Genomic DNA, 54429 nt, shown 5'->3' with positions numbered 1-54429 from the left:
AACGCGCAAACGTCATGGCCGCCACTGTGGCGGCCACCATCCCTGGCGGACATAAAGCTTGCGCATAGACATCACTCTAGCGGCGGCGAATCGGTGTGACGAGCGTTACCTTCGAAGCATGTATGTCGTGCTTCTCACCTACACCGCGCCGTTGGAAGAGGTCGACTACGCGCTGCCGGACCACTACGCGTGGCTGGACCGGCAGTTCGAGGCGGGCAACTTCCTCGTATCCGGACGCCGGGAACCGCGCACCGGCGGCGTGATCATCACGCGCCCGATGACCCGGGACCACGTGATCACGATCATGGAGACGGATCCGTTCGTGCTGCGCAAGCTCGTGCACTACGAGGTGATCGAGTTCCAGGCCACGCGCACGGTTCCCGAGCTCAACGCGTGTAACGAAGCGCTGGCCAGACCCTGAAAGTCAGGCCGCTTTCGCCAGGTCCGCCTTCGCCTTGCGCAGGGCGAGGACCGGGCAGCGCTTGCACCGCGACTCCGACCGGCAGCACTTCTTCTTGACCTTGCCGGCCTTCATCAGCTTGCGTACGACCTTCTTCGGGTCGCCGCCGTGCTTCTTCTTGCCCACGTGTGCTCCAGTCCGTCGGACGACGGCCTTAAGGTAAGGATAACCTTTCTTGATCGCCAGTGTGGCACTGCTCACCCGGGGGCACCAGGTATCCTGTAGAAGTCGCGACCGGCATGTCCATCGCTCGCGGCTCCCTTTCCTATGAGTTTCAGGAGCACACGCGTGCCTGCCCCCAGTGCCACCCTCGCGCCGTCCGACGCGCTGCGCCGTACCGACCTGCGCAATGTCGCGATCGTCGCGCACGTCGACCACGGCAAGACCACCCTGGTGGACGCGATGCTTCGGCAGTCCGGCGCGTTCGCCGCCCGTGCCGAGCTGGTCGACCGCGTGATGGACTCCGGCGACCTCGAGCGGGAGAAGGGCATCACGATCCTCGCCAAGAACACTGCGGTGCGCCGGCACACCCCGGACGGCGACGTGATCATCAACGTGATCGACACCCCCGGCCACGCCGACTTCGGCGGCGAGGTGGAGCGCGGCCTCGCCATGGTGGACGGCGTGCTGCTGCTCGTCGACGCGAGTGAGGGCCCGCTGCCGCAAACCCGGTTCGTGCTGCGCAAGGCGCTCGCCGCCGGTCTGCCGGTCGTGCTCGTGGTGAACAAGGTCGACCGGCCCGACGCGCGGATCGCCGAGGTCGTCGAGGAGACCCACGACCTGCTGCTCGATCTGGCCGCCGAGCTGTCCGAGTCGGGCATCTCGGTGGACGACGCGATCCTGGACCTGCCGGTGATCTACGCCTCCGCGCGGGCGGGGCGGGCCGGCCTCACCCAGCCCGCCGACGGTGGCATGCCGGACAGCGAGGACCTCGAGCCGCTGTTCGAAACGCTGCTCACGCACGTTCCGGCGCCCGCTGGCGACCCGGAAGCCCCGCTGCGCGCGCTGGTGACCAACCTCGACGCGTCCAGTTTCCTCGGCCGGATCGCGCTGTGCCGCATTCACGCCGGGCAGATGCGCAAGGGTGAGACGGTCGGCTGGTGCCGCGAGGACGGCACCGTCGCCAAGGTCAAGATCACCGAGCTGCTGATCACCGAGGCGCTCGATCGCGTTCCCGCTGACGAGGCGCACGCCGGTGACCTGGTGGCGATCGCGGGCATCCCGGAGATCACCATCGGCGACACCCTCGCCGACCCGGACAATCCCGAGCCGCTGCCCCGGATCACCGTGGACGAGCCGGCCATCTCCATGACCATCGGCGTGAACACCTCGCCGCTGGCCGGGCGCAACGGCGGCAAGAAGCTGACCGCCCGCGTGCTCAAGGCCCGCCTGGACGCCGAGCTCGTCGGCAACGTCAGCGTGCGGGTGCTGTCCACCGAACGGCCGGACACCTGGGAGGTGCAGGGCCGTGGCGAGCTGGCGCTGGCCATCCTGGTCGAGCAGATGCGCCGCGAGGGCTTCGAGCTGACGGTCGGCAAGCCGGAGGTGGTCACCCGCACCGTCGACGGCAAGCTGCACGAGCCGTACGAGCGGCTCACCGTCGACGCGCCGGAGGAGCACCTCGGCGCGATCACCGAGCTGCTCGCCGCGCGCAAGGGGCAGCTGGAGCACATGGGCGGGCACGGCAGCGGCCGGGTGCGGATCGACTACGTGGTGCCGTCCCGAGGGCTGATCGGGTTCCGCACGGACTTCCTCACCATCACGCGCGGCACCGGCATCGCGAACGCGATCTTCGAGGGCTACCACCCGTGGGCCGGCGAGATCCGGGCGCGGCACAGTGGCTCGCTGGTCGCCGACCGGACCGGTTCGGTGACCGCCTACGCGATGTTGCAGCTGGCCGACCGGGGCACGTTCTTCGTGGAGCCGGGCGCCGACGTCTACGAGGGCATGGTCGTGGGGGAGAACCCGCGCGCCGAGGACCTCGACGTCAACGTGGCCAAGGAGAAGAAGCTGACCAACATGCGGTCGTCCTCGGCCGACGTGATGGAGACGCTGGCCCGGCCGCGCAAGCTCAGCCTCGAGGAGGCGCTGGAGTTCTGCCACGCCGACGAGTGCGTCGAGGTGGCGCCGGACGTGGTGCGCATCCGCAAGGTCATCCTGGACGCGACCACCCGTGGCCGCGAGCGCTCCCGCGCCAAAGCCCGCGACAAGGCCTGATCACCCGAGCGCGGCGGCCTCACCGCTGCGACCTCCGTCGCCAGGTGCTTATGACTGGTCTGTCTCGCGGTCTGAGTCGTCTTCCTGTCGCCCGGCCTTAGCCAGGACAGCGGGATTCAGGTACCGGAAGGTCACAGCAAATGTCGAGAGCGCTGATGGCCACAGGCACTCCCATGCCCAGAAGAACTAGTGGCCACATCATTCCGTATTCTGGCTGAGGCTGTATTCTTGCACTCTCCGCGTATGCGAGGTCTTTCGAGAAGAAATAGTACGACATGATCGAAAATGCTATAGCAAGTATTCCCGCGCCAGTGGCCAGGCCGCCCCATATACTGGCCTTTTTGACGTCCACAACAAGTCGAGATGTCGACCTGCGCGCTCCAACAAGGGATGCTCCCGCGATCGCTAGGCACAGACTTGCTGGCAGCGAATTGAGGAGGGGTGGTCCATATGTCGGCAGGAAGGACTTCTCAAGGATCGGCATCCAGATCAAAGGGAGCGGGGCGATGATGAGTGTCGCGACACCAGCCCCTGTGGTTCTTGATCGCAGTTTTGTGGCGAACGCATGATGAACGTGGACCGGCGCGAGTGACACGTTCCTTCGCATTATCGTACCTTCATTTCCTGATATGCCAGTTGGTACCCTGCGGATCGTTGACACTTGCATGTCCAAGCGCATCGGCATTGATCGTCGGCCACTGTCCGAGTGCGTCGCTAACCTTTTGAGCGAGCGTGGCTTGTTCAGTCGCGAGTTTTCTTTCGTGTGAAGCCTTGGTCATCTCAATCGTAATCGCTGCGGTGACACAGGCTCCAGCGCAGCCGGCTAGCACAGAGACGCTTACCGGCGCTGTAAGGAAGAAGGCCGCACTACCAGTAGCGTCATGATTTCGGTGAATGAGTCGGGCTGCGGTACCGGGTTCGCAGGCGTGGTCTTCTGATAAAGCTGGCGGAGAGCATCGAGGATCTCTTTCTCTATCTCGGGTGTGCGTGCGTTGAAGATCCACCGGCTGTCGAGCGTTACGTTGGTGACCTGGCCGTTCTGGGCCGATCCGGTGACGTGACCGCCGGCAGAGGTCGCGGATACGGGCTGGCTCGCGATGGCCGCATTCTGCTGAGCCTGTTCCACGAACTGGTCGAGGTCGGCGGTAACCGCGTCGACCAAGCGCAGTACATCGTTCGAGGTGAGAGGTGTTTCGTCGGTTGGTGTTGGCGTGTCTGGCGGCATTGGGTTGTCCGGGTCGATTTGCTCGATTTGTTGGGCAAGCACATTCATCGCGGCGGTATTCACGGCGGAGACGACGTGTGAGCCCAATACACGAGGATCGATCCTGTCTCGCCAGTCGTTGACGATGTCGACCGACACGACTTCTCCGGTGGAGGTCCGGTGGACCGTGACGATGTTGTCGTCGGCGGCGCCAGCGACAGCGTCGGAGGTGTCCTCGGTTGTCGGCTTCTGGTCGCGGCGAGGACGACGGTCTTCATCGTCGCCTTCTTCGAAACCCAACCGGAGGGTGCGTCGTGGCATGTGAGGCTCTCCCAACGTCAACTGTGTTGATGAGCCTGGAGTGAGCGCAGACCCCCAAACGGCCGCCAGGCTAAGCGGCGCGACTCGCACGGGTTGGCGCTATCTGCGTTGCGCCACCCGAACGGAGTAACAAGGGGCGTCATGTCACGGGTCCTGTTCGGGGTGATCCTCAGGACCCGGGCGAACGGTGATGTAGCGCCCGACGCTTTCATTGGCGCGTTGAAGGTACGGCTGGACGGCCACCATGAGTTCCGCTGCTATGTCGGTGTCGCCGCGAGCGTGGGCGCGTTCGATGTCCTCGTTGAGGGCGAGCACCATGAGGTGGTCGGCCATCCATTCGCGTGCCTGGTCGCTGACTTCCTGGTCGAGCATGCGCTGGTGGATTGCCAGTAGCGAGTGCCATCGATCGGCTAACTCGAGGTGCTTGTGCGGCTGCTCGGGGAGTGGTTCCTCCACGGCCATCACCGTAGCCATAGGGCCTTCTGTATTGCGCCGAACGAGTGATCTCGGACAACTCGCACGGCTGGTCCGGGTCGAGTTGATACGGTGGCGACCGGTGTGACCTGGGGTGTCCGCCTGACAGCGGTCTGTGGGAGCCTGGGATTGCCCGCTGATGAACGAACTGAGGGGACGACGGGATGAGTTTCAACCCGCACGATTTTTCGCCTGAAGAGCGCGTGCGTATGGCGTTGGACGAGGTGAGGTTCAACGCCAGCACGCACATCTTTGGCGGCGAGGGACGCGACCACAGCGGCGGCGGCAGCGGTGCGGGCGAGTTCGTGTTCGCCGACCTGGCCGAGCTGGATGGTGTGATCACGGAGTGGATGACACTGCGCGACGAGATCAGGCACGACCAGTACCTGTTCACGCAGGCGGTCGGTTTCATGGTCGCACCGGCCCAGGACGATCCGAGTGGTGAGCAGGCCGGTGCGGCGAAGGTGTCGGTGGAGAAGGCGAGGGACCACAACAAGGCGATGCTCGACTACGCGGATGACTACATCACGCGGTTGACGGCGTCGCGGCAGGCGATGGCGGCCACTGAGGAGCGCAACACCGCACGAGTCACGCCGAGGGACTGACGTTGCGCACTCGGATGACCACTGCGGTGCTGCTGGGGGCGGCAGCGGTTCTCGGTTTGGCTGGCTGTACGGAGAGCAGGGCGGGTGACGCGTCGGCGGCAACCACTTCAACGACGCCATCTCGTTCGCCGACGTCGAGTTCGGCTAGCGCGTCTGCGCCGAAGGTTGCAAACCCTCTGGACGCCAGCCGGTTTCTGACCGACCCGTGCGCGTCGATCTCGCCTGGACTGTTGCAGCGTTTCGGGCTTCCGTTGCAGGGCAGGGCCAATACCACTGGCCCGATCGCGGAGCACATCGGCCCGGGGTGTCTGTGGATCGCACCGACCGCGATCCATAACAGCGCCGATGTCGGGTATCTGAAAGGCAATAAGAACGGCTTGACCGACACTTACCGGGGACACGAGCGGGGCTCGTTCCAGGGCTATTGGGAGCCCACGATGGTGGATGGCTACCCAGCGGTGTTCAACGGCCCCCCACCGGACAAGCGGTTGCAGGGCGACTGCAACATCACGGTGGGGATTTCTGACACGCTGACCTTCCGGGTCAGCGCAATGCAGTGGGAGACGAAGCACTTGGCGTGTGAGCGGACGCGGCAGGTGGCGGCTGCGGTGATCGCGACAATGAAGGGGGTGGGTTGACGTGGCCATTTTCGGAATGTCGGCTGAGGAGATTTTCGAGAACTTCGAGACGGGGAATGCGGCTGAATTGGCTGCCGGGTCCGCAATTTTGAGTCAACTCAAGGGGACTTACGAGCAGCGCGCGGATGCGATCATGCGGTTGTCGACGCGGATGGAGTCGTCGTGGCGGGGCGACGCGGGCGGGGCGGCACGGCGGGGTGGGTTGCCGATGGCGGCGGAGCACCAGTTGTCGGCTCCTGAGCTGTTCGCCGCGCATGATTTGGTGCGGCGGCAGGCGGATTCGTTCAACGAGGCGAAGCGGTCGGTCGTGCCGGTACCGCCGCAGCCGGAGGGGCCGGCGCCGTGGGGCGGTGTTGGTGATCCGAACGTGGCGACGTTCGAGCAGCAGACCTCGGCGCATAACGCGGCGGCGCAGCGGAACGTGGACTCGATGACGGTTTACGAAGATCATTCGATTTACAACACCGACAACCTGCCCGGCACTTATGGCGCTCTTGCCGGTGACGGTGCCGGGTTCGGTGTGGCAGCACAGCCCGGTGGGCGGCCGGACGGGCCGGGAATCCGGGAGCCGGGTACACCGCCGCCGATCGTGGGCGGCGATCCTCCTCGGGGCAGCGGCGAGACCGTGAGTCCGCCGCCGGGAAGTGGCGATCGGTCTGGTCCCGCACCGATACCTGGTCCGGGGCCGACACCCGGACCGACACCGACACCGACGCCAGGGCCGGGATCGGGATCGGACTGGCGCGGGGGCACGACTCCGGAGGAGTACGTTCCGGCCCCGCCACCGGAGCAGGGCCAGCAGCGGTTGCCGAGTGGCCCGGTCGCGGGTGGGCCGCCGCAGGGTGGTCCCGGTCCGTCCGGCGGCGTCGGGTTCGTGCCTGGCGGTGGGTCGACCGGCAGCAGCCCCGGCTACGGCCGTGGCGGTGGCGCACCGGGCACCGGCGGCGTCGGTAGCCGGCCTGGTGAGCCGCACGGTCCTGGTGGTCGTGCCGGTGGTGTGGCTGGGCCGGGCGAGGCACACGGGCCGGCGTCCCGTGGTGGCGCCGGCGGTGCCGGCGCGCGTGGTGGCGCGGGCATGGGTGGGATGCCGATGGGCGGCGGCCATGGTCGCGGGGACGATGACAAGGAACACCAGACACCGGCGTTCCTCAAGCGCGAGGACGAGGACCTGTGGGAGGGCGACACGCCCGTGGTCGCTCCGCCGGTGATCGGTGTGGACGACTAACCACGCGGTGACTGGGGGAAGGAACCAACACGGATGACGTTGCCGGCTGACGTGTCGCTGCCGGCAGAGTTGCTCGCCGCGATCGTGCACGAGGAGAGCCTGGGCGAACTGCATGTGGCGCTCGCACCGGCCGCGATGTGGCGGCCACGCGCACGGCGTCGCGAACTCACCGAGCAGATCGCCGCCGAGGTAGCCCGGTTGGGCTGGCGTGACCGGAAGGGCCGGCTCGACGCGGAGGTCGAGGCCTCGCTTCGCGTGCTGTGCATGCCGACGGTCGAGTACTACGGCTGGCTGCACGACGGCGAACGCACGATCGGCGTGTTGGCCGCGGCGATCGGCAACGAAGCCGTACTGGCCCTCCGCGACGGCGACACGGTGTGGCTGAACCAGCTTCGCGGCCCGAGCCGGCTCGCCTCCTCGCTGGTCGCGCAGACGCCCGACGTCCCGCCCGGACACGGCGGTCCGCTTCGTGTGCCGCAAGAGGAACTCGCGGCGACCAGGACCGACGGGCGTACTCGCATGCCATCCGGGGCGACACTTCGCCGCGCGAGCCACGCCGCGCGGACCGCGCGGCAGCTGATGGATCAACCGGTGTACGGCACCGGAGAACTGCACACCGCGATCCGCGACCACCTCGGACGACGTCAGCAGGCGGAGCCGCCGGTGACCTACACCGACACCGCCTCCGGCCGATACACCAGCGCGGTCACCACGACGAGTGGCGAATCATTCATCGAGATCGCCCCGGCGACACGGGAAGACCTGATTCGCCGGCTGCATACAGCGCACGAGCAACTCACCCGCTAGCGTGCTCGAGGAGCCAGGCGCGGCAGTATGAGCACACCGAGGCATCGTTGATCGACGGTGGAGCGTCGATCTCGGCGACCAGCAATGCGCCGCATACGGCAATCCCGCTACCTGCCGGGCAGATCGGTCGGTTCGGCTCCCACACGTGCGCGCGCGTCGGATCAAGCACGGCGTGACCCCACCGCCGCTGCGGATCGTCGACCGTCTTGCTGTCGCCGGCAGGATCGCGCCGGCCCTTACGCACTTGATCGAGCCGCTGACCGATGATGCGCAGCCGCGCCTTGGTCGCCCGCCACCACCTGATCCTCATTCACGTTCTCCGTCTCCAGTGGGACCTGCTGTCTTAGCGGGGGACTTGTCCGAGCAGACCCGACACCGCGGGCGCGGTTCGTTGATCCGGATGCACGCGACGGGTGCACCGCAAAGCGCCCACCGCACGTCCATACCGCAGAACTGGTCGGGCATCTCCGGCGATATCAAGACGGCATGTAGCAGCGACCGCGTGAAGAACCCGATGTACCACCGGTACTCGGGTGCGTAGGCACGAGCACCGGGATCAGCGGTCACGTTGTTCAGCGTCAATTCCCCGCGGGCTGGGCCGGTCGCGCCAGTGGCACACCAGCTCCTCCACCGTCAGCGCGCGCGGCTCCCGAGTGAGCCGTGCCAGCTCGGCGCGGCCGGACTCGGTCAGTTCGATTCGGACAGCGGCTTCCCCAGGCTCGATGACGTTGCTCAGCAAGCCCTCGCGAATCAGGTCGTGCACGGCGAGCACAACTTGTTCGGGGCAGGCTTGCCCCGCGCAGAAGACCCGGCGGCCAAATCGCCTGAGATGCCCCTGTTCAGCGCGGGACAGCCCCGCGAGTCGGCAACTGTCCAGCTTCGCGACGTCGCGCAGGTCGACAATTGGCGCACTGCTGTAGGTACGAGTCCAGCCGGCGGGGCGATCCATCAGACCATCACCGCCGCTCGCGCGGCGGCGGCATGTCGGATGCCCGGAGAGATACGCCGGCCTCGCGGAGCACCTCGTGCACGAACTCGGCGCCACGACCGCTCCAGTCGGCGAGTTCGGCGATGGTTCGCCCCTCGCGGTAACGCCGACTGAGGTCTTGCCGCAGGATGGCGCGATCGTGAGTTGTCATCCGCCTGTCGGCAGGACCGACGTCAGCCTCACGAAGCAGCCGCTGGACCAGGTCCTTGCTGCGCCCGACCTTCTTGGCGACCGCCTCGATGGTCCATCCGTCGCGGTACCGGGACACGACCTCGTCTCGGATCGCGGCGCGCGCACTACCGGTCAGGCGTCCGCGCTTGCCGCGATACCCGCCGCGTTCCCGCAGAACGCCGGCTTCACCGAGCACCTGTTGGACGAAACCGAAGCTGAATCCGGTCTTCTCACTGAGCGCGCGGATGCTGTCGCCTCGGGCGTAACCGGCCGTGAGCCTCTTCCGCAGGATTTCGCGTTCGACGCCCGTCAGTCGTCGACGTTTCGGCACGCGGTCGGGGTGTTCGCCACGTTCACTCATCTGAATCCCTTGTCGCTGAAGGAAAGGACCGGGACCGCACGATCGGTCAGTCGGGGGCACTCCGACCGTGCGGTCCCGGCTCGTCACACGGCGGTCGGGAGTTCACCGTGTGCGGCTGCCGGCGTGGGCGGGGGTGCGCCGGCAGCACGTGGACACCCGCTGAGGGGCTGACTTGCCTGTAGCTCAGCCGCGCGATCGGCGTCGAGGCATCGCCGGATACGGCGACGTTCGGCCAGACGCTCGGCGATCACGGACACGGCGACCACGACCAGTGGCACAGCCATGAGTGCGCAGGCCACCAGGCCGGCCTTCCAGATGGTGTCCACTGGACCTCCTCCACGGGTTGCTCTGTTTCAAAGAATAGGTCGTAACGTTACATGTAACCAAGTACTCAAACGGGTGAACCTGGTTTGAAACGCGCGGTAGGTTGGGGCAAGGTGCGGGCAGATCGCCGCGACGTGAAGGATCACCACATGACCGAGAACGAAGACCCGGTTGTCGCGCAGATCCAACTGGGTCTGTTGCTGGGGAGGCTCCGCGATGGCGCCGAGATCGGCACCGAGGCGGCCGGGAAGGCCATCGGCACCTCGAAGGCGAGCATCAGCCGGATCGAGAACGGCAAGCAGTCGATCGTCAAGGAGAACGTCCAGAAACTGCTCGAGTTGTATGAGGCCAACGCCGAGGATCAGGACGAGGCACTGCGGCTCGCGGCGGTACCCAAGCCGTCCCGGTCTCGGCGCCGCCGTGACGCCGGCTACCGCGATGACGTGCCGAACTGGTTCCGGCGGTACCGAACGCTGGAGGCCGCCGCGAGCGAGATCTCGACGTATGAGGCTGAGATCGTTACCGGCCTGTTCCAGACCGAGGACTATGCCCGCGTGCTGCTCCAAGCGGGTAACCCGATCGCCGGCCGGCGGGACATCGACCGGCAGGTCGAGCTGCGACGCGGCCGGCAGCAGATCCTGGAACGCGCCGAGCCGCCGCAACTCGACGTCATCCTCAACGAAGCCGTCCTGCACCGCGTGATCGGCGACGATTCGGTGATGGCTGCCCAGCTCGACCACCTCGTGGAGCTGGCAGAGCAGCCATTCATCGAGCTGCGGGTGCTGCCCTTCCGGCCGAAGCCGACACCGAACCGGGACGAGGCGTTCGTGGCGAAGAACGTGTTCAAGCTCCTCCGCCTGCCGGACCGAGGCACGATCCTCTACTTCGAAGAGGTGGGCGGCGCGACCTATCCCGAGGACACCGCCGTCATCGAACGCTATGCCGTGTCCTATCAGCGCCTCCGCGCCGCCGCAGCGGATCCCGGTGACTCGCGGGAGATTATCGCTAGAATCGCTAACGACTATCGATGAAGATCAGACGGAGGTAGGTGGCGGCCGTGAATACCCCAGACCTGGGCGAGTTGCGCTGGTGCAAGAGCAGCTACAGCGGCAACGACGGCGGCGACTGCGTCGAGATCGCCGCGCTGCCGAGCGCCGCCGCGATCCGCGATTCCAAGAACCCGGACGGCGGCGCGCTCGTGTTGTCGCACGTCGCGTGGCGGGCACTCGGCGCGGCTCTGACGTAAGCACCGACCAAGACGGGGCGGCTCGATCGAGCCGCCCCGTTTCGCGCGTTGATCTTGCCCACGTACTGGACGTAGCCCCCACCCGCACCGGGGCACCCCACCAGACCATGGTATCGGCGCAGGTGGGGGAATAGGCGTTTGGTGATCGACATGTGGATAACACGGAGCTTGTGGACAACCGGGTCAGCCGTGGAAGGTGACTTCGGGGAACAGTGGTGAGGGTGCGGCCATCAGCGGCTGTGGTCGGCCGCGCAGGTGCAGGTGGAAGAACGCCCTGACGTAGGTCCGGGTGATCTCCAGTGCACGGTCCGCGTCGATGGTCGCGCCGAAGTCGATGCCGTACTGGCCGGCGAGCACACCGACGTCGGTGAACGTCGGGTGTTCCATGCCCTCGACGGTGAGCCACCGCTTCCAGCCGGTCAGCAGTGGCCAGTCTCGCTCCCAGCTCGCCGCCGGACCACCGGGCGTACCCGGCGTGTAGGTGTTCTGCCGGCCGAGCAACAGGAACGGCCGGGACAGTCCCGGAGCGGGGAGCGGGACGTTGGTCATCCCGTCCATGTCGATCCCCGCCTTGATCCGGGTGTCGCCGAGCATGGCCTGGACGGCGCTCGCGCCACCCACGGAGTGCCCGGCCATGGCGATCTTCGAAGGATCGATCAGGTTCGCGCCGCGCCACTTCGACCGCGGCCCGGTCAGCTCGTCCAGTACGAACGACACGTCGGCGCCCCGGCCCCACTGCAGCTTGTGCCAGAACGCATCGTTGTAGTCGCCGCACGCGACGCACGTGGTGACCCGGCCGTCGGGGAACGTGGTGGCCACGTTCTCGTAGGTGTGGTCGACCACCGCGACGATGTTGCCGTGGCTGGCCAGGTCCTCGGCCAGTGAGCTGAGCGTGGCACGCGACTTCTTGAACCCCGGCGACAGCACCACCAATGGAATGCTGTGCGGCCGTCGAGTCACCGGCGGCGCGTCGACGATCGCGTTGGTGCGCACCGTGCTCAGCACGTCGGGCGGCACCCCGGCGAGGCCGCTCTCCTCGAGCAGCGCCTTCGACTCCACCGGAGTCATGTACCGCTTCGTCTCTCCGTGCGCCGAACGCGCCGGATAGAACACCGAGACCATCAGCTCCCTGGCGTTCACCGACGGCACCCACGGGTCGGGGCGGGAGGTGTCCTTCAGGTACAGCGAGGTGGTGCCCACGGGCTGGCGGCCGGTCGGCTCGGGCAGGTGGAGCGCCGGGGCCGCGACGGCCGGCGACGCGGACACCGCGACGGCGGTCAGTGCTGTGGCGGTCAGAACGGTGGCGACGGTACGGCCGCGCATGATTCCCCATTCAGGACAGGTGACGGATACGTCGGAAGCAGAACCAGGCCAGCAGCGCCGACAGCGCGAGGAACACGGCCGTCTCGACCCACTGCAGCGGCCAGAATCTGCCGGCCGGTTGGTACACCTGGTGCTGCCGGTGGCCGAGATCGGTCAACGTGCGGGCGAAGCACTCCTGGACCGGCCCCAGGTCCGACGGTCCGCCGCCCCTCGGTGAGGGCAGACAGCCGTGCACCGCGGCGGGCAACGGGAACACCGTGTCGCCCTTGGCGTCCACGGTCTCGTCGGTCAGCACCCACGCCCCCGCGGGCCGGGTCATCGACAGCGATTCGGGCATGTCGCCGGTGGGGCCGGGCTCCGCGCGGATCCCGGCGATGCTGTCCGCCGTGATGGTGACCGTCTGTTCGGTCGCCGGCAGCAGGTACGGGCGCACCAGCAGCGGGAACGCCACCTGCACGGCGGCGAACACGACCAGAGTGACGGCCATCGCCGCCACGGTGCGGCGCAACAGCATGCCGATCGCGACACCGAGGACGAACGCGAACGCCGCGTAGCCGATCGGCGCGATCCCGCGTGCGGCGAACACCACGGGCGCCAGTCGCGCCTCGAACTGGCTGGCGGGGTCCAGGCCGGCCAGCGTGTCGATGGGGCTTGCCCACCAGTTGACCGCGGCACTCAGCAGGCCGGCGGCGATCATGGCGGCCACCGCGCCGAAGCCCATCTTGTTGGCCAGCCACGACTTTCGGGTCACGGTCTGGTTCCACACCAGGCTGTGCGTGCCGGTCTCCACCTCCCGCGTCACCATCGGCACGCCCCAGAACACCCCGATGACCGCCGGCAGCAGGTACACCGCGAACAGGGAGCCGTAGTAGAAGGCCTTCTGGTCGGTGACGTTCGTGCTGTTGACCAGCTCCGGACGGGTGATCGCGAGGACGACGCAGATCAGCACGACGGCGCCGAGCACGGACGCGGCCGGCACGCGGAACTGACGCCAGGTCAACCAGGTCATCGCAGGACCTCCAGGGCGGGACGGGTGGGGACCGGGCCGCTCAGGTACGCCAGGACCAGGTCTTCGAGGGTGAGCCGGCTGACGGTCCAGGCGGGGTCGAGGATCGGTTCCTCGGTGCGCACCAGGACCGTGGTCTGACGGTCCGTGTGACTCACGGAGACGACCTCCTGGCCGGCCGGCAGGCTGTCGATCTCGCGGCGCGGGCCGGTCAGCCGGCGGTGCGCGCCGAGCAGGTCCTCGACCTCGCCGGTGATCCGCACCTGGGAGTCGACCAGCACGATGAGGTGGTCGCAGACGCGTTCCAGGTCGGCCACCAGGTGCGAGGACATCACGACGCTGAGCCCGTGCTCGGCGACCGTCTCCATCAGGTCCTGCAGGAACTCCCTGCGCGCCAACGGATCCAGCGCGGCGACCGGCTCGTCTAGCAGCAGCAGCTCCGGCCGCTTGGCGATGCCGATCGTGAGCGCGAGTTGGGCGCGTTGCCCGCCGGACAACTTGCCGGCCGGCTGCTTCGGATCCAGCCCGATCCTGGTGATCCGGTCCTGGGCCACCCGGTCGTCCCAGCTCGGGTTCAGCCGCGCGCCGAGGCGCAGGTGATCGGCGACCGTCAGGCCCGGGTAGACGGGGGTGTTCTGCGCGACGAAGCCGACTTTCGCGAGCTGGGCCGGGCCGCTGCCGGGCACACCGCCGCACGCCTCGATCGTGCCGCTGGTCGGCGACAGCATGCCGGCGGCCAGGTTCAGCAGGGTCGACTTGCCGGCGCCGTTCGGGCCGACGAGCCCGGTCACGTGCCCGGCCGGCACGTCGAGCGTGCAGTCGGTCAGCGCCCACTTTCGCCTGTACTTCTTGCCCAGTTCGCGGGCGCGCAGCACGGTCACGCTATGTCCTCCTTGGCGGTGTCCTGAAACGTGGCCGCGAACAGCGCCTCGATGCTCTCGTCGTCGAGACCGGCGCGGCGGGCCTTGGCGAGCCAGCGCCGCAGGTCCTGCCGCAGCGGCCCGATGGCGGCGAACGAGCCGCCGGTGAGCGTCGCGGTGACGAACGTCCCCACGCCGGGCCGGGCCGCCACGAGCCCGTCGTGCTCCAGCTCCCGGTAGGCCTTGAGCACGGTGTTCGGGTTGATGGCGAGGTTGGCCACCACGTCCTTGACCGTCGGCAGCTGTTCTCCTTCGCGCAGCAGGCCGAGCCGCAGCGCGTGCCGCACTTGGCGGACGAGCTGCTGATACGGCGACAGGCCCGACGTGCCGTCCAGGTGAAACTCGATCACGAGATCCTCCATTTATCTAGCTAACTAGCACTATAGCCATATGTGGAGGCCGCGTGTCGAGGAGGTAGATGCAGAACTATTGTGCAGAGAAGTTGTGCACAGTTATTGTGCAAGCATGGCGGACGAAGAATTCTCCGAGGTCAAGCTGAGCAGCGCGCAGTTCAGGACGCTCGCTCATCCGTTGCGCATCCGGTTGCTCGGCACCCTGCGCATCGACGGGCCGGCCACCGCCACGGCGCTCGCCGGCAAGCTCGACACCAACACCGGCGCGACCAGCTATCACCTGCGCAAGCTCGCCGAGGTCGGCCTGGTCGAGGAGACCGGCGAGGGGCGCGGCCGCGAGCGGTGGTGGCGTGCGTTGCATACCAGCTCCACCTGGCGCGACAGCGACGTCGGTACCGACCCGGACGACCGTGCCGCCGCCGAGTGGATCGCCAACCACGCGCTGCGCTATCAGGTCGATCACGCCGAGCGCTGGCTGGCCGTAAGGCACGAGTGGTCGCAGGAATGGCGGGACGCCGCGTCCTGGTCGGACTTCCAGCTTTTCCTGACACCCCAACGGTTGCGTGCGCTCAACGACGAGCTGAACGCCGTGATCCGCCGCTATTTCGTCGAAGGACCGTCCACTGAGGACAGTGCGGAGAAGGTGCTCTTCTACATGAACGACTTCCCGCTGCCGAAGGACACGCCATGACCTCGCGCGCCGCGCGCCGCCGGTTTCTGGTGCTGACCGCGCTGCGGTGGTTACCGGCCGGGTTCACCCTGCCGGTCCTGGTGCTGCTGCCGCTGGAGCGCGGGTTGACGCTGGCCGAGGTCGGCATGGCCTTCGCCGTGCAGGGCTTCGTGGTGTTCTTCCTCGAACTGCCGACCGGCGGGCTGTCCGACTCGCTCGGCCGCAAGCCCGTGCTGCTGATGGCCGGCGTGGTCGGCGTGGCCAGCCACGGGCTGATGGTGGTGGCGCACGGGTTCGGCGCGTTCGTCGTGGTCTACGCACTGCAGGGCGTGTACCGCGCGCTGGACAGCGGGCCGTTGGACGCGTGGTACGTGGACGCCGCGCTGGCAGCCGATCCGAACGCGGAGATCGATCGCGGCATGTCCGCCGCCGGCGTGGTGATCGGGCTCGGCATGGGCGCGGGGGCGCTGCTGGCCGGCGGGCTGATCGCGTGGACCGGCGCGCTGGTGTTGCCGGTGATCGTCGCGGTGGCCGTGAAGCTGGCCAACATCGTCGTACTTTCCTTGCTGCTCAAGGAGATCCGGCCGGACCATCGTCCGCGCGGGTCGGTGCGCGACGTGCCGAGGGTGATCGGTGAGGCGCTCGGACTGTTGCGCCGCTCCCGGATCCTGCTCGCGTTGATCTGCGTCGAGCTGTTCTGGGGCTTCGGCATGGTCACCTTCGAGATGTTGATGCCGGTGCGCCTGGCCGAGGTGACCGCGAACCCGGACACGGCGGCGTCGCTGCTCGGCCCGGTGACCACGGCGGCGTGGTTCGCCTCCTCGCTGGGCGCAGCGGTGGTGGGCGTGGCCGGGCGCCGGTTCGGAGTCGCCTACACCGCCGCCGCGCTGCGGATCCTGCACGGGATCACGGTCGTGGCGATGGGCCTGTTCGCCGGACCGGTCGGGCTGATCGCGGCGTTCCTCGCCTGCTACATGGTGCACGGCGCGGCCAACCCGCCGCACATGACGCTGCTGCACTCGCAGGTCGACTCGGCGCACCGGTCCACGGTCGTGTCACTCAACTCACTGGTCGCCCAGCCGGCGGGTGCGCTGGGCGGGATCGTGCTCACCGCGCTGGCCGCCGGCACGTCCGTCAGCACCGCGATCATCGTCGGCGCGGTGGTGCTCGCGTTGGCCGCGCCGCTGTACCTGCCGGCCGCTCGTGTCGCCCGTTCTGGCAATCTCGAGGACACACAACCTCCGATGGTGGCAACATTGCCCCAATCAGCAACGGCGAAAGGCTCCTAGGCGTGCGCGCACCCGGCAAGCTCGTGCCCGTGGTGCTGCTCGTGCTCGCGCTCGTCGGCTGCACCAACATGCCGCCGCCCCCGCTGGTCACCACGCCGCCGAGCAAGCCGCCGCCCACCAAGCCGGCCAAGACCTCCGAGGTCGTGATCGGCGTGGACGGCATCACCGGCGGCTACAACCCGCACACCGTCGCCGACCAGTCCGCGGTCACCACCGCGCTCGGCGCGCTCCTGCTGCCCTCGGTGTTCCGGCCCGCCGCGGACGGCACGCCCCAGATGGACCGCACGCTGATGCGCTCGGCCACCGTCACGAAGTACCAGCCGTACACGGTCACCTACGAACTGCGCGGCGACGCGTCCTGGTCGGACGGCCCGCCGATCGCCGCCGAGGACTTCCTCTATCTCTGGGAGCAGATGCGCCGCGCGCCCGGTGTGATCGACTCGGCCGGCTACCGGCTGATCGACAACATCACCGCGCGCGACGCCGGCAAGGTCGTCGAGGTCACCTTCGACAAGCCGTACCCGGGCTGGCGATCGCTGTTCAACGGCCTGCTCCCGGCGCACCTGCTCAAGGACGCGCCCGGCGGGTGGGACGCCGCGCTGGAGGACGGATTCCCGGCCACCGGCGGCCCGTTCGCCGTCTCCCGGCTCGATCAGGAGCGCGGCGAGATCCAGCTGGAGCGCAACGAGCGCTACTGGGAGCAGCCGGCCGCGCTGGAGAAGGTGGTCTTTCGGCGGGCCGACCAGGTGGGTGTCGTCGACGCGCTGCGCCGGGGCAACGACCAGCTCGCCCTGCTGCGCACCGACTCGGTCGGCCTGAGCCTGCTCGGCACGCTGGGCAACACGGTGGCGGTGCACACCGTGCCGCGGTCGGCCACGGCGACCGTGCTGCTGCGCCCGGTCGGCGAGGACATGTCCGACGCGCGGGTGCGGCGGGCGATCTCCGCGCTGCTGGACCGCGACGCCCTGGTGGCGACCGGGACGCGCGGCGGGCCCGGCAGCACGCTGCGCGCCGAGGCGCAGGTGCTTTCGCCGACCGCGCCCGGATACCGGCCGACCCGTCCGGGCGGCGTGTCCTCCGGGCAACCCGAGCTGGCGCAGGCCGAGGCGGCGCTGCAGCAGGCCGGCTACACGCGGGGCGCCGGGATCTGGATGCGCGACGGCAGGCCGCTCAGCCTGGTGATCGCCGCGCCGGCCGAGCGGGAGAGCTACGTGAGCATGGCGCGCGAGCTGCAGCGCCAGCTCGTCAACGCGGGTATCCAGGCGAAGGTCGAGACACCGAGCGCGGACCAGTTGTTCACCGAGTCGCTGGCGTCCGTGCCGACCGGGCAGCGCACCACCGGCGCGGTGCACCTGGCGGTCGTGCCGCGGCCGGTCGGTGGTGACCCGGCGACCGTGCTGGCGTCCAACTTCGGCTGTCTGCAGGGGGAGAGCGCGGTGGCGGGCGCGCAGCCGACCAACCCGGTCGGGTTCTGCGACGCCTCCGTACAGCCCACCATCGAGGCCGCGCTGTCCGGCGCTGTGCCGGTGGCCGAGACGCTGACCACGATCGAGCCGGTGCTGTGGCGCGAGGCGCTGACCGTCCCGCTGTTCCAGGAAGCCGACTCGCTGGCCGTGCGGCCGGAGTTGACCGGTGTGGACGTGGGCCGCGCGCCGTCCGGCCCGTTCGACACCGCCGTCGCCTGGCGTCGAGCCCCCAACTAGTGACACAAGGACCAGCCAAGGTGACCTTTGGCCACCTTCACGGGTCGAGCCCGCTGAACCCGTTAGCGGGCCTAACGGGTTCAGCGGGCTCGACCCTGTCGTGCTCCCGTCGTAGCAGCCGCACGTAGGCTCTTGACGTGATGTTGAGCGCCCCGAGACGGCTTTTGCTGGTCCACGCACACCCGGACGACGAGAGCCTCACCACCGGCGGGACGATCGCCCGCTACGCCGCCGCCGGTGCGCACGTCTCGCTCGTGACCTGCACGCTCGGCGAGGAGGGCGAGATCATCCCGGACAGCCTCGCCCAGCTCGCGTCCGCCGCGTCCGACCAGCTCGGCGGCTATCGGGTCGGTGAGCTGCGCCAGGCCTGCGAGGCGCTCGGCGTGGCCGATCACCGTTACCTCGGCGGCATCGGACGCTGGCGCGACTCCGGCATGGCGGGTACCGCGACCAACGAGCACCCGCGCGCGTTCGTCGCCGGCGATCTGGCCGAGCAGGCGCTCGCTTTGCGCGAAGTGCTCGACCAGGTGCGCCCGCAGGTCGTGGTGACCTACGGCCCGGACGGCGGCTACGGGCACCCCGACCACGTCCGCGCGCACGAGATCACCATGGCGGCGACCGCCGAATCCCCTTACGTGGAGCGGGTTTTCCACACCGTGGCGTCCCGGAGTGCGACCGCCGCCGGGGTGGCCGCACTGTCCACAGTGGACAATCTGCCGTACCGGCTGCCGAAGTCCGACGAGCTGCCGGTGGTCGAGGACGACGAGATCACCACGGTGATTGGGATCGCGGACAGCGTGCCGGCCAAGGTGCGCGGGCTGCGGGCGCACGCCACCCAGATCAGCTTCACCGAGCTCGAGGACGGCGTGCCGTGCTACGCGCTGTCCAACGGGGTTGCCCAGCCGGTGCTGGACGCCGAGTACTACGTGCTGGCCACCGGCGACCCCGAGGGCGCGGCCGACGACCTGTTCGGCGGGCTCGCGTCCACGGTGGACACGGGGGCGCCGAGGTGACCGGCCGGGACCGCTGGCGGATCGCCGGGATCGTGCTGGCCAGCGTGGTGCTGGCGATCATCGAGCTGATGTTCCTGCCGCTGCGGTTCGACGGCACGCTCCTGCCGGACCTCGGCGGGTTCCCGTTCCCGATCACGGTCGTGCTGGCGCTGGCCACCATGGGGCCGCTGGTGTACACGGCCGCCGAGTTCTCGCCCACGCTCCTGGTGGCCGGCTCGCCGTTGTGGGCATGGCTGCTGGTCGTGCTGGTGTTCGCGATCGGTGAGCCCGGCGGTGTCGAGCGGGCATACGTGGTCATCCCGGACTGGCGGACGCTGCTGCTGGTCGGCTGTGCGGCCGGCGCCGGTGCGGTGGCGCTGGGCCGGGTTCTCGGCGATGCTGCGGTCGCCCGGCAGAAGGAGCACGCCCATGGCAGAGGCGATCACTGACAAGAACGTCGTCGCCGCGCTGCGCCCGTTCGTGCGTGCCACCACGCCGATGCTGGACGCGCTGCGCGAGTCCGATCCGCTGGGCATCGTGCGGCGCTCGCGTCAGCCCGGCGACGCTGATCTGGACGGCGTGGACAAGAGCCTCAAGGACAAGGTGCTCGACGGCCTGGAGTCGGTGAAGGTACCCGGCACCGAGGCGTGGTCGGAGATGGACATCGAGGCGCGCACCGACTGGTGGGTCAACCGGGTCGGCCGGTTCACCACGCTGGTCGCCGCGATCCCCGGCATTGGCGGCGCGCTGGCCGACCGGCTGCCCATCCAGGACGCGCTGGGTGCGGCCAGCCAGGGGCTGCTGCTGTGCGCGATCGCCGCCGAGCGCGGCATGACCGAGCAGGCCGACCGGGTGCGGCTGCTCGCCGCCGTGCTGTTCGACCGGGACGTGGATCGCGCGCTCGCGGCCGGCGAGGGTGACGGGCTCACCGACGCCGAGGAGGACAAGGCCACCGCGGAGCTGACCGAGGAGTTGGACGAGTCCACCAAGAAGCACGGCAAGATCACTCTCAAGGCCGCGGCCCGCACGCTGTGGCGGTTCGGCCGGGCCCTGCTGGCGCTGTCCGACGAGCTGGAGAAGCGGCCGCGCGGGCGGTTCTACCACCGGGCGCTCGGCATGCTGCCGGTCGTCGGGATGGCCGGCGACTACTTCGGCGAACGCTCGGCCCTCAAGCGGGCCGCCAAGAAGGCCGTGCAGTGGATGGAATCGCAGCCGGCCTGATCTCGCTGTCCAGGGCGGCGGCGAACCGCGCCACGTGCCGCAGAGCCGCGCGTGCCTCCGGCAGGAACGGCACGATCTGGAACACGTGCACCTGCCCCGGCCACACCTGCAGCTCGCAGCGCCCGCCCGCGCCGTTGAGCGCCTCGGCGAAGTGCACCGCGTCCGCGCCGAGCAGTTCGCGTTCACCGGCCTGCAGCAGCACCGGCGGAAAGTCCGGCCCGACCTCTTGGACGACGTCCAGCCGGGGATCGCACGGGTCGGAGCCGCGGGTGTACAGGCCGATCAGCCGGCGCGCGGTGCGGGCGGTGACGAACGGATCGGTGATGGTGCGCTCCCTGGCCGAGGCGAGTGCGAACGTCGCGTCCACGAGCGGGGAGAACGCGATCACGCCGGCCGGCTGCGCGATGCCCAGTCTGCGCAGCTCGCCGCACAGGGAGAAGGCCAGATGCCCGCCGGCCGAGTCACCGGCCACGATGATGTCCTCGGACCGGAAACCGTTGTCCAGCAACCAGTTGAAGCCGTTCACGACGTCCTCGTGGGCGGCCGGGAACCGGTGTTCCGGCGCGCGCCGGTAGGTCACGCTGAACGCCGGCCGGCCGACCGCGGCCGACACCCGCGAGACCAGGCCGCGGTGCGTCCACGGCGAGCAGCCGATGTATCCGCTGCCGTGGATGTAGTACACGATCCGCGCGCCGGCGCTCGGCACGCCGCCGACCCATTCGCCGCGCACCCGGCGGGTTCGCACCGGCGTGTGCGCGATCGGCGGGCCGATCCGCCCGACCGTGCACAGTCCGGCGAGCCAGGCGCGTCCGAGCCAGGCGCCCAGCGCGCCGGGCGGGGCGAGCCTGCTCGGTTCGCGGGAGGCGAGGCGCATGACCTTCGCGAGGCCGGCGCTGGCCCGGGACGGCGTGATCCCGGCCGGGTCGATCAACGTACTCACCAGTGAAGTAGAACACAGCTCACGTTCGAGGGTGTCCAGTACTGATAGCGGTGGTGCTCGACGCAGCCGAGCGTCTCGTAGAGCCGCAGCGCCGCAGTGTTGCCGGCCGTGACCTGCAGGACCATGCGCCGCGCGCCGTGCCCGCGGCCCCACGCGGCGAGCGTGCCGAGCAGCCGGCGCGCGTGCCCGTGGCGGCGCGCGTCGGCGCGGACCGCCAGCCGGGCGACCAACAGCACGTCACCGGCGACCCCGCCGCGCACGGCGGCCACGGTCTCGCCGTGCACCGCGGTCACACCGAAGCCGGTCAGCGCGCCGCCGGCGAGCACGTGCCGCTCGGCAGGTGCGGGCGTCTCAGTGCCCGAGACCAGGCGCCACCATGCGGGTGTCGGGTGGTCCAGCACGGTGCCGGCACGTTCGTCGAGGTCCAGCGGGCCGGTCAGCACCACCACCCCGTGCTCGCCCGAGTGCCCGGTGTCCACCGTCCACCCGGCGGCGGCGATCGCCGCCTCGGTCGGATCACCCCACACGACCTGCACTTTCGGGGTGATGCCGTGTTTCGCTGAGAAGTCGATCACGGTGGCCAGCGCGTCCGGCACCGGCACGCCCGGATCGCCGAGCACCAGCGCGCTGTTGGCTCGCCCGGTGAAGCCTCCGGCCGCGCGCAGAAGCCAGTCGCCGAGCCGCTCCGACACCATCGCCGGCCACGCCTCGGCGCAGAGGAACTCCAGGTCACGCACGTCGTCGGAGAGCAGTGGCACGGCCACATGGTGCGTCATCCCAACCGGCGGGAAGAACAGGGGAGATGTGTTTCACATGTCGGGTGGACCTGCCGTGTGGCGACGATGCCGCCGAGAGATACTGACGAACGACGCGTAACCTCGCGGTAGCGCGCCCACCACGAGCTGAGCAGAGCAGGAGTAGTAGTGACGTACACGATCGCCGAACCCTGCGTCGACATCCTCGACAAGGCATGCATCGAGGAGTGCCCCGTCGACTGCATCTACGAAGGCGACCGGATGCTCTACATCCACCCCGACGAGTGTGTGGACTGCGGCGCCTGTGAGCCGGTGTGTCCGGTGGAAGCCATCTACTACGAGGACGACGTCCCCGATCAGTGGAAGGACTACACCAAGGCCAACGCCGACTTCTTCGACGAGCTCGGATCCCCGGGCGGCGCGTCCAAGGTCGGCAAGGTGAGCGCCGACCCGGAGATGATCAAGAACCTCCCACCCCAGGGCGAGTGACACGCACCGGTCCGCGGCTGCCGGACTTTCCGTGGGACACGCTGGCCGGCGCCAAGGAGCGCGCCCGTGCCCACCCTGACGGGCTGGTCGACCTGTCGGTCGGCACCCCTGTCGACCCGGTCGCGCCGGTGATCTCGGAGGCACTCGGCACGGTCGCCGACGTGCCCGGCTACCCGGCCACACACGGCACCCCCGAGCTGCGCGAGGCGGTCGTGGAGGCGTTGCGCCGCAGGCATTCCGTGCACATTCCGGACCCGGACGCGGTGCTGCCCACGATCGGCTCCAAGGAACTCGTCGCCTGGCTGCCGACGCTGCTCGGCGTGCGCGCCGGCGATCTTGTGGTGATCCCGGAGCTGGCGTACCCGACCTACGAGGTGGGCGCGCGGCTGGCCGGTGCGGAGGTGGCCAGGACCGACGGGTTGACCGCGCTCGGGCCGCGCCGCCCGGCGCTGGTGTGGCTGAACTCGCCGTCCAACCCCACCGGTCGGGTGCTGCCCGTCGAGCACCTGCGCAAGGTCGTGGACTGGGCGCGCGAGCGGGACGCGATCGTGGTGTCCGACGAGTGCTACCTGACGCTCGGGTGGGACGCCGAGCCGGTGTCGGTGCTGCACGAGTCGGTGACCGGCGGGTCGCTGGACGGCGTGCTCGCGGTGCACTCGCTGTCGAAGAGCTCCAGCCTCGCCGGCTACCGCGCGGGGTTCGTGACCGGTGATCCGGCGCTGGTGGCCGAGCTGCTGGCGGTGCGCAAGCACGCCGGGATGATCGTGCCCCGGCCGGTGCAGGCGGCCATCACCGCTGCCATGCGCGACGACGAACACGTTGCGGCACAACGGAAGCGCTACGCCGCGCGGCGCGACTCACTGCTCCCGGCGATCACCTCTGCCGGGTTCGCGATCGACCACTCGGAGGCCGGGCTGTACCTGTGGGCGACCCGCGGCGACGACGCCTGGTCCACTGTGGAGTGGTTCGCCGAGCGCGGCATCCTGGTCGCGCCGGGCACGTTCTACGGCCCGGCCGGCGGCACGCACGTGCGGATCGCGCTCACCGCGACCGATGAGCGCGTCGCGGCCGCGGTGAGCCGTCTGGCCGGCTGATCAACCCCCTGCTGATCGCGAGTCCCGCGCTCAGACACCCCGAGTCCCGCGCTGTGCACCGTGCAGGGCGCGGGACTCACCGGTGCAGGGCGCGGGACTCGCGCGTTTCACGCGGCTAGCTGATCCTGTTGTAGGCGCTCTTGGCCGTACCTCGCAGCGAGATCAGGTTCATCTTGCACATCGCCACCTTGGCGCGCTCCGTGGCACCACCCTGGCCGGTCACCGGCTGCGCGCAGTTTTCCTCGCCGTACTTCTTCGCGGAGTCCTTGATGTGCTCCAGCAGGATGTTGCTGCCCACGATCGCCTTGTAGTCCTCGTCCTGGTAGGCCTCGGTGATCGCCTTCTCCAGGTCGCCGACCCACTGCGCGCACTGGTCGGGCGGCGTCTCCTTGGCGATGCCGCCGCACTGCTCGTGCTCGGTGATCTGCTTGAACCGCTCGCAGAACTTGTCGCACGCGGCCTTCTTCCTCGGGTCCTGGCTGGACCCCGGCATGGTCACCGACGGCCGGGTGCGGCTGGTCGACTCCGGCGCCGGCTCCTCCCCGGGCATCTCCGGCGGCGCCGACTCGACGGGGGTCGTCTGGGCCATGGGCGAGCCCATGCCGTCCTTGGAGTCGTTGCAGCCGGCGAGAAGGGCGATCGAGGCCGCCGCGGTGAGCACCAGCCCGGCACGTCGAAAAGTCTTCATGAGCGCGAACTCTAGAAGGTTCGCCGAGCGGCCACTCGGCGAATGGTCAACTCAGCAGCGCCGTGGCCCGATCGTCGACCTTCGCGACCGCCATGCGCCACCGCCGCCGGCATTCCGTGCGCCGTGCGCGCTCGCGTTCGACCAGCCGGCCGGCCACGAACACCACGTCGGCGTCGATCTCTCCGCCCTGCTCGGAGAGCATCCGGCGCACCTCCTGCTCGCCGACCACCGCGTCCTGGTGATCACCGAGCAGGTCCTGGAACTTCTTGGTCGCGGCGATCAGCTTCTTGACCTTCTTGCCGCCGGAGTCGGCCGCCAGTTCGGCCGCGTAGCGCACCCGCTTTCCCTTGATGCGCAACGCATGCAGGTCGTCGTCCGGCGGATCGTCGGGCAGCGCCGCTGCCGCCTTGACCAGCTTGCGATGCGGCTTGCGCACCACGTCGACCAGTGCCGTCTTCTTGGCGGGTTTGCCGGACTTGCCGGACTCCGGCTCGACGACCGGCACGTCCGAGCGCGCCGCCTCGGCGAGGTCGTGCAGCAGCGCGCGGTACCGGGAGCCGCGCAGCACGCCGAGCATCTTGCGGCGGGCGCGCCTGCGGTCGGTGACCAGACCGGCGAACAGGCGGTCGGCCGCGTGCTGCTCGTCCGGACCGAAGTCGGCGGTCTCCTCGCGCAGCCGGCCGAGCAGCACGTCGAAATCGCGCACCTCGCCGAGCGCGCCGCCGAGCCACTTCAGCTCGGCCCGCAGCTCGTCGGCGTCCGGCACGGTCGAGCCCTCGGCCTTGAGCGCGGCGCGCATCCGGCGCACGGCCACCCGCATCTGGTGCACGTGCTCGGGATCCTGCCCGTCGCGGGCGCCGTCCTCGTGTGCCAGTAACTCGCGAACCTGAGCGTCCAGCCGGGCGCGAACGTGCCAAGCTGGGGAGTCCTCGGCGCGGACATCGCGCGGCGCGGGGTCTAGTCCCAGGTCAACCGGTGTAGGCGGAGCAAGAGTCACGAGATGAATGGTAGGTGAAGGTTAGGTGATCGACGCGTCCGCTCTGCTCGCCGTGGCGGTCGGCGAGGCGCGGCTTGGTCGTGCGGAGGGCGGCATTCCGATCGGCGCCGCGCTGTTCGATTCGGCCGGTACGCTGCTCGGCAGCGGGCACAACCGGCGCGTTCAGGACGACGATCCGTCCACGCACGCGGAGACGGCGGCCTTTCGCGCGGCCGGCCGCCGTCCCACCTATCGGGACACGATCATGGTCACCACGCTGTCGCCGTGCTGGTACTGCAGCGGCCTGGTGCGCCAGTTCCGGATCCCGCACGTGATCGTCGGCGAGGCGCGCACGTTCAGCGGCGGCCACGACTGGCTCGCCGAGCACGGCGTGGAGATCACGATCGTGGACGACGAGGAATGCGTGCGCATGATGTCCGAGTTCGTCGAGGCGCACCCGGACCTGTGGAACGAGGACATCGGCGACTAACCGGCGTCGTAGCTCTCGCGGGCCGCGACGACCTCGGGTGCGTGCGCGGCGATCCAGCGCACGAGCTGCCCCAGCGGGCGGGTCAGGCCGCGGCCGAGATCGGTCAGCGCGTAGCTCACCTTGGGCGGTACGGACGGCTCGACGGTCCGCTCGACCAGGCCGTCGCGCACGAGTACCCGGAGCTTCTGGGACAGCACCTTCTCGCTGATGCCCTCGATCTTGTCGCGCAGCTCGAAGAAGCGCATCGGGCGGTCCCGCAGGGCGGCCAGGATCAGCGTCGACCACCGGCCGGAGATGTCCTCCATGATCGCCCGGCCGACGCATTCACTGTGGAACACGTCACCTTCCCGGGGTGACGCGGTGCCGCTCGCCTGCAGTCCTTCCCGCATGTCAGGAGCTTACCTCACTGTATGCCCTTACAAAATGTAAGCCCTACTCGGTAGCGTTGAGATCACTGGAATTTCGTTGCTGGGAAAGGAGAAACGCATGAGCAGGGGAGTCGCGCTGATCAGCGGGGCCGGTCGCGGGATCGGTGCGGGCACGGCACGGGAGTTGGGCAGGCGCGGGTACCACGTGATCGTCAACTACCTCCGTGACGCCGAGTCCGCCGCCGCGGTGGTCGCCGGCATCGAGGCGGACGGTGGCAGCGCCAGGACGGTGCGTGCCGACGTCCGCGACGGCGAGGCGGTCGCGGCCATGATCGAGGAGGTGCGCCGCGAGCACGGCCGGCTGGACGTGCTGGTGTGCAACGCGAACACCGTGCAGCCGCCGTTCCAGCCGCTGGCTGAGCTGGAGTGGGAACGCTTCGCGGACAAGGTGAACGGCGAACTGGCCGGCGTGTACCACCTCACCCGGCGCGCGTTGGAGATCATGCGGGAGCAGCGCGCGGGGCGGATCGTCTACGTGTCCAGCACGGCGGCCGACATGGTGGGCGGGTCGATCGCGCACTCGACCGCGAAGGCCGCGCTGAACACGTTCGCCCGCCACGTGGCCGGCGACGGCGCCCGGTTCGGCGTCACGGTCAACACCGTGGCTGCCGGCGCGGTGGACACCGACGCCACCGCGGACGTGTTCACCGACGGCATCCGGAGCCACCTGCGGTCTCGGTCGGTGCTCGGCAGGGTGCTGCTGCCCGACGACCTCGGCAAGATCATCGCCACGGTCGCGGACGACGCATTCGGAGCCGCCACCGGCCAGCTGATCAGGGTCGACGGCGGCTTCGACGTGCTCGAGCAGGTCATCGGACTCGCGGGCGAGTTCGAGAGCAGGTGATCAGTCGTTGGCGTGCAGGGCGGCGTTCAGCTCCACACCGACGCCGGCCGCGCGTTCCACGACCTCCACCGCGCCGGTCGCCGTATCGGCCGTGTTAAAGCAATGAGCTACGAAGAATAGAGGACATCATTGATGCTCGGTCTAAAGAAAGGCGTGGGTCAGTGTGTATTGGCCTGCTGGTGCATCCCTGACACGATGTAGACATGGCATCTCGACTGGCTGAGAGATTCGGCTCATCGATAGCTGTTGCGATCTTGGCTGCGATAGGGCTTGCAGGATGCTCGCCTGCAGCAGAGATGCGCCACACGGATGCTCCTACGGGCGGACATCGCTCACCAGCCAAACCGTTAGCTGACCCTCTCATACCTGCAGGTGAGGCGAGTGCAACTTTGCCCGATCTAAAGAAGTCGGACGTATTCAGCGGGGCTCCGGCAGATTCGCTGATCGTCTCGTGGACCTTCGTGCGAATGGACGATGGCGGCCGACGGGTGATTATCAAGCGAGCTGGTTCGTCGCCTTGCTTACAAGAAGCAGGAGTGGTTTTTGGCGAAACCGGCGCTAACGTCACCATAGGTGCCATCGGTAGGAGCTCGAAGGAGCCTTGCCCTCCGGTGCATACTGCGCCCGTTTACAGGTATGTCGATCTAGTAAGCCCGTTGGGGTCTCGCCAGCTGTTGCATACACCGCCTTCGACTTCGAACTAGGCATTGCTCGATCGTTAGCGTCCGTCGTCGACAATGGGTCGTTTAGCACGTTTCGCGAAGGTGGCCGCTGTGCGTCGATCCGGCCACAGGTAGAAGATCAATCGATGTGCGGCACGCTGTTGGCCGCCGAGTCTGGTATTGCTCAGCGCTCTGCCTCACGGTGGGAACCGTGACCACGGGTTAGTCGGCACAGACTTCGGCTGTGGCAGGAATGCATGCTGTGGGTAGGCGCGTAACGAGATTGCCATTCTCAGCGCGCCTACCCACTGTTTGCTGCTGCACTTAACGATGTCGCGAATATTTCGATGTGAATGGACGTCCGGCTCTCGGCGAACGCGATATGTCGAGTCAGTCGTTGGCGTGCAGGGCGGCGTTCAGCTCCACACCGACGCCGCCCGCGCGTTCCACGACCTCCACCGCGCCGGTCGCGGAGTTGCGCCGGAACAGCAGCCCGTTCGACCCGGACAGTTCGAGCGCCTTCACCAGCCGGCCGCCGGACAGTGCCACCTTCGTGCCCGCCGTGACGTACAACCCGGCCTCCACGACGCAGTCGTCGCCGAGCGAGATCCCGATCCCGGCGTTCGCGCCGAGCAGGCAGCGCTCGCCGATCGAGATGGTCTCCTTGCCGCCGCCGGACAGGGTGCCCATGATCGACGCGCCGCCGCCGACGTCGGACCCGTCACCGACCACCACGCCGGCCGAGATCCGACCCTCGACCATCGACGCGCCGAGCGTGCCGGCGTTGTAGTTCACGAACCCCTCGTGCATCACCGTGGTGCCGGTGGCCAGGTGCGCACCAAGCCGCACCCGGTCCGCGTCCGCGATCCGCACGCCGGACGGCGTCACGTAGTCGACCATGCGCGGGAACTTGTCCACGCCGTAGACGGTCACCGCGCCCTTGGCCCGCAGCCGCAGCCTGGTCGCCTCGAAGCCGGAGACGGCACACGGACCGTGGTTGGTCCACACCACGTTGGACAGCAGTCCGAAGACCCCGTCCATGCTCTGCCCGTGCGGCCGCACCAGCCGGGTGGACAGCAGGTGCAGCCGCAGGTACACGTCGTGCGTGTCGGCGGGCGGCTCGGCCAGGTCGTCGATCGAGGTCCGGACGGCGATCACCTCGACGCCACGATCCAGATCCGGCCCGAGCACGGCGGACACGCCCGCGCCGAGCTCGTCGATCGCGTCCTGCTCGGACAGCCGCTGAGTGCCCGGCGCGCGTGCCGCGCCCAGCTTCGGATTCGGGAACCAGGTGTCCAGGACCGTGCCGTCGTCGGTGATCGTGGCCAGTCCGACGCCGTGCGCGCCGGCGGTCTGGTCGGAGTTGACGTCTGCGCTGCTCACGGATGGCTACGGTAGCCGCCCCTGATCAGGAGACGTCGAACCGGGGATCGATCGCGGCCGCGGCCAGGGCCTCTGGCGTGAACGGCAGCTCGCGCAGCGGCGGCTTGCCGGTCTGCTCCCAGGACTTGGCCTGCGCGACGAACACGGCCGTGTCGTCCGCGCGGCGCACCGCGGCCACCTGGTCGATCCGGCTGTCCGCGCTGTCGGTGACCACGCCGACCGAGGCTCCGCCGACCTGGACCACCCGGCACTGGCCGCCGACACCCCAGAACTTCTTGGCCAGCTCGCAGCCGTTTCCGGAGTTCGAGCGGGTGCCGGGGGTGTGCACCTCGGCGAGCAGCCGGCCGACACCGCCGTCCTTGGCCACCGGCAGGTACGACAGGTACGACCAGGTCTCCCGGTCGTTCACCCGGTCCTCGAAGTTGGCCTGGTGATAGGTCAGGCCGGCCGCGTCCGGCGGCGCCGTATGGCCGGGCGGACGCAGCATCGTCAGCACCTCCAGCACCCGCGCGCCCCGGTCGTACTCCGGCCCGGAGCGTGCGGTGCGATCGGTCTGGCCGTTGGGCCACGACGTGCTCGGCTTGGTCGAGCCGGAGCTGGGCCGGCCAGGCGTGGGCGTCGGCGAGACGCTGGTGGGACGGGCGCCGACGCCGATCTGACCGGACGGCTCGCCCGACGACATGCCGGGCAGCACCACCGCGCCCACCGCGATCAGCGCGACCGCGGCGGCGCTCCCGGCGCCGGCCAGCGTGGCCTGCCTGCGCCGGCGGGCCCTGCGCGCCCGCTCGACGACGATCTCCCCGGTCAGCGTGGCCGGCGGTGCCTCACCCGACATCGCCGCGCGCAGCCCGTTGCGCAATTCGTTCTCGTTCATCAGGTCCTCTCAGGAGTACAGAGCCGACGTGGCGGGTGGCACCAATTCGCGCAACTTGTCGAGACCTCGGGCGGCCTGGCTTTTCACCGTGCCGACCGAGCAGTCCATCGCCCGCGCCGTGTCCTCCAGGGACAGGTCCTCCCAATACCGCAGGATCAGCGCTGTTCGTTGCCGTGCCGGCACCTTCGCCAACGCGCGCAGCAGGACGACACGGTCCTCGGCGCTGTCGTGCGTCGTGGTTTCGGAGACTGCCGGCTCGTCGGTGACCCGCTCCCGGCGGAACCACCATCCTCTGCCCCGCCCCCACCCTCTCATCGAAACGCTTCGCGTTGCTGTGTCTCACAAAGCCGGTTGTCGTCGAGGTACGTCCGAACCAGGATCTGCCGGGTGTAGGCGTCCAGGGTGTCGTGCGCCGACACCCGGTCCCATGCCCGATAGAGCTTCAGGAACGCGGTCTGGACGAGATCCTGTGCGCGGCTCCAGTCGCCGCACATCAGGTACGCCGTCCCGCGCATGGTGTTCGCGCGCGAGTCGAAGTACTCGCTGAATGCCCTGTCGCGCTCGTCCATCCGCCCTCCGGTTCGCCCGATCCACCCCTAGTCACGAGTGTGGGGCGTCGCCGGGTTGCACGCCGTTTCCGAGTACGGTCGCGCTGTGACCGCTTCGCTTCACCTGTCCGGTGACCCTGTCGAGTTGACCGCCGCGCTCGTGGACATCCCGAGCGTCTCCCGCGACGAGGACGCGATCGCCGAGTCGGTCGAGCGCGCGCTGCGCGAGCAGGCCGGCCACCTGGAGATCGTCCGGTTCGGCAACGCCGTGCTGGCCAGGACTTCACTCGGCCGGCCGTCGCGGGTGGTGCTCGCCGGGCACCTGGACACCGTGCCGGTCAACGACAACCTGCCGTCCCGCCGCGAGGGCGAGATCATGCACGGGCTGGGCACCGTGGACATGAAGGGCGGCGACGCGGTGATGCTGCACCTCGCCGCGACGATCACCGAGCCGCGCCACGACCTCACGTTCATCTTCTACGACTGCGAGGAGATCGACTACGACAGCAACGGGCTCACCCGCCTCGAACTGGAGCGGCCCGAGTGGCTCGCCGGTGACCTCGCCGTGGTGTGCGAGCCGTCCAACGCCGTGGTCGAGGCCGGCTGTCAGGGCAACATGCGGGTCAAGCTGACCACCACCGGCCGGCGCGCGCACACCGCGCGGGCGTGGATGGGCGTGAACGCGATCCACGCGTTCGCCGACGCGCTGCGCCGCCTCGAGGAGTACACCGCTCGCGAGGTCGACATCGACGGGTGCCGCTACCGCGAGGGCCTGCAGGCGGTGCGGGTCGGCGGCGGTGTGGCCGGCAACGTCGTGCCGGACTCGGCGTGGCTGGAGGTGGGCCACCGGTTCGCGCCGGACCGCACGCCCGCGCAGGCCGAGGAGCACCTGCGGCAGGTGTTCGAGGGTTACGAGCTGGCCGTTGTGGACGTGGCGGCCGGGGCGATGCCGGGGTTGTCCGCGCCCGCCGCGCGGGAGCTGATCGACGCGGCGGGGGGCGAGCCGGTCGCCAAGCTCGGCTGGACCGATGTGGCCCGGTTCGCCGCGCGCGGCATGCCGGCGGTGAACTTCGGGCCGGGCGACCCGACACTGGCGCACACCCAGCAGGAGCACGTGCCGGTGGCGCAGATCCGCCGCTGCGCCGAGGTGCTCAGCGCCTTTCTCGGATGACGATCAGGTGCACCGCGTGTGCCACCGCGAGCACCGTCGTTCCCAGTGCGAGCACGATGATGCCGGCGCCGATCGAGTTCACCTTCCCGGGCAGCGCGTTCTTGTTCTGCAGCAACATCACGCCGCACATGCCGGACGTGATCGCGATCCACGCGGGTAGCCAGATCGTCGTCGCGGGCCGCAGTGTCGCCGCGACCAGGCACCCGACCAGGGCGACGAGCACGAACGTCGCGACGGCGGCGATCGGGTCGTCGTTCACCGTCATCTCCGCCACGGAGTCGATCTCGCGGCGGTCGGTGATCGGCAGGAAGTAGGCCAGCACGGTGACCACCGCCAGCGGCCCGTACAGCCGCGCGTAGCCCTCGGTCATGCTTGCCTCCCCGGGTGGCTCCCGTGCACGACGGCGAGTCCGATCGCGCAGGCCAGCGCAAGGTAGGCGCCGTAGGCCACGGTGTAGCCGTACCTCTCGGTCGCCATGAACTGCACGACGGACAGGGCGGTCAGACCGGCGAGCAGGGCAAGCGCGCCGTGGACCACCGGCGGCCCGACCGCGCCGGCGGCCGTGACCGCCGACAGGCCGACGAGCAGGCAGACCATGGTCAGCACGGCGGCCGGCACCCAGCCGCTTTCCAGCGCGTCGGCGTAGCCCCACAGCGTGTGGGTGTCCGACGGCGACCGTTGCCCACGCAGCCAGGTGGTTCCGGTCGACACCAGCAGGACACACGACAGGGTCCCGCCGGCGCTCAACCGCAGCGCGTTCCGGTGTCGGTCCCTGGCATGGTCCACTTCGTCGACCTTCTCGGTCTCGGTCATGTCCGGCTCCCCGCGCTCGACTCCCACTCGAACCTGAGACGCATGCTCGGCGCGGTCCGCTCCCTGACGATCTCCGACGGCCTAAGCTCGGCGGCGTGACACTTCAACTGGGCGAGGACGAGGAGCACCCGAGGGAGAAGCAGCGCGGCCCGGTCGTGCTGCGCCGGTCCCGGCGGGTCGAGGACACCACCACCGACCAGCGGCTGCTCGACTCGCGCGGTCCGGCCGACTGGGTGCACACCGACCCGTGGCGGGTGCTGCGCATCCAGGCCGAGTTCGTCGAGGGTTTCGGCGCGCTGGCCGAGGTGCCCAAGGCGGTCACCGTGTTCGGGTCCGCCCGCACCGGCCGCGACCACCCCGAGTACCAGCTCGGCCGGGACATCGGTGCTGCGCTGGCCGGGGCCGGCTTCGCGGCGATCACCGGCGGCGGGCCGGGCGCGATGGAGGCGGTCAACCGCGGCTGCTCGGAGGCCGGCGGGCTGTCCATCGGGCTGGGCATCGAGCTGCCGTTCGAGCAGGGCCTCAACCCGTGGGTCGACCTCGGGGTGAACTTCCGGTACTTCTTCACCCGTAAGACGATGTTCATCAAGTACGCGCAGGCGTTCATCTGCCTGCCTGGCGGGTTCGGCACGCTGGACGAGCTGTTCGAGGCGCTCACCCTGGTGCAGACGAAGAAGGTCACCAAGTTCCCGGTGGTTCTCTTTGGAAAGTCCTATTGGGACGGTCTGTACCAGTGGCTGCGCAGTGCGGTGTTCGCCGAGGGCAAGATCGGCGAGAAGGATCTCGCGCTGCTGCACCTGACCGACGACGTGGACGACGCCATCGAGGTGGTCGAGGACGCGTACCGGGCCTGGGGCGACGCGCATTGAGCACCGGGAAGTGGTCGGTGTGCGTCTACTGCGGGTCGAACTCGAACGTGCCGGAGTCCTACCTGCGGCTGGCCGCCGACGTCGGCACGGAGCTGGCGGCGCGCGGCTGGGGGCTGGTCTGGGGCGGCGCGAAGGTGTCGATGATGGGCGAGGTGGCGCGTGCGGCACGGGCGGGTGGCGCGTCGACCTACGGGGTGATCCCGCGTGGGCTGGTCGAGCTGGAGGTGGCCGATCCGGACGCCGGTGAGCTGCGGGTGGTGGAGACCATGCGCGAGCGCAAGGCGCTGATGGACGACGCCGCGGACGCGTTCCTCGCGCTGCCCGGTGGGCTCGGCACCTGCGAGGAGCTGTTCGAGGTGTGGACGTCGGGCTATCTGCGGATGCACGACAAGCCGGTGGTGCTGCTGGACCCGGACGACCACTGGGCGGGCATGGTCACCTGGATCGAGGGCCTGCGTGACCGCGGGTTCGTGCCGCAGGCGGCGCTGGACGCGCTGGCCGTGGTGAGCACGGTGGACGAGGCGCTGGACGCCTGCGCCCCAACCGGGTGATGTCTCATGCGTGAGTGCGCACATCGGCATACCGTGTGGTTATGACCACCACGCATCTCGAACACACCGGACACGATCACAAGCACGGCGACGGCTGTGGGCACGTCGCGGTCCCGCACGGCGATCACGTCGACTACGTGCACGACGGGCACCTGCACCGCGCGCACGACGGGCACTTCGACGAGTGTGAGCCGGCCGGCCACGAGGCGCACGACACGCATCACCACAGGCACGGTGACGGCTGCGGCCACGTCGCGGTCCCGCACGGCGACCACGTCGACTACCTGCACGACGGCCACCGGCACGCATCCCACGGCGACCACTACGACGAGCACTGACCGCCCGACGAGTTACGCGGCGTTGGGGCGCTTGTAGTACTGGTCCACGTACTCCTGGCCGGACAGTTCCATGATCGCGTACATGATCTCGTCGGTGATTGCCCTGCGCACCGGTGGCGTGGAGCCGAGGCCGGAGTAGCGGGAGAAGTCCAGCGGCTCGCCGAACCGCACCTCGATCTTGTGCGGGCGCGGGATCTTCGTGCCGCGCGGCTGCACCTTGTCGGTGCCGATGAGCGCGACCGGGACGACCCGGGCGCCGCCCTCCAGCGCGAGCTGGGCGACACCGGTGCGGCCGCGGTGCAGCTTGCCGTCCAGCGAGCGGGTGCCCTCCGGATGGATCGCGAACGCCTCGCCCCTGGCCAGCACCTCGCCGGCGACGTCCAGCGCGGCGAGCGCGGCCCGGCTGTTGTCCCGCTGCACGGGCACCGCGCCGAGCGCCCGGAACAGCGTCGCGACCAGGCGACCGCGCGGCCCACGCCCTTCGAAGTACTCCGCCTTGGCCAGGAACGCCACCTTGCGGTGCACCATCATGGGGACGACGAAGCTGTCGATCACGGCGAGATGGTTGATGGCCAGAATGACCGGTCCACGCTGCGGAACCCGCTCAGCCCCTGACACGACAGGCCGGAAATACATCCGTGCCAGGAACGGCAGTACGGCACGCAACACCCGGTAGATCACCATGTACCTCCATCGTTCCGCGCTCTACTGTAACTGGGCGGGGCGTTTCGCGACTGTCATAGATCGTGACTATCGTGGAGCGATGCCGGGTCTGCCGGGAACGTCGTGGCACGATCTGGCTTTGTGACGGATCTACAGTTCGGCGGCAAAACGGTGTCGCACGACCGCGCGCTCGTCATGGCGATTGTCAACCGGACCCGGGATTCGTTCTACGACAAGGGGTCCACCTTCGCCGAGCACGCGGCGCCGGCCGCGGTGGACCGAGCGGTCGCCGAGGGTGCGGACATCGTGGACATCGACGGCGTCCGGGCCGGCGCGCGGGGCGAGGTGGTGGATGTCACCGAGGAAATCGCCCGAATGGTGCCGGTGGTGGTCGCCGCCGAGTTCGGCGTCGGGCTGGAGGATCGGGTGGACGGCACGCTCGCGGCCATCTCGGTGGCGGCGTGGGCGGGCGCGACCGTGTTCCGGGCGCACGAGGTGCGCCCGGCCCGGATGGCGCCGGACATGGTGGCCGGTATCGCCGGTACCCGCCCGCCGGCGCGCTGCGTGCGGGTGCTGGCCTGATGCATCGGGCGGCGGCGGCGCACTTCGCGGCGCGGACCTGGCAGAGTCCACAGTGGACTGTGCGGGATCTGCTGCGCGCCAAGGGATCCCGCACGGTCAGCGTCGTGCTGCCCGCGCTGGACGAGGAGGCGACGGTCGGCGGCGTGGTGGCCAGCGTGCGGCCGCTGCTCGGCTCGGTGGTCGACGAGCTGGTGGTGGTCGACTCCGGATCGGCCGACCGCACGGCCGCCGTGGCGGAGGCGGCCGGCGCGCGGGTGGTGCACCGCGGCGACGTGCTGCCCGACCTGAAACCGTTGCCCGGCAAGGGAGAGGTGCTGTGGCGCTCGCTCGCCGCGACCACCGGTGACGTGCTGGTGTTCCTGGACACCGACCTGGTGGACCCGAGCCCGGACTACGTGCCGGCGCTGCTCGGTCCGATCCTGTGCGTGCCCGAGGTGCACCTGGTGAAGGGGTTCTACCGTCGCCCGCTGTCCGACGCGGACAGCGGTGGCGGCCGGGTGACCGAGTTGATGGCGCGCCCGCTGCTGTCGGTGCTGCGGCCCGCGTTGTCCGGTGTGATCCAGCCGCTGGCCGGTGAGTACGCGGGCAGTCGCGAACTGCTGGAGGCGGTGCCGTTCGCCGGCGGGTACGGGGTGGAGATCGGGCTGCTGCTGGACGCGCACACGCATTTCGGGCTGGACGCGATCGCGCAGGTCAACCTGGGGTTGCGGCGGCATCGCAACCGGTCGCTGGCCGATCTCGGGGTGATGGCGCGGCAGGTACTGGCCACCGCGTTGGCGCGCTGCGAGTTGGCGGCGGTGACCGGCGAGCTGACCCAGTTCGTGCAGGTGGCGGGGGAGTGGTTGCCCGACACCACCGACGCCCAGGTGCCCGATCGCCCGCCGATGGCCCAGGTCCTCGGCCGCGTCTAAAGCTTTCGGAAAAGCTATCCGAAAAGCTATCGAGAAAGCTGACCGGAAAGCTTTTGAAATAGCTTTCGTGAAAGCTTTCGGTAAAGCTATGGCGAAAGCTTTCGGATGAGTTCGATCTTGTCGATGGTCGGGTCGTTCGGGTACGGCATGCGGGTGCCGGTGGTCTGGAAGCCGAGGCGCTCGTAGAGCCGCGCGGCCGTCGGGTTGTCCTCGACCACCCAGGTGCGCACGCGCGGGTGACCCTCGGCGCACGCCCAGTCGATCACCGCGCTGATCGTGGCGGATGCGAGCCCGGTGCCACGCGCGCCCGGCGCCGCCCAGACGGAGATCAGCTGCACCTCGCCCGCCTCGAGCATGCCGGCGGCGATCGCCTTCGGCACGCCGTCCACGACACCGAGGAACACCTGGGCGCGGCGGGTCCACTCACGCCAGCGCTCCTCACCGAACGCGCGTTCTCTGTCCACAGTGGACCCGAAGGCGCGCGGTGCGTCGGCCAGCGCGGCCAGCCGGATCTCCCGCAGCGCGGCCCAGTCGTCCTCAGTGATCGCGACGATGTTCACGCCGACAGGGTGCGCGACGGATCGTTTGTGCCGCAACCGGATTCGAGCATCCGCTCGGCGAGCCACGCCTGCCGGTAGTACCCGTCGCGGGCGAGCAACTCCTCGTGCGTGCCATGCTGCGCGATCCGCCCGCCGTCGAGCACCACGATCTCGTCGAACCCGTGCGCCAGCGGGGCGAGCCGATGCGTCACCAGCACGACCGTGTCACTCGCGGCGAGCACGTCAGCCAGGACCGCGTCGGCCATGGCGTGATCCAGCCCTTCGACAGGCTCGTCCAGCAACAGCACGGCCGGCGCGGCGAGCAGCGCGCGGGCCAGTAGCAGCCGCTGCCGCTGGCCGCCGGAGACGGTCGCGCCGGACTCGCCCAGCACCGTGTCCCAGCCGTCGGGCAACGACGCGATCCACTCGTCCAGCCGCACCAGCGCCGCCACCCGGTCCAGATCCTGTTGTGTGGCACCGGGTTTCGCCATCGCGATGTTGTGCCGCACGCTGGTGTGGAACAGGTGCGCGTCGGCCAGCACACCGCAGGCGACCCGCTCCCGCGCCAACCCGTCGAGCAGCGTGGACTTGCCCGAGCCGGTCGGACCGACCACCCCGATGCGCGCCCCCGGTGGCACCTCCAGCCGTACACCCTCCACAGTGGACGGTTCAGCGGACGGCCCGGTCAGCAGTTCGCCCAGCCGTCGCACGCTGGTCGACACCTCCGCCCAGCGCGCCGCCGCCCCGGCCAGCGGGATCGTGGTCTCGATGGCCGCGAGCGCGCCGAGGGCGATCGCCGCCACCACCGGTCCGGGCAGGTCGCGAGCGATGCCGAGCATGATCACGGCCAGGCAGGTCACCGCCTGGACCACGACGGCGCCCGCTCCGAGCACGGCCGTGACCGCCGCCGTGCCGCGCTGCGATCGGGCCAGCCGGCGCACCGTCGTGTCCGCGTCGCGCAGCCGATCCGGCACCGCACCGAACACGGTCAGCTCGGCCGCGCCGTGCACCAGGTCCGCGGTCTGCTCGGCCAGCCTGGCCCGTCCCGGTGCGGTGGCCGCCGCCGTCCGCCGGGCCAGCGCGAGCGAACCGGCCGGCAGCACGACGCAGGTCAGCACCAGTCCGGCGAGCACGACGGCCGCGACGAGCGGATCGGCGAAGGCGGCCGCGACACCCGCCGTCAGCGTCACGGTGAGCCCGACCGCCATCGGGATCGCGCACCGCAGCACCGCGTCCTGCGTCGCGTCCACATCGGACACCACGCGGGTGAGCAGGTCGGCGTCGCGCGCCGCCGTCCGCCGGGCCAGCAGCGTGTCGTACACCCGTCCGCGCAGCTCGCCGACACAGCGCAGCACGGCGGAGTGCCCGGCGAGCCGCTCGGCGTAGCGCAGCCCGCCGCGGCCGATCGCCAGCGTGCGCACCGCCACGATCGCCACGGTCAGCGCGCCGATCGGCGGCATCTCGGCGGCCCTGGCGATCAGCCACGCGGCGGTCGCGGTGAGTGTCACGCCGGCAAGTTCGGCGGCGGCCGAGGTGAGCCCGGCGCCCAGCAGCGCGGCCCGGCGCGCGCCGAACACTGTCCACAGTGGACTCATGCGGTCCGCCCCTCGTGCACCCGCACCACTCGATGCGCCCCGGCGAGCAGGGCCGGCCGGTGCGCCACGGCGATCGAGGTCCGGCCGGCGGTGAGCCTGCGCCACCCGGACAGCACCGCGTGCTCGGTGCGCACATCCAGCCTGGCGGTCGGCTCGTCCAGCAGCGCGATCGGCGAGTCGGTCCGCAACAGTGCCCTGGCCAGTGCCACCCGCTGGCGTTCCCCGCTGGACAACCCGCTGCCGCGCTCGTCCAGCGCGCTGTCTCCCCGTGCGGCGAACACGCGGTCGAGCCCGGCCGCGTGGGCGGCGGCGCGCACCTCGTCGTCGGTCGCGTCCGGGCGGGACAGCCGCACGTTGTCGGCCAGCGACCCGGCGAACAGCCACGGCCGCTGCGGCACCCAGGACAGTTGGGTGCGCCACCAGTCCAGGTCGATGTCGCGCAGGTCGACACCGTCCACCGTGACCTGACCCTCGTCCGGTTCGACCAGCCCGAGCAGCAGACCGATCAGCGTGCTCTTGCCGGCGCCGCTCGGCCCGACCAGCACCACGCGTTCGCCGGGGCGCACGGTCAGGCTCACCCCGTTCAGGGCAGGCTCGGGGCGCGAGGGGTAGCGAACGGTCACCTTCTCGAAGCGAATGACCGCCGTTCGGGCGTCGACGCGCTTTCCCTTGTGCGGCACCGAGATCGGCTCCAGGTCGATCGCGCGGCGCAGCACGGCCAGCCCTTCGGCGCTCGCGTGGAACCGGGCGCCGGCCGCGCGCAGCGGCAGGTACGCCTCCGGCGCGAGCAGCAGCACCAACAGCGCCGTCAGCAGCGTCACGCCGCCGGTCAGCAGCCGCAGCCCGACCGGCACCGCCACCAGTGCCACCGACAGCGTCGCCACCAGTTCGAGCACCAGCGCGGACAGGAACGCCACCCGCAGCGTGCCCATGGTCGCCGAGGCGTGTTCGCCGGCCATCCGGCGCACCGTGTCCGACTGTGCCCGCGCCCGGCCGTGCAGCATCAGCGTGCGCAAACCCCGTGCCACGTCGAGGAAGTGACCGCCCAGCCGGGACAGCAGCGCGTACTGCCGCTCGGTGCGCCGCCGGGTGTGCGCGCCGACCAGCGCGGCGAACAGTGGCACCAGCGGCAGCGTCAGGGCGATGATCAACGCGGACGGCCAGTCCACGAAGAACAGCCGCGCCACGACCGCCAGCGGCACGGTGACCGACACCAGCACGGTCGGCAGGTAGCCGGCGACGTACGGCTCGATCGCGTCCACACCTCGGGTGACCAGCGTGGACACCTCGCCGGACGGCGCGCCGCCCGGAGCCGCGGCCGATCGCAGCACCCGTGAGCGCACGTCCGCCTGCACCCTGGCGGCCACCCGCGAGGCGAGATTTCCCTGCCACCACAAGGAGATCGCGCGCACGGCGAGCACCGCGGCGGCGAGCGCGAACAGCGTCCAGGAAGCACCGCCGGACAGCAGCCGGGCCAGCACCTCGGCCTGCGCCAGCACCAGCACCGCCGTGAGGCTCGCGAAGATCGCGAGTGTGCCGAGGTAGCGCCGCAACCGCGGGAACTCGTGCAACAGCACCTTGTCGATCACGGCGGCCTACCAGAACAGCGGCGTGCGCTCATCGACCTTGCGGCGGTTGCCCCACCACACCGTCCACTGCAGCAGCAACACCAGCGGGATCACCGCCAGCGCGACCCAGCCGAGCACGTCCAGCGTCGCCCCGCCGGCCACGCCCTGCTCGACGGTGAGCACCTTCGAGTCCACTGTGGACGTCAGCAGGTTCGGGTAGCGGGCGGCCAGCAGCAGCGGCATCAGCAGCGCGCACACCGTCGTGGTGCAGGCGAACGCGATCCGGGGCCGATACCGGGCGAGTGACGAACTCGCCGTCATCAGCAGCGCGGCGAACACGGCGGCGCCGCCGATCGCCAGCCACGGCCGCGTCACGGCAGCGCCGACCTCGTCGGACAGCATGCCGCCCACCCCGGCGGCCACCACGAACAGCACCGCGGGCCCGGCGCACGCGCGGCCGGCGCGGCGGGCTCGTTCGGCCAGCTTGCCCGCCGTGCGCATCGCGATGAAGGCCGCGCCGTGCAGCCCGAACAGCGCCACGAACCCGACGCCCCAGGTGATCGCGTACGGCGAGAACAGGTCCAACACGTCACCCGCCGGCCGGCCGTTCTCCAGCGGCAGGCCGCGCACCAGGTTGCCCAGCAGCAGCCCCCAGCCGGCGACGGTCACCGCCGCGCCGCCGGTCACCAGCGTGTCCCAGACGCGACGCCGCGCACCGTCGCGGCGGCTACGCAGTTGGAACGCGGCGGTGAAGGTGATCAACCCGACGAGGATCGCCACAACGATCGGGTACGCGCCGGAGAGCAGTTCGCCCTCCCAGCGCGGGAACGCGCCGATCATCAGCCCGATCGCGGCGACCAGCCACACCTCGTTGCCGAGGAAGAACGGGCCGACCGTGCCGAGCACCCGCCGCCGCTCCGGCTCGTCGGTGCCCAGCGTGCGGTAGAGCAACCCGGTCCCGTAGTCGAATCCGGCGAGCGCGAAGTACCCGGCGAACAGCATCGCGATGACGACCAGCAACAGCGTGTCCATGTGCAATCCCCTTACAGCGCAACGGGTTCAGGTGTGACGGGACGTGGTGGCAGTGCTGCCTCGGCCGGCGCGGGCCCCCGGCGGGCGACCCGGGCGATCAGCACCCAGTCGGCGACCGCGAGCGCCGCGAACAGCGCCGTGAACACGACGAGGGACACCCACATCGACCCGACCGAGACGTGGCTCGCCGCGTCCTCGGTGCGCAGCAGCCCGTACACCAGCCACGGCTGGCGGCCGACCTCGCGGAACAACCAGCCGGAGATCGCCGCGACGAACGGGATCGGGATCATGACCACCAGCAGCCGCAACGGCAGCCGGCGGCGGAACAGCCATCCCCGGAACAGCATCAGCACCATCGCGAACAGGGCCAGGGTGAGCAGGAAGCCGAACTCGATCATCTGGCCGAACAGCCCGTTCGCCCACTCGGGCGTGATGTAGTCACCGGGGCCGTACCTCGCGACCAGTTCGGCCTGCGCGGCGGCCGCGGCATCGCCGCCCTCGCTCACCTTGCCGGGCTGGAGTTCGTCGATCGTGGAGAACTGCGCGAAGCCGAAGCCGATCAGCACCGGCGCGGCGATCGCCGCGGTCACCAGACCGAGGCGCAGTGAGCGCTGGAAGAACTCGACTTCGGTGGTGCGCCGCAGGAAGTGCAGCGCGCTGATGCCGGCCATGAACACCCCACCGGTCACCAGCGCGCCGGCGACCACGTGCAGCAGCGCGTCGCCGAACATCGGGTTGGACAGCAGCGCGCCGAAGTCGGTCAGCCGCACTGTGGCGTCGCCGCCGTCGCCGATGACTTCGTAGCCGACCGGGTTCTGCATGAACGCGTTGGCCACCATGATCCAGAACGCGGAGGCGTACGCGGTGAGCGCGGTGAGCCAGATCAGCGCCAGGTGCAGCCACTTGTTCAGCCGGCCCCAGCCGAAGATCCACAGCCCGAGGAACGTCGACTCGAGGAAGAACGCCACCAGCGTCTCGATGGCCAGCGGCGCGCCGAACACGTCGCCGACCACGGTGGCCAGCCCACTCCAGTTCATGCCGAACTGGAACTCCATGACGATCCCGGTCGCGATGCCGAGCGCGTAGTTGATCACGTACAGGTGGCCCCAGAAGCGGGTCATCCTGCTGAGAGTTTCCCGCCTGTTCTCGTTGCCGGACAACGTGTATCGCGTCTGCGTGATCGCGACCAGGGTGACCAGTCCGAGCGTCAGCATCACGAACAGGAAGTGGAACGAGGTGGTCGTGGCGAACTGGATTCGCGCGAGATCAACGGCGTCACTCATGGTGTGGCCTTTGCTTGATGCGTTGTACGGCGATAGGTAGCTAACCTACATGTAGCGGCGGAACGCAATCAGGGACAACCCTGAGATCGGAAATCAGGGGCGTCACGGACGACTCGCGAGTCCAGGACAAGTAGGGTGGCTACTCATGAAGGCGGATGCGCTGCGCGGCCATCTCGACGCGCTCCTGCTCGCCACGCTGGACGGCGGCAAGCTGCACGGCTACGCGATCATCGAGGCGCTGCAGCTGCGCAGCGGCGGCGCGCTCGACCTGCCGACCGGCACCGTGTACCCGGCGCTGCGCCGGCTCGAACGCGCGGGATACGTGGCCAGCGAGTGGAGCACGGTCGGCGGCCGCAAGCGCCGCACCTACCGGCTCACCGCGACCGGTGAGCGCTCGCTCGCCAAGGAACGCACCGCGTGGCGGGAGTTCACCACGGCGATCGACGGCGTTCTCGGAGGTGGGCCATGGCCGTCCCCGACATAAGCAGGGGCGTGAACAGGGGCATGACCGGGCACGACATCGACGACTATCTCGCCGAGTTGGACGGGCGGCTGCGCGGGCCGGCGTCGATCAAGGCCGACCTGCTCACCGAGGCGCGCGACGGACTGGTCGACGCGGCCGAGGCGTACGCCTCCTCCGGCAAACCCGAGGCCGAGGCGCGGCGGCTCGCGGTCGCCGACTTCGGGCCGGTGGACCAGATCGCCAGGGAGTACCAGGCCGAGCTGGGCGTGGCGCACAGCCTGCGCACGCTGCGCACCGTGTTGCTGGTGCCGCTCGCGATGAACCTGTTCTGGGAGCTGAACCGCCAGCTCTGGCTCGGCTCGTGGTCCAACATGAACTGGACGGCGCCGGACTGGTTCCTGGTGATCGCGCGGTTCAACGACGTGGCGGTGTGGATGATCACCGGGCTGGCGCTGCTCGGGCTGATCGCGTCCCGGTACATGACGCGCACCTCGGTCGAACCGTGGCGAGTGGGCCGGCACGGCGGGATCATCGCCATGCTCGCCGCGACCGTGCACCTGGCCGCGCTGCTGGCCATGGTCGCCGGCTCGGCCGCGTTCGGGTTCGGCGTCACGGTGACGCCCTTCCCACTGCTGCTGGCGAGCCTCACCGCACTGGTCGTCGCGGTGCGGCTGGTCCTGCTGGCGAGGCGCTCGCTGTCACTGTGCCTGGTGTGATCACCGGACGTCGCCCTCGGCGAGATGGACGCGCCCATATTCGCAACACCCTTCACGTATTTCGCGTCGCCCGACCTGTGGCTGACCTGCGCCTTTGCTGCGGCCAAGGGACTTTAGCGGGCTAAAGTACGCCGAACATGAATGGAGCGATCGCTAAGTTTCGGACATCGGGGCGTGGGGCGGGGCCGGCCGATCGCGGCGACGCTCGACAACGCCCCGGCGGCCGGACATGCTGTGCGGGTTGTCCGGAGCCTGGGGGTGATGCCGTGGCGCTGACGGATCTGGGGTTCACCAAACAGCAGGAGCTGGCCTACCGCGCGCTGGTCGACGATCCGACGATGTCGCTGGCCGACGTCGCCGGCCTGATCGGCTGCGGTCGGAACACGGCTCGCGAGATCCTGGACGGCCTGGTCGAACTCGGCGTGGCGAAGGTGGCCAGGGACGGTGACCTCGGCGTGGCGCTGGCACATCCGGTGTCCGCGCTCGGCGACCTGATCGAGCGGCGTGAGGACGAGCTGCTGCGGATGCACCGCCGCGTCGGCGACACCCGGGCCGAGGTCGCCGAGCTGGGCATGCGGTTCGCCGGACGGGCCGGCCTGGTCGCCGATCCGGACAGCGGCATCGAACGCGTCACCGACCTCGAGGTGTTGCGGGAGCGGCTCGAGGAGCTGGCCTTCTTCACCAGGTCGACCGTGTACGCGGTCCAGCCGGGCGGGGCGCTCAGCGAGGAGATGCTCAACGCGAGCAGGCCGCTGGACCTGCGGGCGCTGCGGCGCGGCGTCGACATGCGGATCATCTACAACACGACGTTCCTCGCCGACCAGTACTGCCGCGACTACCTGCGCGACATCGTGGCCGCCGGTGCGGCCGTGCGGATCACCGACGACTCGCTGGACCGGATGATCATCATGGACAAGCGGGTCGTCGTGGTGCCGATCGATCCCGATCGCAGCCACCTCGGCGGCCAGATCGTGCGGCAGCCGGGCCTGGTCATGGGTTTCATGCGGCTGTTCGACCAACTGTGGGACGCCGCGCGGCCGTTGCCGTGGGCGGACGAGGAGGACGAGCGGGCGTTCGTCCCGACCGACGAGGACCGCCAGGTGCTGGCGCTGCTGGCGTCCGGGAGTACCGACGAGACGGCGGCCAGGGCGGCGGGCATCTCGGTGCGGCACCTGCGGCGGCGAGTGGCGAAGCTGATGGAGCGCCTCGACGCCGGCAGCCGATTCGAAGCCGGCGTCGAGGCCACTCGCCGCGGTTGGATCTGACGATTCACGGCCGCCAGCAGTAGAGGTTCACATACGCCGAATACGAATACGGGCCACCGGTGACGTTCGAATAGGTCACGCGGCAGTCGAACCGGCGAAACCCGCCAATACTGGCCTTCCAGTACGCCTGATCCTGCGCCGACCAGAGTGCGAGCTGCTGTGACGAACCGGAGCCGAATCCCGTGTAGTAGCCGGAAACCGCGGGTGCCGGCGTCGCCGCGGCCACGCCCGCTCCGGACAGCGCCACCGTGCCGGCCGCGGCCACGGCACCGAGCCACCGAACTGTTCTTCCCATTTCATTGCCTTCCTGTTGTGTCGGAATTGATTCGCCTGAACGACAAGGTGAGAAAGCCCGCCACGATCGCGATCAGCGCGCCGATGACGAGGAATGCGGTCGCCGGGCCGTACGCCTCGGCGAGGAGACCGCCGCCGAGTGGACCGAGGGGCTGGGCGATCATCGAGATGAAGATGGCCGCGGCCTCGACCCGGCCGGCGAGGTCGGTTGGCGTGAGCCTGGCCTGCTCGGTCTCGAACGCGACGTTCGCGACGCCGGACAGAAACAGCACGACGGCGAGCAGCAGGCCCTGCGCGAGCGGCTGGGTGACCACGACGAACAACAGCGTGGCCGCCCCGATGCACCACGAGGTCAGCGTCAGCACCGTGTGCGGCGCGTCGGCCGAGCGCAGCCGAGGCGCGGCGAGGGCGCCGGCCAACGAACCGATCGAAGCGAGGGCGACGATCAGGCCGCTGGACCGTCCGCTCGGGTCGGCGTGCGCGCTGGCCGTGATCGTGACCAGCATGAGCGCGCTGAACGTGGCGTTCATCCCCGCGCCGTAGACGATCAGGATCGTGCGCAGATACCGCTGCTGCCACAGGAATCGGAAGCCGGCGGTGATCTGGCGCGGAGTCAGGCGGGTGGCGTCCGGCGCCGGCCTCGACCGGGTTCGGATCGTGAGCAGGCAGCCGAAGGACACGAACATCGCGCCCGCCTGCACGGCGAACGGCAGCGCGGGTGCCACCCCGAACAGCGCGCCGCCGGCCAGCGGCCCGGCGATCTGTGTCGCGGCGTTCCTGGCCTGCAGCCGGGACATCGCGAGGCCGAGTTGGTCGGCCGGCACCGCCGCACGCAGCAACCCGATGGCGGCCGGGGCGTAGAGGCTGCCGAGGATCGCCACGGCGACGCTGGTGATCACCACCGCCGGCATGGCGGGCGACCCGGCGAGCACCGTCGCGGCGAGCGCGGCCGCGATCAGCGACCCGGCGAGTTCGCAGTACCGCATGAGCCGGTGCCGTTCGACCGCGTCGGCCACCGCGCCGGCCGGGATGATCGCGATCAACAACGTGGCGGCCGAGATCGAGCCGACCAGACCCGCCTTGGCCGTGGAACCGGTCTGCTGCAACACAAGTAGCGGCAGGGCGAGTGCGGCCATCCGCGAGCCGAGGCCGGCCAGCGTGCCGCCCACCCAGATCAGGTGGAAGTCGCGATTGCGGCGCAGCGGAACCGCCGTGATCGTCTCGCCCATGGGTGTCTCCGTAATCCGGATCGTGCGGTGGTTCGCCGCGTCCGCGGGCGAAGGCGGCGAACCACCGCGTCACCAAGGCGGTCAGCGCTGGGTGACGATGATGACGACGGACTTGCTGCTCGGGCAGGTCTCGGCCCCGAAGGCCAGACCGTCCACCTCAAGGCCCTGCAGGTCGAGGATGTTGGTCATGTTGTTCACCTCCTTCACGGGTGCGGACGGGCGTCGGCGACCGGGTCTCGAGGTACGGCAGCACCGCGCGCGTACCGTCGAAGACCGCGTGCAGGGCGAGCAGAATGCCCGCCGAGCCGGTCGCCAGATCCAGGGACAGCCGCAGCAACTGATCACCTGGGAAGACCAGGTTTCCGTTGCGCGACAACGCATGTGAGCCGAAGCGGTGCACGTGTTCGCGCAGCACGTCACGGTCGGTGCCGAGCCGCGCCAGCGTCGCCACGAAGCCGGCGCGCCCGGAGAACAACCCGGGCAGGTAGACGAACGGCACGGCGCACCCTCGGCGGATGCCGGCCATGATCCGGTCGGTTTCGGCGTCCCGGTGGTGCCGGGTGAACTCGTGCAGTACGAGCGCGACACCGCTGCCGCCGCCGTCGAGATACGGCACCGCCCGGTGCTCGGCGCGCAACTGGAAGGTCCCGTCGGGGAGCGTCTCGCCGTTGTCCAGATCGCGCCGCAGGCCCTGCCAGGCGAGATCGAGATAGCGGGCGTCGCCGGTCTCCTCGTGCAGGTGCAGCAACAGCAGCGCCACTCCGGACGGTCCGCGCAGCAGGCCGCGACCGGTCGGCCAGGTCCCGCTCGCCGCGCGTGCGGCGACGTCGTGGCCGAGTTCCAGCGCGGCGGCCCGCAACTCCTGGTCACCGGTGGCGCGGGCGAAGTGCAGCAGGTTGACGGCCCGGCCGGCGTGCCCGCCGTAGAGCGTGTCCGACGCCGGCAGACGGTCGAAGGCGCGCGCCACGTCCAGCACATCGAGCGCCTCGTCGCGCCGGCCCAGCTCGTCGAGCACCGCGGCCACGCCGTGCGGCCCGTTGTACAGACCCAGTGCCGGGCGCGTCGGTGCGTCCTGCACGGCGCGCACCATCCAGCCGACGTGCTCGTCGGCCACCGGGGCGCCCACGCGGTGCAGCGCGAGCAGCACGCCGGCGGCACCGTGGGCGAGGTCGAAGCCGCCGGTGCGGAACTGCTGCGGGCTGCCGGGGAACAGCCGATCGGTCCGGTCCGGCGTCGCGCTGTCCAGAATGCCGGCGACCAGCGAGTCCCTGATCGTCGGCCAGGACGGGTCGGCGAACAGGTCGGCGGCGCGATCAGGTGCCGGCGTGGCGCCGGCCGGGTGCGTGGCCGCGACGAACCGGTCGGCGAACTCGGTCGGCATCGCGTTGTCCCGGCACGCCTCGGCGGCCAGCGTGACCGCCTTGGCCCGGTCCAGGTCGGTCAGCGGCGTCAACATCGTGAACAGGTAGACCCGCAGGCAGTTCAGCGCGTAGAGGTCCACCTCGGCGCCGGTCAGCCCTGGTGGTGCGATGAATCCCGGCGCGCCGAGTCCGGGCGGGACGTCGTCGGTGAGGTCGGCGGCGAACTCGAAGTCGACGAACACGACCTCGCCGTCGGGCTGGATCAGGATGTTCGCGGGGTGCAGGTCACCGAACCGGACGCCGCGCGAATGGACGGCGCGCAGTGCGGTCGAGATTCGCTCGAGAACGTCCACGGCCCAGTCGCGGTAGTCGCGGATCTGTCCGGTGATCTCCTCGCTGGACGCGCCGGGCGCCAGCGAGGGGCTGCGCGTCTGGATCGCCCGCAGCAGCGTGGTGCCCTCGATGAACTCCTCGACCAGGAAGTGGTGGTCCTGCACCACCCGGTGGTCGAGCACATGGGGAACACAGTCCAGGCCGGACAGCCGGGCCAGCGTGTCGTGCTCACGGCGCAGCCGCTGGACCGCGTCGGTGCCGTGACGGTCCAGGCCCGCGTGCGGCCGGGCCTCCCGGAGCACCACCTTCGTGCCGGACGAGTCCTCGCCGACGTAGACGCCGCCGCCGTTGGAGAAGTGCAGCGCCTCGGTCACGCGGTAAGGGAAATCCGCCGCGCTCGCTTTCGTCCGCGCCTCGATATGGGGACGCAGTACGTCCGGGATCGCCGCCCATTCCGGGACGGTGAACACGGGCTCGCGCCGGTCCGGAATCAATTCCCCGCGCGGGTCGGCGATGGCCAGTGCCGGATCGTCTCCGCCGTCGTGACACCACATTTCGTCGAAAGCGCCGTAACGGACGTAGAGCGGTCCCTTTCCGATGCGCAGATCGCCGAGAACGTAAGGGCCGGAAAGGCCGGAGAGTCGCGCGTCGAGTTCGGTCAACGCGTGTGCGAGCTGGGCGTCGTCACGGGGATACAGCGTGACGAGCTTTCCGCTGGACCCGCGCCGCGCGTACTTGGCGTTGAGGATCAGCATCGCGTCGGCGCTGCGCAGGAACTTGAAGTCGAGATCGTTCGCGGCGCAGTAGTCCCACACGATGTCCAGGCAGCGCTCCGCGTCTTCCCTGGTCACCGAGACGTGGATCTTCCAGCCCTGAGCCGGTGGGCGGCCGTGGGGCGACGCGAGGCCGACCCAGAGGTCCGACTCGCCCCGGCCCCAGTTGGTCGGAGCCGGGCGATCGGCCACGGCGAACCTGGTGGCGCCGTCGTCCATTCGGTCGGGCCGGTCGAAGAACGATTCGTCCGCGACGCAGTACAGGGAAAGCATTTGATCCATGGTCGATCACTCCCTGGCTTACCGGTCGTTGTCCCGTCGCGAACAATGCTCGGCGAACGGCGGGCTCGCGGAAAGGGATTTGTCGGGCAGCAACAGGACGGACGCGATGGCAGGAACGTGACACGGGATCGGGCAAAGAAAAAGGGTGCTCGATCGGTTCGAAACCGATCGAGCACCCTTTCAGGGTCTTAATCGCAGGCGGTCAGCCCCAGGCGAATGCTCCGCATTGGTCGTCCTCGCCGGGGTCGCCTTGGCCTGGCTCGCCCTGGCCCGGTTCGTCGCCGGCCGACTGGGGGAGTGACTGCGGCACCGGGCCTCCCGGGGGCGGCGGACACTCGCTGGGGTCGCCGTCCGACGGGATCGGCGATAACGCCGACGGTGGAGTCGCCGGGGTGGCGAGTGCGGTCGTTCCGATGCTGAACGTCGCCGCCACGGCGAGGAAGACGGCGGCGACGCGGCTGGTCAGGTTTCTCATGATCTCCCCAAATGATCGCTCCTGGCGCCCGTACCGGGCGGGATAACTTTCCGCAATCCGGCGGACGTAGGGAAGAACCGGCGTTGTCAGCAACAGGACGGACACCATGGCAGGAACGTGACCGTAACGCGTGAAGGCGGGGTGAACGCCACCTTCACGGGGTGTCGTGCCACCATCGTGGCGTGACCACAGCGCTGATCTACCTGGTCGTCATGATCCTCGTGGCGGCCGTGGTGTTCGTGCTCGCCTCGGTGGTGTTCGGCCGGGGCGAGGAGCTGCCGCCGCTGCCACCCGGCGCGTCGCCGACCAGGCTGCCCGCGTCCGGCGTCACCGGCGAGGATCTGCGCGACCTGCGCTTCCAGCTCGTGGTGCGCGGCTACAAGATGTCCGAGGTGGACTGGGTGCTGCAGCGGCTCGGCGGCGAGCTGGACTCACTGCGCGCCAGGGTCGCCGAGCTGGAGGAGCAGGTGGCCGAAACCGACCACGAGGCGCCTCGGTGACAGATGGTTCGGCGGTCGTCGGGGAAGACGGCCGGGCACGGTGCTCGTGGGGCGGCTCGACGCCGGACTACGCCGCGTACCACGACACCGAGTGGGGTGTGCCGCTGCACGGCGACGCCGCGCTGTTCGAGCGGTTGTGCCTCGAGGCGTTCCAGTCCGGGCTGTCCTGGCTGACGATCCTGCGCAAGCGCGACGGGTTCCGGCGGGCGTTCGCCGACTTCGATCCCGCCGCCGTGGCGAAGTTCGGCGACGACGACGTGGCACGGCTGATGGCCGACACCGCGATCGTGCGCAACCGTCGCAAGATCGACGCGGCGATCGGCAACGCGCGCGCCCTGCTGGAGCTGGACGAGCCGTTGGACACGCTGCTCTGGTCGTTCGCGCCACCCGCCGAGGGGCGGACCCGGCCGTCCTCGATGGACGACGTGCCGGCGGTGACCCCGGAGTCGACCGCCATGGCCAAGGAGCTCAAGCGCCGAGGGTTCGCGTTCGTCGGCCCCACCACCTGCTATGCCCTCATGCAGGCCACCGGCATGGTCGACGATCACATCGCCGGCTGCTGGCGCGCCACCTGACCCTCGCGAGTCCCGCGCTGTGCACCGGCGAGTCCCGCGCCCTGCACCCGCGAGTCCCGCGCCCCGCATCGGCGAGTCCCGCGCTCTGCACGCCGTTCAGCACTGGTTCACCTCGGACTGGAACGCTGATTCCGTGCACGACACGACGGGGGAACGCAGGCCCATCACCGACCGGTTCTCCGACTTCTGCGCTGCGGTGATCCGCCGCCTGCCGTTCGGACTGAGCCGCATCGTCCCGCCGAGCCTGCTCGGCTTCGCGATCATCAACGGGTTCACCTTCAGCGTGGACATCGGGTTGCTCAGCCTGATGAAGGTCGGCCTCGGCTGGCCGTCGGGCATCGCGTTCACGATCGGCTACGTGATCGCGTTCGGGCTGGCGTACTACCTCAACCGCACGTTCAACTTCCACTCGCACGCGCCGGTCGGCCCGCAGGCCCTGCTGTACGCGGTGGCCGTGTTGATCAACTACCTGGCGTTCATCCTCGGCGTCGGCGCCGGGCTGACCTCACTCGGCGTGCACTATCTGCTCGCGCGGCTGCTGGCCGGCTCCTGCGAGGCGGTCTACATGTACTCGGTCATGCGCTGGGTGATCTTCCGCGACATGCTCAAGCAGGCCGAGCCGCACCACGAGGGTGCGACTCAGGGTGCCGAGGGTGGGACTCGCGCGGTCAGCGGGCGATGAGTTGACTCTCGGTGCGTGGCTCTGACCGGATCGTGGTGTTTCGCGCACAGTGGCGGTACGCTCGGGCTTAACGATGGTGATAACCATCACCAGTAGTTGCCTGGGGGCAATTCATGCGCAGATCGATCGCAGTCGGCGCGATTCTCGCGGCAGTCTTATCGCTCACCAGTTGTAGCTGGTCCAGCACGCCGCCGGAGCCATCCCCGTCGGCCACGCCAACGCCCAAGCTCACCGTGATGGTCAACGTGTGGGCACTGGGCTGGCTGGTCGAACAGATCGGCGGGGAGCTGGTCGGCGAGGTCAAGGTGTTCGAGAGCAAGCCGCACGAGCCGCCGGCGCAGGGTGACATCGACCAGATGCGGACCGCCGATTCGGTGCTCTACATCGGCAACCTGTCCGCCGAGGCCGCGACTGCCCTCGGTGCGCGGGCCAAGGCCGATCCGGAGCGATTCCAGGACATCAGCGCGCTGGACAACATCGCGCTGCTGACCGCGCCGCCGGAGTTGGGTGACGATCGGCTTCCGGGCAACCGGGACCCGCACGTATGGCTGGATCCGGCCGGGCGAATGGTCACCGTCGCTCGCAAGGTGGCGCGTTCTCTGGTGAAAGCGGTGGAGCAGCGGCCCGAGTTGGCCGACGCGCGCGCCAGGCACACCGACGGCATCAACCAGCGCCTGGGCCAGGCCACCACCAAGCTGGTCGAGATCCGTGACCGCCTGAAGCTGAAGGCGGCGGGTTGCCGGAACAAGACGATCGTCCCCGAGCATCCGGCATACGCCTATCTCGTGGAATGGCTCGAATTGAAACAACTCCCGGTGACCAGAATTTCGTCCAAGACGCTGCCGTCGGCCCAGGCCGAGGAGCGGCGTGCGTTGTTGCGGACATTGTGGCAGACCGAAGGTCACCGGACCCTGTTCCTGGAACACTCCAAGGGGCCGCAGGGGAAAAACCCGGACGCGGAACGAAAGGAAATCGACGAACTCGCCGACCAGTTCGGTGCGATCTTCGAATATCTTTCCTCGCTGGAAAGTCCTCCGGAGCCGAAGCCGGGCGAGAGTGAGCGAAAATATCCGGAAGCCCTGGAATACGTCGTCGATCAGGTGAAGAAGGGGTTGAAGTGCTGACCGGTCCGTTTCGTGACGCCAGTGCGGTCGACCTCGTCATTCTCCTGATTGGCGTAGCGCTCCTCGTCGTGGCCGTTCGCTGGGCCGGCCGAGCGCCCAAGACGAAGCTGGACCGGCAGGCCCCGGACCTGGCGCCGAGGGACCGGCTGAGCGTCGAGAACGAACTGCGGAAGACCAACCTCGAGATAATCGGCGCGGTCGTGCTTATTATCGGTGTCGCGTTCACCTTCCTGGAATGGCGCGCGACGAAAGACCAGTTGACGGTCAACCAGGAAACGCAGAGCAGTGACCGGCTGGTGAAGACGATCGGTCAGATAAGTTCGAGTGAGCAGGCCGAACAGGTCGGCGGAATGTACGGGCTTCGCAATCTCGCGGTGGACGCGGCGGCGAAGGGCGACGATTCCTATTACCGAGTTCTCGACCAAACGCTGAGCGCCTACATCCGGCAGCATGTGCCGTGTCTCGCGTCCTGCCCGCCGAAACCGGGAGGCGCCGACCCGAGAGCGACCTACACTGTCCAGGTCGCGCTGTCGCTGTTGGGTGACAAGGAAGGACGGCTCGACCGCGACAAGATGAATCAGGCACGGCAGAAGGAAATGGTCGACCTCCGTGGTGTGGACCTCCGCGAGATGAACCTTCGCGGCCTGTACCTGGGATACGTGAACTTCCAGGGATCCAACCTCAGCTCGTCCGATCTCACCGACGCCAATGTGAGCAACTCCGACCTGCGGCGAGTCGTGCTGAACAACGTGATCGGCCGCGAGAGCGTCATCGCGGACGGCACCCGGTGGCCGTAGCCCGCCGGGTGCCGCCGCGGTCAGTGGCCGGTGAAGGTGGGCTTGCGCTTGTTCACGAAGGCGTCGACCGCCTCCCGGTGATCGGCCGTGGCGCCGAGCTTGTTCTGTCCGACACCCTCGTGCGCCAGCGCGGCGGACAGATCGGCCGACGCGGCGGTCAGCATCGCCGACTTGATCTCCGCGTACGCCGAGGTCGGACCGGTCGCCAGCCGGCCGGCCAGCGCCACCGCCGTGGACAGCACCGCGTCGTCGTCCACGACCTGGTTGACCATCCCGATGTTCAGCGCCTCCTCGGCGGTCACCGGGTTGCCCAGCAGCATGATCTCCATCGCGCGCCCGTAGCCGATCAGCCTCGGCAACGTCCAGGACGCGCCGGAGTCCGCGGTCAGCCCGATCCCGGCGAAGGCCATCATGAACTTCGCGCCGCGCGCGGCGATCCGCAGGTCACACGCGTACGCGAAGGACGCGCCGGCGCCGGCCGCGGTGCCGTTCACCGCGGCGATCACCGGCTTGCCCATGCCGGTGATCGTCTCCACGATCGGGTTGTAGTGCAGCTCGACCGTCCGAAGTGGAGAGTCGTCGCCCGAGGTCAGCGCGGCCACGTGCTCCTTGAGGTCCTGCCCGGCACAGAACGCCCGGCCGGATCCGGTGAGCACGACCGCGCGCACCGACTCGTCCTCGGCCGCCGCCCGCAGCGCGGCGAGCAGCTCCTCCTTGAGGTGCGTGGTCATCGAGTTGAACGAATCCGGGCGGTTCAGCGTCAGCGTGCGCACACCGCCGGCGTCCTCGGTCAGCAGCACCTGGTCAGACAAGATCAACCTCCGTGTCGGGTCACGCACTCGACCTGGTCCGGCCGCCCCGGTTGAGGCAGTCGTCCAGGAACTCCTTGGCCGCCGGCGCGAGCCGCGCGGTGTGCTCGTCGAAGAACCGGGCCGCCCTGTGTCCCGGCCAGTCGG

At 69.5% G+C, this 54429-nt stretch carries 66 protein-coding genes and 1 pseudogene (1 of these 67 only partly in view); 32 read left to right on the top strand and 35 right to left on the bottom strand.

Annotation, left to right across the window (positions count from 1 at the left end):
* Nucleotides 1–118: 118 nt before the first annotated feature.
* Nucleotides 119–421, top strand: coding sequence for a YciI family protein (locus EV193_RS01180; RefSeq protein WP_130342055.1), 303 nt, complete (start codon nt 119–121; stop codon nt 419–421).
* Between the two features lie 3 nt (nt 422–424).
* Here the strand turns inward: EV193_RS01180 and EV193_RS33035 are convergent, their stop codons facing one another.
* Nucleotides 425–586, bottom strand: a complete 162-nt coding sequence (locus tag EV193_RS33035; RefSeq protein WP_165401166.1) for a hypothetical protein — start codon at nt 584–586, stop codon at nt 425–427.
* A gap of 162 nt (nt 587–748) precedes the next feature.
* On the opposite strand from EV193_RS33035, the gene typA reads away from it, so the two are divergent.
* Nucleotides 749–2677, top strand: a complete 1929-nt coding sequence (gene typA, locus EV193_RS01175; RefSeq protein ID WP_242613079.1) for a translational GTPase TypA — start codon at nt 749–751, stop codon at nt 2675–2677.
* A 617-nt stretch (nt 2678–3294) separates the two neighbouring features.
* Here the strand turns inward: typA and EV193_RS33030 are convergent.
* From EV193_RS33030 to EV193_RS01165, 3 genes are all read right to left on the bottom strand, one after another.
* A complete protein-coding gene (locus EV193_RS33030) occupies nt 3295–3456 on the bottom strand; it encodes a hypothetical protein (protein ID WP_165401165.1) in 162 nt (53 codons plus the stop codon).
* 59 nt (nt 3457–3515) lie between these two features.
* Nucleotides 3516–4202 (bottom strand): hypothetical protein, encoded by a 687-nt coding sequence (locus EV193_RS01170; RefSeq protein ID WP_130342053.1) that lies wholly within the window; start codon nt 4200–4202, stop codon nt 3516–3518.
* Nucleotides 4203–4346: 144 nt separating this feature from the next.
* Complete coding sequence (locus tag EV193_RS01165; protein WP_130342052.1) at nt 4347–4658, bottom strand: hypothetical protein; 312 nt, start codon at nt 4656–4658, stop codon at nt 4347–4349.
* Nucleotides 4659–4879: 221 nt separating this feature from the next.
* On the opposite strand from EV193_RS01165, the gene EV193_RS01160 reads away from it, so the two are divergent.
* The 4 genes from EV193_RS01160 (at nt 4880) to EV193_RS01145 (ending at nt 7951) form a co-directional block, all read left to right on the top strand.
* The gene (locus EV193_RS01160) at nt 4880–5281 is read left to right on the top strand and encodes a hypothetical protein (RefSeq protein ID WP_130342051.1); all 402 of its coding nucleotides are present in this window, start codon (nt 4880–4882) and stop codon (nt 5279–5281) included.
* A gap of 14 nt (nt 5282–5295) precedes the next feature.
* Nucleotides 5296–5919, top strand: a complete 624-nt coding sequence (locus EV193_RS01155; protein ID WP_130342050.1) for a DUF3558 family protein — start codon at nt 5296–5298, stop codon at nt 5917–5919.
* A 133-nt stretch (nt 5920–6052) separates the two neighbouring features.
* Nucleotides 6053–7144: a hypothetical protein gene (locus EV193_RS01150; RefSeq protein ID WP_130342049.1), complete on the top strand. Its 1092-nt coding sequence runs from the start codon at nt 6053–6055 to the stop codon at nt 7142–7144.
* A gap of 33 nt (nt 7145–7177) precedes the next feature.
* Complete coding sequence (locus EV193_RS01145; RefSeq protein ID WP_130342048.1) at nt 7178–7951, top strand: ESX secretion-associated protein EspG; 774 nt, start codon at nt 7178–7180, stop codon at nt 7949–7951.
* Here EV193_RS01145 and EV193_RS01140 read toward each other — a convergent pair.
* The 4 genes from EV193_RS01140 to EV193_RS01120 all read right to left on the bottom strand — a co-directional run bounded on the left by EV193_RS01140 (nt 7941) and on the right by EV193_RS01120 (nt 9797).
* A complete protein-coding gene (locus tag EV193_RS01140) occupies nt 7941–8261 on the bottom strand; it encodes a hypothetical protein (RefSeq protein WP_130342047.1) in 321 nt (106 codons plus the stop codon). The genes EV193_RS01145 and EV193_RS01140 overlap by 11 nt on opposite strands.
* 246 nt (nt 8262–8507) lie before the next feature.
* Nucleotides 8508–8900: a hypothetical protein gene (locus EV193_RS01135; RefSeq protein WP_130342046.1), complete on the bottom strand. Its 393-nt coding sequence runs from the start codon at nt 8898–8900 to the stop codon at nt 8508–8510.
* Between the two features lie 7 nt (nt 8901–8907).
* On the bottom strand, nt 8908–9471 hold the full coding sequence (locus EV193_RS34665; RefSeq protein ID WP_242613078.1) for a helix-turn-helix domain-containing protein: 564 nt from the start codon (nt 9469–9471) through the stop codon (nt 8908–8910).
* A gap of 83 nt (nt 9472–9554) precedes the next feature.
* Nucleotides 9555–9797, bottom strand: a complete 243-nt coding sequence (locus tag EV193_RS01120) for a hypothetical protein (protein WP_130342045.1) — start codon at nt 9795–9797, stop codon at nt 9555–9557.
* 147 nt (nt 9798–9944) lie between these two features.
* On the opposite strand from EV193_RS01120, the gene EV193_RS01115 reads away from it, so the two are divergent.
* Both EV193_RS01115 and EV193_RS01110 read left to right on the top strand, forming a co-directional pair.
* Nucleotides 9945–10826 carry a helix-turn-helix domain-containing protein gene (locus tag EV193_RS01115; protein ID WP_130342044.1) on the top strand — a complete coding sequence of 294 codons (882 nt, stop codon included), beginning with the start codon at nt 9945–9947 and terminating at the stop codon, nt 10824–10826.
* Nucleotides 10827–10852: 26 nt separating this feature from the next.
* A complete protein-coding gene (locus EV193_RS01110; RefSeq protein ID WP_130342043.1) occupies nt 10853–11041 on the top strand; it encodes a DUF397 domain-containing protein in 189 nt (62 codons plus the stop codon).
* A gap of 183 nt (nt 11042–11224) precedes the next feature.
* Here the strand turns inward: EV193_RS01110 and EV193_RS01105 are convergent, their stop codons facing one another.
* From EV193_RS01105 to EV193_RS01090, 4 genes are read right to left on the bottom strand one after another with little or no spacing between them, the layout of a single operon-like run.
* Complete coding sequence (locus tag EV193_RS01105) at nt 11225–12364, bottom strand: alpha/beta hydrolase family protein (protein ID WP_130342042.1); 1140 nt, start codon at nt 12362–12364, stop codon at nt 11225–11227.
* A 10-nt stretch (nt 12365–12374) separates the two neighbouring features.
* The gene (locus EV193_RS01100; protein WP_130342041.1) at nt 12375–13373 is read right to left on the bottom strand and encodes an ABC-2 transporter permease; all 999 of its coding nucleotides are present in this window, start codon (nt 13371–13373) and stop codon (nt 12375–12377) included.
* A complete protein-coding gene (locus tag EV193_RS01095; RefSeq protein WP_130342040.1) occupies nt 13370–14251 on the bottom strand; it encodes an ABC transporter ATP-binding protein in 882 nt (293 codons plus the stop codon). The genes EV193_RS01100 and EV193_RS01095 overlap by 4 nt, the downstream gene beginning before the upstream one ends.
* Nucleotides 14248–14640 (bottom strand): GntR family transcriptional regulator, encoded by a 393-nt coding sequence (locus EV193_RS01090; protein WP_165401164.1) that lies wholly within the window; start codon nt 14638–14640, stop codon nt 14248–14250. The genes EV193_RS01095 and EV193_RS01090 overlap by 4 nt, the downstream gene beginning before the upstream one ends.
* A gap of 115 nt (nt 14641–14755) precedes the next feature.
* Here EV193_RS01090 and EV193_RS01085 point away from each other — a divergent pair, with 115 nt between their 5' ends.
* The 6 genes from EV193_RS01085 (at nt 14756) to EV193_RS01060 (ending at nt 20518) form a co-directional block, all read left to right on the top strand.
* The gene (locus EV193_RS01085; protein ID WP_130342038.1) at nt 14756–15334 is read left to right on the top strand and encodes a winged helix-turn-helix domain-containing protein; all 579 of its coding nucleotides are present in this window, start codon (nt 14756–14758) and stop codon (nt 15332–15334) included.
* Nucleotides 15331–16602 carry an MFS transporter gene (locus EV193_RS01080; protein ID WP_130342037.1) on the top strand — a complete coding sequence of 424 codons (1272 nt, stop codon included), beginning with the start codon at nt 15331–15333 and terminating at the stop codon, nt 16600–16602. Before EV193_RS01085 ends, EV193_RS01080 begins: the two co-directional genes overlap by 4 nt.
* Before the next feature lie 2 nt (nt 16603–16604).
* On the top strand, nt 16605–18305 hold the full coding sequence (locus EV193_RS01075; RefSeq protein ID WP_341273134.1) for an ABC transporter family substrate-binding protein: 1701 nt from the start codon (nt 16605–16607) through the stop codon (nt 18303–18305).
* 137 nt (nt 18306–18442) lie between these two features.
* Nucleotides 18443–19318 carry an N-acetyl-1-D-myo-inositol-2-amino-2-deoxy-alpha-D-glucopyranoside deacetylase gene (gene mshB, locus EV193_RS01070; RefSeq protein WP_130342036.1) on the top strand — a complete coding sequence of 292 codons (876 nt, stop codon included), beginning with the start codon at nt 18443–18445 and terminating at the stop codon, nt 19316–19318.
* Nucleotides 19315–19746: a hypothetical protein gene (locus EV193_RS01065; protein WP_130342035.1), complete on the top strand. Its 432-nt coding sequence runs from the start codon at nt 19315–19317 to the stop codon at nt 19744–19746. Before mshB ends, EV193_RS01065 begins: the two co-directional genes overlap by 4 nt.
* The gene (locus EV193_RS01060; protein WP_130342034.1) at nt 19727–20518 is read left to right on the top strand and encodes a hypothetical protein; all 792 of its coding nucleotides are present in this window, start codon (nt 19727–19729) and stop codon (nt 20516–20518) included. Before EV193_RS01065 ends, EV193_RS01060 begins: the two co-directional genes overlap by 20 nt.
* Here EV193_RS01060 and EV193_RS01055 read toward each other — a convergent pair.
* Both EV193_RS01055 and EV193_RS01050 read right to left on the bottom strand, forming a co-directional pair.
* Nucleotides 20466–21458, bottom strand: coding sequence for an alpha/beta hydrolase (locus EV193_RS01055; protein ID WP_207222449.1), 993 nt, complete (start codon nt 21456–21458; stop codon nt 20466–20468). The genes EV193_RS01060 and EV193_RS01055 overlap by 53 nt on opposite strands.
* Complete coding sequence (locus EV193_RS01050; protein WP_341273133.1) at nt 21455–22216, bottom strand: GNAT family N-acetyltransferase; 762 nt, start codon at nt 22214–22216, stop codon at nt 21455–21457. Before EV193_RS01050 ends, EV193_RS01055 begins: the two co-directional genes overlap by 4 nt.
* Nucleotides 22217–22381: 165 nt before the next feature.
* Between EV193_RS01050 and fdxA the strand changes: the two genes are divergently transcribed.
* Together fdxA and dapC are read left to right on the top strand one after the other, a co-directional pair.
* On the top strand, nt 22382–22702 hold the full coding sequence (gene fdxA / locus EV193_RS01045; RefSeq protein WP_130342032.1) for a ferredoxin: 321 nt from the start codon (nt 22382–22384) through the stop codon (nt 22700–22702).
* On the top strand, nt 22699–23796 hold the full coding sequence (gene dapC, locus EV193_RS01040) for a succinyldiaminopimelate transaminase (protein ID WP_130342031.1): 1098 nt from the start codon (nt 22699–22701) through the stop codon (nt 23794–23796). Before fdxA ends, dapC begins: the two co-directional genes overlap by 4 nt.
* A 115-nt stretch (nt 23797–23911) precedes the next feature.
* On the opposite strand, the gene EV193_RS01035 is transcribed toward dapC, so the two are convergent.
* Together EV193_RS01035 and EV193_RS01030 are read right to left on the bottom strand one after the other, a co-directional pair.
* Nucleotides 23912–24484, bottom strand: coding sequence for a hypothetical protein (locus EV193_RS01035; protein WP_130342030.1), 573 nt, complete (start codon nt 24482–24484; stop codon nt 23912–23914).
* A gap of 46 nt (nt 24485–24530) precedes the next feature.
* Nucleotides 24531–25481, bottom strand: a complete 951-nt coding sequence (locus EV193_RS01030; RefSeq protein WP_242613077.1) for a CHAD domain-containing protein — start codon at nt 25479–25481, stop codon at nt 24531–24533.
* A 25-nt stretch (nt 25482–25506) separates the two neighbouring features.
* Here EV193_RS01030 and EV193_RS01025 point away from each other — a divergent pair, with 25 nt between their 5' ends.
* The gene (locus EV193_RS01025; RefSeq protein ID WP_130342028.1) at nt 25507–25950 is read left to right on the top strand and encodes a nucleoside deaminase; all 444 of its coding nucleotides are present in this window, start codon (nt 25507–25509) and stop codon (nt 25948–25950) included.
* On the opposite strand, the gene EV193_RS01020 is transcribed toward EV193_RS01025, so the two are convergent.
* Entirely contained in the window at nt 25947–26339 is a 393-nt protein-coding gene (locus tag EV193_RS01020) for a winged helix-turn-helix transcriptional regulator (RefSeq protein WP_130342027.1), read from the bottom strand. The genes EV193_RS01025 and EV193_RS01020 overlap by 4 nt on opposite strands.
* Nucleotides 26340–26436: 97 nt before the next feature.
* On the opposite strand from EV193_RS01020, the gene EV193_RS01015 reads away from it, so the two are divergent.
* Nucleotides 26437–27222: an SDR family oxidoreductase gene (locus EV193_RS01015; RefSeq protein WP_130342026.1), complete on the top strand. Its 786-nt coding sequence runs from the start codon at nt 26437–26439 to the stop codon at nt 27220–27222.
* 1052 nt (nt 27223–28274) lie between these two features.
* Here EV193_RS01015 and dapD read toward each other — a convergent pair.
* The 4 genes from dapD to EV193_RS34655 are packed head-to-tail and all read right to left on the bottom strand — an operon-like array spanning nt 28275 to nt 30710.
* On the bottom strand, nt 28275–29267 hold the full coding sequence (dapD, locus tag EV193_RS01010; protein WP_130342025.1) for a 2,3,4,5-tetrahydropyridine-2,6-dicarboxylate N-succinyltransferase: 993 nt from the start codon (nt 29265–29267) through the stop codon (nt 28275–28277).
* A gap of 25 nt (nt 29268–29292) precedes the next feature.
* The gene (locus EV193_RS01005; RefSeq protein ID WP_130342024.1) at nt 29293–30141 is read right to left on the bottom strand and encodes a hypothetical protein; all 849 of its coding nucleotides are present in this window, start codon (nt 30139–30141) and stop codon (nt 29293–29295) included.
* A 9-nt stretch (nt 30142–30150) separates the two neighbouring features.
* The gene (locus tag EV193_RS34660) at nt 30151–30456 is read right to left on the bottom strand and encodes a sigma-70 family RNA polymerase sigma factor (RefSeq protein WP_423202117.1); all 306 of its coding nucleotides are present in this window, start codon (nt 30454–30456) and stop codon (nt 30151–30153) included.
* Entirely contained in the window at nt 30453–30710 is a 258-nt protein-coding gene (locus EV193_RS34655) for a sigma factor (RefSeq protein WP_423202116.1), read from the bottom strand. Before EV193_RS34655 ends, EV193_RS34660 begins: the two co-directional genes overlap by 4 nt.
* Nucleotides 30711–30795: 85 nt before the next feature.
* On the opposite strand from EV193_RS34655, the gene dapE reads away from it, so the two are divergent.
* On the top strand, nt 30796–31860 hold the full coding sequence (dapE, locus tag EV193_RS00995) for a succinyl-diaminopimelate desuccinylase (protein WP_130342023.1): 1065 nt from the start codon (nt 30796–30798) through the stop codon (nt 31858–31860).
* Here the strand turns inward: dapE and EV193_RS00990 are convergent.
* Both EV193_RS00990 and EV193_RS00985 read right to left on the bottom strand, forming a co-directional pair.
* Nucleotides 31841–32230: a hypothetical protein gene (locus EV193_RS00990; RefSeq protein ID WP_130342022.1), complete on the bottom strand. Its 390-nt coding sequence runs from the start codon at nt 32228–32230 to the stop codon at nt 31841–31843. The genes dapE and EV193_RS00990 overlap by 20 nt on opposite strands.
* On the bottom strand, nt 32227–32673 hold the full coding sequence (locus tag EV193_RS00985; protein WP_130342021.1) for a hypothetical protein: 447 nt from the start codon (nt 32671–32673) through the stop codon (nt 32227–32229). The genes EV193_RS00990 and EV193_RS00985 overlap by 4 nt, the downstream gene beginning before the upstream one ends.
* A gap of 95 nt (nt 32674–32768) precedes the next feature.
* Here EV193_RS00985 and EV193_RS00980 point away from each other — a divergent pair, with 95 nt between their 5' ends.
* From EV193_RS00980 to EV193_RS00970, 3 genes are read left to right on the top strand one after another with little or no spacing between them, the layout of a single operon-like run.
* Nucleotides 32769–33542 (top strand): LOG family protein, encoded by a 774-nt coding sequence (locus tag EV193_RS00980; RefSeq protein ID WP_130342020.1) that lies wholly within the window; start codon nt 32769–32771, stop codon nt 33540–33542.
* Nucleotides 33539–34093, top strand: coding sequence for an LOG family protein (locus EV193_RS00975; RefSeq protein WP_242613076.1), 555 nt, complete (start codon nt 33539–33541; stop codon nt 34091–34093). Before EV193_RS00980 ends, EV193_RS00975 begins: the two co-directional genes overlap by 4 nt.
* Nucleotides 34094–34134: 41 nt before the next feature.
* Entirely contained in the window at nt 34135–34431 is a 297-nt protein-coding gene (locus EV193_RS00970; protein WP_130342019.1) for a hypothetical protein, read from the top strand.
* A 12-nt stretch (nt 34432–34443) separates the two neighbouring features.
* Here EV193_RS00970 and EV193_RS00965 read toward each other — a convergent pair whose 3' ends face one another.
* Nucleotides 34444–35112, bottom strand: coding sequence for a lysophospholipid acyltransferase family protein (locus EV193_RS00965; RefSeq protein WP_130342830.1), 669 nt, complete (start codon nt 35110–35112; stop codon nt 34444–34446).
* A 177-nt stretch (nt 35113–35289) separates the two neighbouring features.
* On the opposite strand from EV193_RS00965, the pseudogene EV193_RS34870 reads away from it, so the two are divergent.
* Nucleotides 35290–35484 (top strand): annotated as a pseudogene (locus EV193_RS34870) (dihydropteroate synthase); the annotation flags it as partial.
* A 191-nt stretch (nt 35485–35675) separates the two neighbouring features.
* The gene (locus EV193_RS00955) at nt 35676–36587 is read left to right on the top strand and encodes a glucosyl-3-phosphoglycerate synthase (RefSeq protein WP_130342018.1); all 912 of its coding nucleotides are present in this window, start codon (nt 35676–35678) and stop codon (nt 36585–36587) included.
* 86 nt (nt 36588–36673) lie between these two features.
* On the opposite strand, the gene EV193_RS00950 is transcribed toward EV193_RS00955, so the two are convergent.
* Genes EV193_RS00950 through EV193_RS00930 form a run of 5 tightly spaced genes read right to left on the bottom strand, consistent with a single transcriptional unit; the run spans nt 36674 to nt 42604 of the window.
* Nucleotides 36674–37147, bottom strand: coding sequence for a GNAT family N-acetyltransferase (locus EV193_RS00950; protein WP_165401163.1), 474 nt, complete (start codon nt 37145–37147; stop codon nt 36674–36676).
* The gene (locus EV193_RS00945) at nt 37144–38721 is read right to left on the bottom strand and encodes an amino acid ABC transporter ATP-binding/permease protein (RefSeq protein ID WP_130342016.1); all 1578 of its coding nucleotides are present in this window, start codon (nt 38719–38721) and stop codon (nt 37144–37146) included. The genes EV193_RS00950 and EV193_RS00945 overlap by 4 nt, the downstream gene beginning before the upstream one ends.
* Nucleotides 38718–40310, bottom strand: a complete 1593-nt coding sequence (cydD, locus tag EV193_RS00940) for a thiol reductant ABC exporter subunit CydD (protein ID WP_130342015.1) — start codon at nt 40308–40310, stop codon at nt 38718–38720. The genes EV193_RS00945 and cydD overlap by 4 nt, the downstream gene beginning before the upstream one ends.
* Nucleotides 40311–40316: 6 nt before the next feature.
* Nucleotides 40317–41321 carry a cytochrome d ubiquinol oxidase subunit II gene (gene cydB, locus EV193_RS00935; RefSeq protein ID WP_130342014.1) on the bottom strand — a complete coding sequence of 335 codons (1005 nt, stop codon included), beginning with the start codon at nt 41319–41321 and terminating at the stop codon, nt 40317–40319.
* Nucleotides 41322–41332: 11 nt separating this feature from the next.
* Nucleotides 41333–42604, bottom strand: a complete 1272-nt coding sequence (locus tag EV193_RS00930) for a cytochrome ubiquinol oxidase subunit I (RefSeq protein ID WP_130342013.1) — start codon at nt 42602–42604, stop codon at nt 41333–41335.
* A gap of 145 nt (nt 42605–42749) precedes the next feature.
* Here EV193_RS00930 and EV193_RS00925 point away from each other — a divergent pair, with 145 nt between their 5' ends.
* The 3 genes from EV193_RS00925 (at nt 42750) to EV193_RS00915 (ending at nt 45048) form a co-directional block, all read left to right on the top strand.
* Nucleotides 42750–43088 (top strand): helix-turn-helix transcriptional regulator, encoded by a 339-nt coding sequence (locus tag EV193_RS00925; protein WP_130342012.1) that lies wholly within the window; start codon nt 42750–42752, stop codon nt 43086–43088.
* Complete coding sequence (locus EV193_RS00920; RefSeq protein ID WP_130342011.1) at nt 43070–43783, top strand: permease prefix domain 1-containing protein; 714 nt, start codon at nt 43070–43072, stop codon at nt 43781–43783. Before EV193_RS00925 ends, EV193_RS00920 begins: the two co-directional genes overlap by 19 nt.
* A 266-nt stretch (nt 43784–44049) precedes the next feature.
* Complete coding sequence (locus tag EV193_RS00915; protein ID WP_130342010.1) at nt 44050–45048, top strand: hypothetical protein; 999 nt, start codon at nt 44050–44052, stop codon at nt 45046–45048.
* Nucleotides 45049–45052: 4 nt separating this feature from the next.
* Here EV193_RS00915 and EV193_RS00910 read toward each other — a convergent pair whose 3' ends face one another.
* The 4 genes from EV193_RS00910 to EV193_RS00895 all read right to left on the bottom strand — a co-directional run bounded on the left by EV193_RS00910 (nt 45053) and on the right by EV193_RS00895 (nt 49795).
* Nucleotides 45053–45343 (bottom strand): hypothetical protein, encoded by a 291-nt coding sequence (locus EV193_RS00910; RefSeq protein ID WP_130342009.1) that lies wholly within the window; start codon nt 45341–45343, stop codon nt 45053–45055.
* 1 nt (nt 45344) lies between these two features.
* The gene (locus EV193_RS00905) at nt 45345–46571 is read right to left on the bottom strand and encodes an MFS transporter (protein ID WP_130342008.1); all 1227 of its coding nucleotides are present in this window, start codon (nt 46569–46571) and stop codon (nt 45345–45347) included.
* 157 nt (nt 46572–46728) lie between these two features.
* Entirely contained in the window at nt 46729–49320 is a 2592-nt protein-coding gene (gene lanKC, locus EV193_RS00900) for a class III lanthionine synthetase LanKC (protein ID WP_130342007.1), read from the bottom strand.
* A gap of 202 nt (nt 49321–49522) precedes the next feature.
* On the bottom strand, nt 49523–49795 hold the full coding sequence (locus EV193_RS00895) for a hypothetical protein (RefSeq protein WP_130342006.1): 273 nt from the start codon (nt 49793–49795) through the stop codon (nt 49523–49525).
* A gap of 182 nt (nt 49796–49977) precedes the next feature.
* Between EV193_RS00895 and EV193_RS00890 the strand changes: the two genes are divergently transcribed.
* From EV193_RS00890 to EV193_RS00870, 5 genes are all read left to right on the top strand, one after another.
* Nucleotides 49978–50295 carry a DivIVA domain-containing protein gene (locus EV193_RS00890; protein ID WP_130342005.1) on the top strand — a complete coding sequence of 106 codons (318 nt, stop codon included), beginning with the start codon at nt 49978–49980 and terminating at the stop codon, nt 50293–50295.
* A complete protein-coding gene (locus tag EV193_RS00885) occupies nt 50292–50870 on the top strand; it encodes a DNA-3-methyladenine glycosylase I (RefSeq protein WP_130342004.1) in 579 nt (192 codons plus the stop codon). The genes EV193_RS00890 and EV193_RS00885 overlap by 4 nt, the downstream gene beginning before the upstream one ends.
* Nucleotides 50871–51003: 133 nt before the next feature.
* Nucleotides 51004–51552 (top strand): GtrA family protein, encoded by a 549-nt coding sequence (locus tag EV193_RS00880; RefSeq protein ID WP_242613074.1) that lies wholly within the window; start codon nt 51004–51006, stop codon nt 51550–51552.
* Between the two features lie 236 nt (nt 51553–51788).
* A complete protein-coding gene (locus EV193_RS00875; protein ID WP_165401162.1) occupies nt 51789–52676 on the top strand; it encodes a metal ABC transporter substrate-binding protein in 888 nt (295 codons plus the stop codon).
* Between the two features lie 68 nt (nt 52677–52744).
* Nucleotides 52745–53473: a pentapeptide repeat-containing protein gene (locus tag EV193_RS00870; protein WP_130342001.1), complete on the top strand. Its 729-nt coding sequence runs from the start codon at nt 52745–52747 to the stop codon at nt 53471–53473.
* A gap of 20 nt (nt 53474–53493) precedes the next feature.
* On the opposite strand, the gene EV193_RS00865 is transcribed toward EV193_RS00870, so the two are convergent.
* Complete coding sequence (locus EV193_RS00865) at nt 53494–54288, bottom strand: enoyl-CoA hydratase-related protein (RefSeq protein ID WP_423202131.1); 795 nt, start codon at nt 54286–54288, stop codon at nt 53494–53496.
* 16 nt (nt 54289–54304) lie between these two features.
* Nucleotides 54305–54429 carry the 3' portion of a PaaX family transcriptional regulator gene (locus EV193_RS00860; RefSeq protein WP_130341999.1) on the bottom strand. Its footprint extends 688 nt past the window's final position, so only the last 125 of its 813 coding nucleotides appear in the window; the start codon falls outside the window, past its right edge; the stop codon is at nt 54305–54307.

It is taken from the genome of Herbihabitans rhizosphaerae (assembly GCF_004216555.1).
GTDB lineage: Bacteria > Actinomycetota > Actinomycetes > Mycobacteriales > Pseudonocardiaceae > Herbihabitans > Herbihabitans rhizosphaerae.
This window is presented reverse-complemented; position numbering and strand designations above follow the sequence as displayed.

Coding starts and splice junctions, on each gene's coding strand:
- EV193_RS01180 (WP_130342055.1), top strand. CDS start 119: ATGTATGTCGTGCTTCTCACCTACACCGCGCCGTTGGAAGAGGTCGAC.
- EV193_RS33030 (WP_165401165.1), bottom strand. CDS start 3,456: ATGACCAAGGCTTCACACGAAAGAAAACTCGCGACTGAACAAGCCACG.
- EV193_RS01170 (WP_130342053.1), bottom strand. CDS start 4,202: ATGCCACGACGCACCCTCCGGTTGGGTTTCGAAGAAGGCGACGATGAA.
- EV193_RS01155 (WP_130342050.1), top strand. CDS start 5,296: ATGACCACTGCGGTGCTGCTGGGGGCGGCAGCGGTTCTCGGTTTGGCT.
- EV193_RS01150 (WP_130342049.1), top strand. CDS start 6,053: ATGCGGTTGTCGACGCGGATGGAGTCGTCGTGGCGGGGCGACGCGGGC.
- EV193_RS01145 (WP_130342048.1), top strand. CDS start 7,178: ATGACGTTGCCGGCTGACGTGTCGCTGCCGGCAGAGTTGCTCGCCGCG.
- EV193_RS01140 (WP_130342047.1), bottom strand. CDS start 8,261: ATGAGGATCAGGTGGTGGCGGGCGACCAAGGCGCGGCTGCGCATCATC.
- EV193_RS01135 (WP_130342046.1), bottom strand. CDS start 8,900: ATGGATCGCCCCGCCGGCTGGACTCGTACCTACAGCAGTGCGCCAATT.
- EV193_RS34665 (WP_242613078.1), bottom strand. CDS start 9,471: ATGAGTGAACGTGGCGAACACCCCGACCGCGTGCCGAAACGTCGACGA.
- EV193_RS01115 (WP_130342044.1), top strand. CDS start 9,945: ATGACCGAGAACGAAGACCCGGTTGTCGCGCAGATCCAACTGGGTCTG.
- EV193_RS01105 (WP_130342042.1), bottom strand. CDS start 12,364: ATGCGCGGCCGTACCGTCGCCACCGTTCTGACCGCCACAGCACTGACC.
- EV193_RS01100 (WP_130342041.1), bottom strand. CDS start 13,373: ATGACCTGGTTGACCTGGCGTCAGTTCCGCGTGCCGGCCGCGTCCGTG.
- EV193_RS01085 (WP_130342038.1), top strand. CDS start 14,756: ATGGCGGACGAAGAATTCTCCGAGGTCAAGCTGAGCAGCGCGCAGTTC.
- EV193_RS01080 (WP_130342037.1), top strand. CDS start 15,331: ATGACCTCGCGCGCCGCGCGCCGCCGGTTTCTGGTGCTGACCGCGCTG.
- EV193_RS01060 (WP_130342034.1), top strand. CDS start 19,727: ATGGCAGAGGCGATCACTGACAAGAACGTCGTCGCCGCGCTGCGCCCG.
- EV193_RS01035 (WP_130342030.1), bottom strand. CDS start 24,484: ATGAAGACTTTTCGACGTGCCGGGCTGGTGCTCACCGCGGCGGCCTCG.
- EV193_RS01020 (WP_130342027.1), bottom strand. CDS start 26,339: ATGCGGGAAGGACTGCAGGCGAGCGGCACCGCGTCACCCCGGGAAGGT.
- EV193_RS01015 (WP_130342026.1), top strand. CDS start 26,437: ATGAGCAGGGGAGTCGCGCTGATCAGCGGGGCCGGTCGCGGGATCGGT.
- EV193_RS01005 (WP_130342024.1), bottom strand. CDS start 30,141: ATGAACGAGAACGAATTGCGCAACGGGCTGCGCGCGGCGATGTCGGGT.
- EV193_RS34660 (WP_423202117.1), bottom strand. CDS start 30,456: ATGAGAGGGTGGGGGCGGGGCAGAGGATGGTGGTTCCGCCGGGAGCGG.
- EV193_RS34655 (WP_423202116.1), bottom strand. CDS start 30,710: ATGGACGAGCGCGACAGGGCATTCAGCGAGTACTTCGACTCGCGCGCG.
- EV193_RS00990 (WP_130342022.1), bottom strand. CDS start 32,230: ATGACCGAGGGCTACGCGCGGCTGTACGGGCCGCTGGCGGTGGTCACC.
- EV193_RS00985 (WP_130342021.1), bottom strand. CDS start 32,673: ATGACCGAGACCGAGAAGGTCGACGAAGTGGACCATGCCAGGGACCGA.
- EV193_RS00970 (WP_130342019.1), top strand. CDS start 34,135: ATGACCACCACGCATCTCGAACACACCGGACACGATCACAAGCACGGC.
- EV193_RS00955 (WP_130342018.1), top strand. CDS start 35,676: ATGCATCGGGCGGCGGCGGCGCACTTCGCGGCGCGGACCTGGCAGAGT.
- EV193_RS00945 (WP_130342016.1), bottom strand. CDS start 38,721: ATGAGTCCACTGTGGACAGTGTTCGGCGCGCGCCGGGCCGCGCTGCTG.
- cydB (WP_130342014.1), bottom strand. CDS start 41,321: ATGGACACGCTGTTGCTGGTCGTCATCGCGATGCTGTTCGCCGGGTAC.
- EV193_RS00930 (WP_130342013.1), bottom strand. CDS start 42,604: ATGAGTGACGCCGTTGATCTCGCGCGAATCCAGTTCGCCACGACCACC.
- EV193_RS00925 (WP_130342012.1), top strand. CDS start 42,750: ATGAAGGCGGATGCGCTGCGCGGCCATCTCGACGCGCTCCTGCTCGCC.
- EV193_RS00920 (WP_130342011.1), top strand. CDS start 43,070: ATGGCCGTCCCCGACATAAGCAGGGGCGTGAACAGGGGCATGACCGGG.
- EV193_RS00910 (WP_130342009.1), bottom strand. CDS start 45,343: ATGGGAAGAACAGTTCGGTGGCTCGGTGCCGTGGCCGCGGCCGGCACG.
- EV193_RS00905 (WP_130342008.1), bottom strand. CDS start 46,571: ATGGGCGAGACGATCACGGCGGTTCCGCTGCGCCGCAATCGCGACTTC.
- lanKC (WP_130342007.1), bottom strand. CDS start 49,320: ATGGATCAAATGCTTTCCCTGTACTGCGTCGCGGACGAATCGTTCTTC.
- EV193_RS00895 (WP_130342006.1), bottom strand. CDS start 49,795: ATGAGAAACCTGACCAGCCGCGTCGCCGCCGTCTTCCTCGCCGTGGCG.
- EV193_RS00875 (WP_165401162.1), top strand. CDS start 51,789: ATGGTCAACGTGTGGGCACTGGGCTGGCTGGTCGAACAGATCGGCGGG.